The sequence below is a fragment of the Streptomonospora halophila genome (genome assembly GCF_039542725.1).
GTDB classification, from domain to species: domain Bacteria; phylum Actinomycetota; class Actinomycetes; order Streptosporangiales; family Streptosporangiaceae; genus Streptomonospora; species Streptomonospora halophila.
Window position 1 is genome coordinate 1 of sequence record NZ_BAABIK010000020.1, and the last position, 56,989, is coordinate 56,989.

Genomic DNA, 56,989 nt, shown 5'->3' on the forward strand with positions numbered 1-56,989 from the left:
CTGCTTGTTTTGTCTTCCTAAGACCGCTTGGCCTCCGACTTAGGCGCGGGCGGTGCGCGCGGGCGCGCCCGCCGCGCGAGCGCGCGGCGGGGCCGTAGGCGGGCTGGCCCGCATCGACCTGCGCGGGCTGCTGCGGGATCCGATGCTCAGCGCGCTGCTGCTGGGCCCGGCCGTGCTGGCGCTGCTGCTGAGGTGGGGGTTTCCGCCGGTGAGCGGGTTCCTCGCGGACCGCTACGGGCTGCACACCGAACCCGTCACCCCGGTGCTGCTGGCGGCGCTGGTGGTACTGCACGTGCCACTGATGATGGGCGCGATCGGCGCCCTGCGCACGGTGGAGGACGCCGACGACGGCACGCTGGCCCTCTTCCGCGTCTCGCCCCTGGGCCTACCGCGGTATCTGGCCTACCGGCTCGCCGTCGCGGCGGTCGCCGCGGCCGCCGGACTGGCCGCCGCGGTGCCGCTGTCGGGTCTGGCGCCGGACGCGCTGGCGGAGGGGTTGCCCGCACTGGTGGCGGCGGTCGGGCTGGCGGCACTCCAGGCGGCGCTGCTCGTGTTGGCCGTCACCGCGTTCGCGGCCTCCAAGGTCGAGTCGCTGGTGCTGGTCAAAGCGGCCGGAGCGGTGTTCACGCTGCTACCGGCCGCGGTGTGGTGGCTGCCCTCCCGGGCGGTGTGGCTGCTGGCGCCCGTGCCCGCGTTCTGGCCGGTGGCGGTGCTGCCGGGCTACGGCGCCGCTCCGTGGCCGGCGGGGCTCGCGGCGGGGGCGGCGCTGTCGGCGCTGACCGGTGCCTGGCTGCTCCGCCGGACCCTGCGGCGCCTGGAGCGCGGGTGAGCGGGCGGCGCGCCCCTGTGCGCGGGTGCGGTGAACGAGCGGCGGAGAGCCGCGTGCGACGGGAAGCCCCCGCGCACCGGTCCGTGCGGGGGCGCGGGTCAGGCTGGCCGGGGGCGGAAGGACGGGATGGCGTCGTTGACGCGGTCGCCGGAGGCCCTTGCCTCCGCTGCCGCCGTCACGACGGCGCCGACGGCGGGCGCACGGGCCGCCAAGGGTAGGTGCTGGAGAGCACCATCGTGCTGGACGGGCGGCCGTGCTCGGCCAGGCGGTCGATGACCTCCTCGAAATGCGCCATCGACGCCACCGCCACCAGCAGCACGCAGCAGGCGTCGCCGGTGACCCGGTGCAGCTGCAGTATCTCCGGCATCGCCATGGCCGACGCGTCGCGCAGCAGGCACAGGGGGCCGAAGCACTCCATGCGCACCAGGGCGGTCACCGGCAGTCCCGCGGCGGCGGGATCGACGTGGGCGTGGTAGCCGGTGATCACGCCGGTGTCCTGCAACCGCCGCACCCGGTCCGCCACAGCGGGCGCCGACAGGTTCACCCGCCGCGACAGCTCGTTGTAGGACAGCCGCGCGTCCTCCTGCAGTTCGGCGAGTATCCGCCGGTCGACGCCGTCCAGCATCCGCCCTCCCGTCACCCGCCACCACCCCGAGCCGGGGCGCTGCGCGCCGCGTGCCCGCAGGTCACCCGCCACCACCCCGAGCCGGGGCGCTGCGCGCCGCGTGCCCGCAGGTCACCCGCCACCACCCCGAGCCGGGGCGCTGCGCGCCGCGTGCCCGCTCTGCCGACCTCTGCCCGCCGCACGATGCGCGGCGGAATCGCCGCTTCCGGAGCCGGTTGCCGACTCGCAGGCGCCGTCTTGCATCCGTAACCCTGAAGAGCGGTCTCGCTTACGCATGCTAAGCGAGACCGCCGAATCCGCAACCGCCGGCCATTCATTCAGCGGACCCGATTGGCGCATGCTGTGGATGATCAGTCCCTACTGTGCCGACGGCGAGGAGAGCGACGATGGCGATGACCGCGTCCTACGACAACGGGTGGTCCGCGGCCCGAGGCGCGGCCGCGGAGAGTGCCGGGGAACCACGGTCCTGCCCGGTGCTGGGCGCCGACGAGGCCGCCGCCTACACCGACTACGTGCGCACCGAGACCCTGCTGAGCCTGCAGCGTCCGCGGACGGGCGAGCCGGCCGAACTGGACTTCATCATCGCCACGCAGGTCATGGAGCTGCTGTTCCGGCTCGTCCGCCACCACTGGGAGGCCGCCCGCGACGCGCTGGAGGCCGACGACACCGGATCGGCCCTGGCCGCGCTGCGCCGCGGCGCCGGTACGCAGGACGTGCTGGCCGAGTCGTGGGGCCTGCTCGCCACGCTGACGCCCACCGAGTTCGACAGGTTCCGCGACGCGCTGGGCGTGGCCTCGGGCGTGCAGTCGGCGTCCTACCGGCAGCTGGAGTTCCTGCTGGGCAACAAGTCGGCGGGGTTGGCGCGCGCCCACGAGGACCTGCCGCTCGCCCACGCCGAGTTGGAGCGCGCACTGGCCGAGCCCGGCCTCTACGACGCCGCGCTGCGGCTGCTGCACCGTCGCGGACTGCCCGTTCCGCACGAGGCCGCCGAACGCGACTGGCGCCGCCCCTATACCGCCGACCCGCGGGTGGAGCGGGCCTGGGCCGCGGTCTACGCCGACGAACGCCCCGAGAACGACCTGCTGCAGCTGGCGGAGGCGCTGCTGGACACCGCCGAGCGCGTCACCCGCTGGCGGCACCGGCATTTGATGGCGGTCAAGCGCGCCATGGGAGCCAAGCCGGGCACGGGCGGTTCCAGCGGGCTGGACTGGCTGGCCCGCAACGCCGCGCAGGACGTCTTTCCCGAACTGTGGTCGCTGCGCACCGGCGTATGACGGCCCGGGCGTGAGGCGGCGGCGCGGGCGGGCATGCACACCACGTGCCGACCATCCGCGCCCGCCCGAACGGCGGCTCCGGCCGCCGGCTCCGGCCGCCGGAGCCGCCCCGCGCGGCCGGCGGGCCGCCCCACCACCCAGCTCAGGAAGGCGCACCGCGATGACACCCAGCACCCGTGACGACTGCCTCCGCCGCGACGAGAAGGACCCGCTGGCCGGCTTCCGCGACGAGTTCCTGCTGCCCTCGGGGACGGTCTACCTCGACGGCAACTCGCTGGGCGCCCTGCCCGCCGCCACCCCGGGCCGCGTCGCGCGGACGGTCGAGCAGGAGTGGGGCGAGCGGCTGATCGCGAGCTGGAACGAGGCCGGCTGGTGGGACAAGCCGCGCACGCTCGGCGCCGGGATCGCGCCGCTGGTGGGCGCCGCGCCGCACGAGGTGGTGGTCGGCGACGGCACCTCGGCCAACCTCTTCAAGGCGCTGGTGGCGGCGCTGCGGCTGAACCCCGAGCGGCACGTCGTCCTGGGCGAGCGGGGCAACTTCCCCACCGACCTCTACATCACCGAAGGCGTGAGCGAGATCATGGGCGCCGTCGAGCGCCGGGTCGACGCGGACAACCGCGCCGCCCTGGCCGGCGCGCTGGCCGCGGGCGACGTCGCGGTCCTGCTCCTCAGCCATGTCGACTACAGCACGGGCGCCCTGCGCGACATGGCCGAGATCACCCGGTTGGCGCACGCCAACGGAACGCTCGTGGTGTGGGACCTGTGCCACAGCGCCGGCGCGCTGCCCGTCGAGCTCGCGTCCGACCGGGCCGACTTCGCGGTGGGCTGCACCTACAAGTACCTCAACGCCGGTCCGGGTGCGCCCGCCTACCTCTTCGCCGCCGAACGCCACCACGCCGCCTCCCGGCAGCCGCTCACGGGTTGGCACGGCCACGCCCGCCCGTTCGACTTCTCCGCCGGGTACGCGCCCGCCGAAGGCGCGAGCCGGTTCCTCAGCGGGTCGCAGCCGGTGGTGGCCGCAGCCGCTCTGGAGGCGTCCCTGGAGCTGTGGCAGCGCGTCGACCTCGGCCTGCTGCGGGAGAAGAGCCTGGCGCTGACCGACCTGTTCATCGAGGCGACCCGCCCCGCCGGGCTGCGGCTCGCGACCCCGCGCGAGCCGGAGCGGCGCGGCAGCCAGGTGTCGCTGCGCCATCCGGACGGCTACGCGATGGTCCGGGCGCTGATCGAGCGCGGCGTCGTGGGCGACTTCCGAGCCCCCGACATCCTGCGCTTCGGCTTCGCCCCGCTTTACCTGCGCTATGCCGACGTGTTCGATGCGGCCCAGGCGCTGGTCGAGGTGGTGCGGAGCGGGGAGTGGCGTGACCCTCGCTTTGCCGTCGCCACGGGCGTGACGTGACGCACGGACCGCCGCCCTGAGGGGGCGGCCCCGCCCGGCACTCGTCAAACTGTGACGGGTGCCATATTTTTTGCGGTTTAAACCGCCGAACAGCCGTGTATGCGGGCGTTTCGCATGGCGCGTTCCGCGGTCGGGTCCGTCCTGATCTGCGACTTTACGTTCCTGCTTGTGGCGTTTGACTTTTTCGTGGGCTACAGTCCTTCGTGATCGGTTCGTGACCTGGTCATTGCCTTTCCAGGATCCAGGTCTGCCAAGCCGATGCCGAGCCCCGGGATCTGACCCCGGGGAGGAGAGGCCCCCGACCTCTTGCGGGTGGGCCGCGCATCCAGCGCCTGCCCCGGTGCGCCGTCGTTCGACGGCGGCCGGCGATCCCGCCGCTCCTGGCCATCCAGTCAGGAGCCCCCACCAGGTACATCCGGCATTCGGACGCCCCTGTCTCCGGCGTATCCGAAATGCCCGGTATGTCGTGCCTGCGCGGCCTCGCTCGGCCCCCGCTCAGTCGAATTGGGTTTGCGTTTCTATGAGTTCTGACCCCATCCAGTACGGCCAGACCACCGCCTCCTACTTCTGGGACGACGGCTCCGGGATCAACGGCGACACGGGCGCCCCCGCATCCGGCCTGCCGATGCAGAAGGGCATGGCGGCCAGCCCGAGCTGGCCCCTCGGCACCGAGGGCTACGTCGAGTACAACGGCAAGAAGGCCGAGTTCTTCATCGGTGACCGCGGACCGGGCGACCCCGCCGAAGGCTGCGGCGTGATGCTCGACCTTGACGGCCAGACCTTCGCCGACCTGGTCGGATCGAGCTGGAACGACTCCAGCTACACCGTCGCCAGCGGCCAGGGCCACATCGAGCTCGAGTACTACATCACCGAGTGGGGCGACGGCGCGGGAACGCCCGGCGCGCCCATGCCGATGAGCGAGTCCGAGGTCTGCGACGGCCGCGAGGTCCAGCCCGTCCCGGCCTCGGCCAAGGACAACGGCGACGAGAAGAAGCAGAGTAAGGAGAAGCCCGAGCAGGCCTCCTCCGAGCAGAACAAGGACGACGGCGGCGGCGACGACGGCGGCTCCGGCGGCGAGTCCAAGGCGCAGGAGTCCGAGGAGTCCGGCGGCGACGGGTCGAAGACCCAGCAGGCCGACGGCGACCAGCAGCAGCAGAGCGGCGCCGCCTCCGGCAAGGACGACGGCGGGTCCGGCAAGGGCCTCACGGCCGAGACCGCGGCCAACGACGTCTCCGGCATCTCGCTGGCGGGCAACGACCTCCCCATGGCCGCCGGTGTCCTCACCCTGGCCATCCTGCCCGCGCTGCTGGTGGCCTTCCTCTTCGCGCGGCGCCGCCACGCCACCGACTACGCCGGCTCGGGCCGCCACCGCGAGGCCTCGCTGCTCTCGGCCGAGGGCATGCGCGGGACCGCGCAGAGCGTGCGCGAGACCGTGGGCGCCTACTGGGAGCGCGCCGCCCGCGCCGTGCGCGAGCGCGGCTCCGGGCGCACCGGCCGGGAGTAGCCCCCGGCCCTGCGGCGCACGCGGCCGCGCCCCCGCCCCGGCTCGACCGGTCGGCGGGGGCGCGGCCGCCGCGTCGTCTCCGGGCTCACATGTCGCCGACGAGGAGCGCCGGCCGCTCCACGCAGTCGGCGAGGAAGCGCAGGAACGCCCCGGCCTGCCCGCCGTCGCACACCCGGTGGTCGAAGGCCAGCGTCAGCTCGGTCACCGGGCGCAGCGCCACCTGGCCGCCGTGCGCCCACGGCCGCTCCACGATGCGCCCCATGCCCGCGATCGCCGACTCGGGGTGGTTGATGACCGCAGCCGCGCCGTCGACGCCGAACACGCCGTAGTTGTTCACGGTGAACGTGCCGCCGGTCAGCTCGGCGGGGGGCTGGGTGCCCGCCCGGGCCCGCTCGGTGCGTGCGCTCAGCTCGGCCGCAAGCTGCCGGGTGCTCAGCCGGTCGGCGTCGTGTAGGACCGGCACCACCAGCCCGCGGGGCGTCTGCGCGGCGAAGCCCAGGTGGACGCCCGCCGGGCGGACCAGCTCCTCGCGCTCGGCGTCGAACCGCGAGTTCAGCGCGGGCCACCGCTGGAGCCCGAGCACGCAGAAGCGGGCGACCAGCGCCAGCAGACTCACCGGGCGCTCGGGGTCGGCCTCGTTCAGCGCCGTGCGCAGCTCCAGCAGGCCGGTCGCGTCGGCGTCGACCCAGACCGTCGCCTCGGGGATCTCCCGCCGGGACCGGGCCGTCCGGCGCGCCATCTCGCGGTGCGCGGCGGAGAGCGCGACGCGCTCGGTTCCGGCCGCGTGCGCGTCGGCCGCCGCTCCGTTCGGTGATGCGGAGGTGCGCGCGACGCCGTTCGCGCTCGGTCCGGGAAGCGGCGGCGCCGGCGGCCGCTCGGCCGCGGCGGCGGCCGCATCGGCGCGGGCGGGAGGCGCCATGGCCGCGGCGGCCGCCTCCACGTCGCGCCGCAGCACCAGCCCGCCTTCGCCGCTTCCGGACAGCGCGGCGGCGTCGATGCCGTGCTCGCGCGCGATCCGGCGCACCAGCGGCGAGATGACCGGTGCCCGTTCCCCGGGAGCCGGCCGGGGGCGGGGAGGCGCCGCCGACGCCGTTGTCGGCGGCGCCTCCTCCATGGCGTCCCACCAGGGGAGGCGGCGGCGGGACGGGCTTTCCGGACGGGTACCGAAACCGACCAGGACCGCACCGGAACCGGCCGCATCGCCGCGGGAGTCCTGCGTGTCGGCGGTGTCGGCGGTGTCGGCGGTGTCGGCGGTGTCGGCGGTGTCGGCGGTGTCCGGCGGGTGTTCCGGACCGCCCGCGTGCCGGCCGGTCCCGTCCCGCTCGCCGGTATCGGCGGCTCCGGTGTCGGCCGCGGTGCGCACACTGACCAGCGGCGACCCCACGGCGACGGTGTCGCCCGGGGTGCCGTGCAGCTCCTCCACGGTCCCGCTGAACGGGCACGGCACCTGCACCGCCGCCTTCGCGGTCTCGACCTCGGCCACCGGCTGGTCCACGGCCACCGCCTCGCCCACCGACACCAGCCACTCCACGATCTCGGCGTCGGTCAGCCCCTCGCCCAGGTCCGGGAGCAGGAAGCTGCGCACCGGGCCCCGGTCCGCCGCGCTCACGCGCCCACCTCCGAACGCTGCGCCGCAGCGCGGACCGGTGCCGCGCCGGGCACCCAGGACGACTCCCACTGCAGCCGGTCGACGGCGGAGAGGATGCGGTCCACTCCGGGAAGGTGGAACTCCTCCAGGTGCGGCGGCGGGTAGGGGATGTCCAGGCCGCACACCCGCAGCACCGGCGCCTCCAGGTAGTGGAAGCACCGCTCCGTGACGCGCGCGGCGACCTCGGCGCCGAAGCCGGCGAACCCGGGAGCCTCGTGCACGACGACCGCTCGGCCGGTGCGCCGCACCGACGCGGCCACGGTCTCGTCGTCGAAGGGGGAGAGGCTGCGCAGGTCGACCACCTCGGCGGAGCGCCCCTCTTCGGCCGCCGCCTCGGCGGCCAGCAGCGCGGTGTCGACGGTCGGGCCGTAGGCGACGATCGTCAGGTCGCTTCCTTCGCGGCGCACCACGGCGCGGTCCATCGGCTCGGTGCGCGCCGGGAGCTCCACATCCTCGCCGGCCCAGTAGCGGCGCTTGGGCTCCAGGAACACCACCGGGTCGGGCGACTCCACCGCCTCGCGGAGCATGGAGTAGCCGTCGGCCGCGGTCGCGGGGGTGACGACGCGCAGGCCCGGTGTGTGGGCGTAGTAGGCCTCGGAGGAGTCGCCGTGGTGCTCCACGGCGCCGATACCGCCGCCGTAGGGGATGCGGATGACCAGCGGCAGCTCCAGGCGACCGCGGGTGCGGTTGCGCATCTTGGCCACGTGCGAGACGACCTGCTGGAAGGCGGGGTAGGCGAAGGCGTCGAACTGCATCTCGATCACGGGTCGGCGGCCGTACATCGCCATGCCCACCGCGGTCCCCGCGATCCCGGACTCGGCCAGCGGGGAGTCGAAGCAGCGGTCCTCGCCGAACTCCGCGGACAGGCCGTCGGTCACCCGGAAGACCCCGCCCAGCGGTCCGACGTCCTCGCCGTAGACGATCACCTCGGGGTCGGCGGCCATGGCGTCGCGCAGCGCAAGGTTGAGTGCCTGGCCGAGGGTGGTGCGCGCCATCAGCGGCCTCCGTCCGGCTCGCCGGCCCGCTCGGCGTGTGCCGCGGCCTCGCGTACGGCGGCGCGCTGGCGGCGCAGGGCCGCCGTGGGCTCGGCGTAGACGTGGGCGAACAGGTCGTCGGCGCTGCGCCGCGGCGGCCGCGAGAGGCGGTCGCGCACCGACGCGGCCAGCCGGTCGGCCTCATCGTGGAAGCCGGCCATGCCCGCGTCGTCGAGCAGGCCCTCGCTGCGCAGCAGCGCCTCCAGGCGGGCCAGCGGGTCGCGTCGGCGCCACCGCTCCACCTCGGCGTCCTCGCGGTAGCGCTTGGGGTCGTCGGAGTTGGTGTGCGGCTCCACCCGGTAGGTGCGCGCCTCGATCAGCGCCGGGCCGCCGCCCGCCCGGGCCTCGGCCAGTGCGCGCGAGACCACCGCGTGCACGGCCGCGGCGTCGTTGCCGTCGACGTGGTAGCCGCGCATGCCGTAGCCGATGGCCTTGTGCGCCAGGGTCGGGGCCGCGGACTGCTTGTGCAGCGGCACGCTGATGGCCCACTGGTTGTTCTGGATGAGGAAGACGACCGGGGTGTTCCACACCGCCGCGAAGTTGTACGCCTCGTGTGCGTCGCCCTCGCTGGTGGCGCCGTCGCCCATCAGTACCAGCGCCGCGGTGTCGACGCCCTTGCGGCGGGCGGCGTAGGTCAGCCCCACGGCATGGGAGGCGTTGGTGGCCAGCGGCGTGCACTGCGGCGCGCAGCGGTAGGCCTTGGGGTCGTAGCCGCAGTGCCAGTCGCCGCGCAGCAGGGTCAGCACCTCGACCGGGTCGACACCGCGGGCGACCAGGGAGACGCAGTCGCGGTAGGTGGGAAACAGCCAGTCGTTCTCGGCGAGGGCGAGCACGCCGCCGACCTGGCAGGCCTCCTGGCCGCGGCTGGAGGGGTAGACCGCCAATCTGCCCTGCTTGGCCAGCGCGCCGGCCTGGCCGTCGAAGCGGCGGCCGACGACCATGGCGCGCAGCAGCGCCTCCAGGGTGTCCGGGGCGGGCAGGTCGAAGCCGGCCCGCACCGCCGGGTCGGCGGTGCGGCGGCCCTCGGCGTCGATCAGACGGATGGGCTCCGCGGAGGGGACCGTGGGAACCGCAACCGGTGGCGCGTCGCTGGTCGTCATGGTCCGAATATGCGGCTGGGTGCCGCATAATGTCCATAATGAGCCGCGTATCGTAGACGGATGGCTAGACCTAGCGACCGTGGAGGCGGATCCGTCTCGATGTGCTCCCACTCCGCCGGTGTGAGGTGAGACACATGGCCACCGCTTTGGACGACGTCGACCACGTGATCATCGACCTGCTGCGCGCGGACGGCCGCATGTCCATCCGCGCGGTGGCCGAGCACGCGCACATCTCCCGCGCCAACGCCTACGCCCGGCTGCACCGGCTGCGTTCGAGCGGCGTCATCCGCGGATTCACCGCGGTCATCGACCACGAGAAGTACGGCAACGGGCTGGCCGCCTACGTGTCGGTGCGCATCGAGCAGCACTCCTGGGAGAGGTTCCGCGACCACCTCAGGGACATCCCCGAGGTCGACCACGCCGCGCTGGTCTCCGGCGACGTCGACCTCCTGCTGCTCGTCCGGGTGGCCGACGCCGCCGCGCTGCGCACCTTCGTGCTGGAGCGCCTGCAGCGGATCCCGGAGGTGCGCAACACCCAGACCATGTTCATCCTCGACGAGCCCGCGCTGCGCGAACCGGACTGAGGCGCGGTGCGCGGGGTCCGCGTGCGCCCGCCCCGGCGGCGCGGCGCCGCGCCGCCGAGTCCCGCCGCATCCGTCCTGAGCGGCAGCGGGTCCATCGGCCTCACCCGGCTTCCCATTCGTCCAATACGGCGGAGCGCACGGAGCCTAGCTTCGGACCGAACGCATCGCACAGGCGCAGGGATGCGCGCGAGGAGGGATTCCGATGCACGAGGCGAACGGGGCCGCGACCGTGTGGCCGGTGCTGCTCTACCGCGACGCCGCGAAGGCGATCGACTGGCTGGTCGAGGCATTCGGCCTCACCCGGAACCTGGTCGTGCCCGACGACGGCGGCCGTATCGTCCACGCCGAGCTGGGGTGGCGGGGCGGTGTGATCACGCTCGGCGGCTACGACGAGGACGCGGCCTTCTCCGATCTCAAGCCCGGCGGCGGCGCTGTCTACCTCGTCGCCGCCGACCCCGACGCCCGGTTCGCCCGCGCCACCGCGGCCGGGGCCGAGGTCGTGCGCCCGCTGAAGGACGAAAACTACGGTTCCCGGACGTTCACCGTGCGCGACCTCGAAGGCAACTCCTGGACCTTCGGCACCTACGGGGGAGCCGCCCCGCCGCAGGCCTGATCGCCGGCGGGCGGCGCGGCGGGTGCGGGGCGGACGGTGCGCGCCGCGCCCGCCGCCGCGAGCCGGGGCGGAGCCGATTCGGGTGCCGGGCGTTAGGGTTGGCAATCGGCCGCGGTGGCCGATCCGGGCGGGGGCGGGGGAGCCGAACGCACGACCGCGGGAAGGCCCCGCCGGCGGCCCGGCGGCCGAGTGCCGTCCGGGTCCGGAACGCGGCGCCGCGCATGCCGCACCGCCGAGCGGGCAGCCGACCCGCGCGCCCGTGGGCCGGAGCCGCCCGGCACAGGCGAAGCCCGACGCACGAGAACACACCATCAGGAGGGATCCGACCGATGCCTGGACGGTACGGGGGCCAGGAGCGCCGCCACGGCGGAGGACGGCCGGAGCGGCGCGGCGGTCCGGGCGGCGGAGGCGGCCGCCGCGACGAGCCCGAGATCCGCGGTCGGCGCGACGACGCCCGCTTGGCCGAGGAGCTGCGCAGGATGGACGGCTCCTCCTACGGCCGCTACAAGTCGCTCACCGGAGACTGGTCCTTCCCCGACTTCACGCTGACGGTCGACCGCGTGCAGTCCGACCCCTTCGCGCCGCCCTCCCGCGTGTCCGTGCGCATCCCCGCCGACGTCGCCGAACTGCCCGACTCCGCCTGGCACTCGCCGGTGCGCCGCCGGGCCACCGCCGACTACCTGGTGCGCCGCGCCTACCGCGAGCTCAAGGGCGCCCGGCTGCGCATCGACGCGGGCGGCCAGGAGGTGCTCGACCGCGCCGCCTGCCAGATCCGCGACGGCGAGGTGCTGCTGCGGCTGGGTATCGAGATGCCGGGCCACGGCCGCAGGATCGACGGCCGCACCGCCGAGCGCGAGCTGTGCGAGCGGCTGCCCGACATGGTCGACGCGCTGCGCTGGCCCGCGCTCGACGCCGCCGAGGCCGCCGCCTTCGCCGACACGGTCGAGGACACCTGCGCGCTGCGCGACCGCCTGCCCGACCTGGGCCTGGTGGCCTTCGTCGCCGACGGCTCGGTGCTGCCGCGCCGCAGCGGCGTCAGCGACCTGCCCATGCAGGGCAGCGCCGTGCCCTTCCGCTCACCGGAGAGCATGCGCGTCTCCGTCAGCCTGCCGCACGCGGGCGAGGTCAGCGGCCTGGGCATCGCCGAGGGCATCACCCTCATCGTCGGCGGCGGCTTCCACGGAAAGTCGACCCTGCTGCACGCCCTGGAGCGCGGGGTCTACGACCACGTCCCCGGCGACGGCCGCGAGCTGGTGGTCTCCCGCGCCGACGCGGTCAAGATCCGCGCCGAGGAGGGCCGCCAGGTCGAGCGCACGGACATCGGAGCGTTCGTGCGCAACCTGCCCACCGGCGCCGACACATCCGACTTCTCCACCGAGAACGCCTCGGGCTCCACCTCCCAGGCCGCCAACATCGCCGAGGCCCTCGAAGCCGGGTCGACGGCGCTGCTGATCGACGAGGACACCACCGCCACCAACCTGATGATCCGCGACGCCCGGATGCAGCGCCTGGTGCACGGCGACCGCGAGCCGCTGACCCCCTTCGTCGACCTGGTCCGCCCGCTGCGGCGGGACCACGGGGTCTCCACGGTGCTGGTGATGGGCGGAAGCGGCGACTACTTCGACGTCGCCGACCAGGTCGTCATGCTCGACGGCTACCGCCCCTACGACGTCACCGACCGCGCCCGCGAGCTGGCCGCCGAACGCACCGACGCCGACTTCGCCGCGCCCGCCGCCCGCGTGATCGACCCCCGCTCGGTGGACGCCACCGCGCGCGGTCGCTCCCGCATCAAGCGCCGCGACATGGACGTGCTCACCTTCGGCGAAAACGAGATCGACGTGCGCAACCTCGCGCAGCTCGTCGACTCCGGCCAGATCATCGGTGTGGGCCTGGCGATGCGGCTGCTGGCCGAGGGCGGCCTGCTCGGCGACGACCGGACGCTCGCCGAGGCGCTGGACGCGCTGGAGGAGCGGCTGGAGGGCGACGGGGTGACGGCGCTCGGGCGCGGCTATGCGGGCGACTACGTGCTCCCGCGCCGCTACGAGATCGCCGCCGCGCTGAACCGGCTGCGCAGCCTGCGCGTGCTGCGTTCACAGTGACGGGGCCGACTCCGGCGTTGGGGGCGGGGCGGTCGCGCTCGACTATTCTGGACAGCGAATCCGACCGCGCGCGCAACCGCCGCGCGTGTGTCGCCGCCGCCCCGCCGCCCCGTGTGCGAATGGAGACCCTGCCAGGTGCGTGACCACGCTGACCTCTACCAGCTCCGCCAGGCCGCCGAGGAGGCCGCCGGGACCGTGATGCTGGTCGTACTCGACGGGTTCGTGGACGCCGGTACGGTCGGCCGCCAAGCCGCCGACGCCCTCTTCGCCGCATTCGAGGCCGAGGAGATCGCGGCCTTCGACGTCGACCGGCTGCTGGACTACCGGGCCCGCCGCCCCGTGCTGACCTTCGTCGAAAGCGCCTATACCGAGTACAGTCCGCCCAAGCTGTCGCTCTACCAGATGCGCGACACCGAGGGCACCCCGTTCCTCCTGCTGCACGGGCTCGAACCCGACCACGAGTGGGAGGCCTTCGCGGCGGCGGTGCGCGACCTCGTCGAGCGGTTCTCCGTGGGCCTGGCCGTCGGCCTGCACGGGATCCCCATGGCGGTACCGCACACGCGGCCGACCACCGCCACCGCCCACGCCACGCGCGCCGAGCTGGTGTCGGGGCACACGCCCTGGATCGGCCGCGTCAACGTGCCCGCCAGCGCCGCCGCGCTGCTGGAGTTCCGACTGGGCGAGTGGGGCCACGACGCCCTCGGCTACGCCGTGCACGTGCCCAGCTATCTGGCCCAGTCGGAGTACCCGCGCGCAGCCATCGCCGCGCTGGAGTTCGTCTCGGGCGCCACCGGCCTCGCGCTGCCCAGCGCCCGGCTGAAGGAGGCCGCCGAGCAGACCGACGAGGAGATCGAGCAGCAGGTCGAGGCCTCCGAGGAGGTCCGGCGCGTGGTCGCCAACCTGGAGCAGCAGTACGACGAGTTCATGGCGGCCCGCGAGAGCGCCGGCGAGGCGGGCTCCGAGCGTCCGATGTTCGGCGAGGACGGCACCGACCTGCCCACCGCCGACGAGCTCGGCGCGGAGCTGGAGCGATTCCTCGCCGACCGCGAGGGCGGCGACGGCTGAGTCCCGCCGCCGGCGGGCCGCGCCCGCCGGCGCCACCCGCACACCCGCGCGCGGCCCCGGCGGGACCCCGCGCGCTCGACACGACACCGGGAAGCCCGTGCTCTACCAGCTCCTCTTCTCCGCAGTCCTGCGGCGCACCGACGCCGAGTCCATCCACCGGATGAGCTTCGCGGCCCTGCGCGGGCTCGCCGCGGTGCCCGGCGCCCCCGCGGCCATGCGCGCCGTCCTCGGCCCGCGCGAGCCCGGACTCGCCGTGCAGGCCTTCGGGCGGGAACTGCCGGGGCCGCTGGGCCTGGCCGCCGGCTTCGACAAGAACGCCGAGGGTGTCACCGGCCTCACGGCGCTGGGTTTCGGACATGTCGAGGTCGGCACCGTGACCGCCCACCCGCAGCCGGGCAATCCTGAGCCGCGCCTGTTCCGGCTCCCGGCGGACTCGGCGATCGTCAACCGGATGGGCTTCAACAACCACGGCTCGGTCGTGGCCGCCGACCACCTGCGCGCACTGCGCGCCCGGCGCGGAGGGGGACGTCCGGTCGTCGGCGCCAACATCGGCAGGACCAAGGCGGCGCACGAGTCCGAAGCGGTGGCCGACTACGTCGAGAGCGCCCGCCGACTGGCGCCCTTCGCCGATTACCTGGTGGTCAACGTCAGCTCGCCGAACACCCCCGGACTGCGCGACCTCCAGGCCGTCGAACGGCTGCGGCCGCTGCTGCGCGAGGTCAAAGCGGCGCTGGACGGCGACGGGCACGGCACGCTGCCGCTGCTGGTCAAGATCGCCCCGGACCTCGCCGACGACGACGTCGATGCCGTCGCCGATCTCGCCGTCGACCTGGGGCTGGACGGCGTGATCGCCACAAACACCACCATCTCGCGCGCGGACCTGCGCAGTTCCGACGAGGAGGTCGCGGCAGCCGGGGCCGGCGGGCTCTCCGGCGCCCCGCTGCGGCGGCGGTCCCTGGAGGTGCTGCGCCGACTGCGGGCCCGTGCGGGGGAGGGCCTGCTGCTCATCGCGGTCGGCGGGATCTCCACCCCTGAGGACGCCTGGGAGCGCATCCGGGCCGGCGCGACGCTCGTGCAGGGCTACACCGGGCTCGTCTACGGCGGGCCGCTGTGGCCGCGCCGCATGCACCGCGGCCTGGCACGGCTGGTGCGCTCGGCCGGATACACGTCGGTGGCCGAGGCCGTGGGGGCCGACGCCGGCACCGACGCGGCCCCGCTGCCCGGCTGAACGCCCGCCCGCCCGTGCCGTGCGCGGTGCTCCCTCCGTGTGTCCGCCGGCGGCGCCCGCGCACGGGCGCCGCGCGTCAGATCGGGCAGCCGTCCAGGAGGATGCACTCCTCGTTGGCCACCGGGTCCCTCGTGTAGTACGGCCGGCCGGCCTCGGTGTCGCCGAGCAGGTCGGGGACCGTCACCGCGGCCCAGCCCTGCGACTCGAAGTGGTCCAGGATCTTCGGCAGGGCCTCGACGGTGGTCCGCTCGGTGTCGTGCAGCAGCACCAGGCCGCCGGGCGGGGTCGCGGCGACGTTGGCGGCGATCTCCTCGGCGCTGATCCCGGTCCAGTCCTCGGAGTCGGTGTCCCAGACGATCTGCGCCTGGCCGTGCTCCTTCGCCACCTCGCCGACGGCCTCGCCGGTGTCGCCGTACGGCGGGCGCAGCAGGTCCACCCGCACCCCGGCCTCGCGGCGGATCAGCGCGTCCACGGTGTCCAGCTCGGCGTCCAGCTCTCCGCGGGACAAGTCGGTGAACCGCTCGTGGGTCTCGCCGTGGCTGCCGATCGCGTGGCCCGCCGCCCAGGTGCGGCCCGCGAGCGCGGGCCGGTTGCGGATCGCGTTGCCCGACAGGAAGAAGGTGGCCGCGGCGCCGCGGCGGTCGAGCAGGTCCAGGACCTCGCCGGTGTGCGGGCTGGGGCCGTCGTCGAAGGTCAGGGCGACACACACGGTCTCGACGCCGCAGTCGTGGTCCTCGCGGGGCGGGACCGCCCCGGGTACCCCGGGGCCCGGGGGAGGCGGCTCGTCCGGCGGCGGGTCCTGGGGCGGGGAGTCCACGGAGAACGCGCGGGGATCGGTCCGCGTGGCGGCCAACACCCGATCGCCCAGCTCCGACAGCAGCGGGCGGGCGTCGGCGGCGGCGACCACGGCGGCGACGCGGCCCTCGGCGACCGGCGCGACCCGCCCCGCGTCGAACTCCACGAGGAGGCCGCCGTCCGGGTTGAACCCGATGGAGTCGTAGAGCCGGAAGCCGGGGTGCAGGCGCCGCGGGTCGCCGGCGCCGTGCTCCAGCTCCTCGGCGACGAGCCCGTTCAGCTCGCGCAGCTCGGCGTCGCCGGCGAGCAGCTCCGTGGAGTAGGCGGTGCGTCCGGTGCGCACGTCGTAGTAGTAGGTGGAGTAGGCGTCGTGGCGGCCGCGGTGGTCGACCTCGGTGCGGACCATGCGGACACCGACCAGCCCCTTGGCAGCCGCGGTCAGCGTCCAGCCGACCTCCATCCGCTCGGCCTCGTCATAGGCGTTGCGGAAGTCCGCGGCCTCGCGGTCGGCGATCGCCGCCAGGCGGCCGGTGAGCGGCTCGGCACCGGGGATCTCGGGGACCGACCCGCGGAGGTCGAAGCCGCCGGATTCGTCCTCGACGCTGCGCTCGCTGAGGCCGGGCACGTTCTCGGCCGCGAACGACGTGAACGCGGTCGGCGGCGGAACGGGCGGTGCGAGCGCGTTGCATCCGGTCGCCGCGGCGAGCGCGGCCGCCAGGACGAGCACCCGGCCGCGCGCCGGGGCGCTCGGAGCGGAGGCCGCGGGAGATGGGGACATGCGCCGGAGGGTTCCTTCCACGTGGCCGACAGCGCCGCTCCGGGCCGGGGCGGCGGGTCGCCTCATCCGGACCCCGTCGGCGTCCATGCAAGAAACGTAGGACACCCGGTGCCGCCGAAGAAGCAGCGTCGCTGTATGTGACCACAACAGGTCAGCGGCCTGCGCAGGACAACGCACTTCCGTCCTCGGGCGTCGCCCCGCCGGCGGTCCGGCGCGGCGGCGGGCACCCCTGCGCGCGGGGGACGGACCGCCCGCCGGCCTCGGAGGGGCCGCCGCGTCCTCGCGCCGGGCCCCGTCGGTGTCGGGGCGGGGAGGTTCAGCGGGGCGTCAGGGGCAGAGCGGAGTCCAGTTCGGCGCCCAGCAGGGGGCCGGCGAGGTGGGAGGAGCGGATGCGCACGCCGGTCACCCGGTCGGCCAGCGCCAGCACCGCGGCTGCGGGCTCGGTCTCGGCGACCGTGCCCCCCAGGCCCACGGCGCCCATCTGGGCCTCCAGGGAGTCGGGGCGGGTGCCGCGGCGCACCCGCGGCGTGCGGGCGTCGAAGAAGGTCTGCAGCACGCCGTCGATGACCCAGCGGAACTCGTAGCGGTGGCCCATCAGCACGCGCACGGAGACCAGCTCGGTCTCGGCCGAGAGCGCGCGGTAGCACTCGGGCCGGGTGGCCCGGCAGCCGGTGGGCTCGATGATCACCGTCCAGCCGCCCACCGACAGCGCGTGCACGGTCATCGGCGGGCGGTCGTCGGCGCAGCAGAGCGCGGCCTCGACGGCCTCGGCGATGGGCAGGCAGCGCATGTCGCGCTCGGCCACTCCGAGCCGCCCCAGAGCGGCGGCCTTACCGAGTCCTCGGACGTAGGAGAGGCAGTACGCTTCGGCGAGGTCCGGCTGAGTCTCCCGCAACCAGGCATAGTCGCGGGCCAACGCAACGGCCATCGGAATTCCCTTCACGTCCACGGGGCACGCTGTGGTGGCTGCTCACATCGTCGGGAACGACCGCCCTCATCCTTCGCGTTCCCCAGGGAGCCCCGCTCAAGCGGGCCGGTAGAGGACACGTCGGCGCGGTTCGGCGGTCCCTGCGCGGGTACCCGGGTATCCGGCGGGGTCCGTCCCAGTGCCACGGCGCCCCAGCCTACGCGCGCACGCGGGGTGCCCCGCACTGGGGACACCCCGCGTGGTGTCGCCGCTCATCCGCGGTCGGCCAACCCTCCGCTTCGGCGAAAGCCCGGGTCACGGCCTCGCGTCAGTTCGACGGGCTCGCCGAGGCCGACGGTTCGGGCTTGGTCGGGTGGCCGTCGATGTACTTCTTTCCGGGGTCGGTCTCGCCGAGCAGTTGCGACACCGTGACCATGGTGTAACCCTTCTTGTCCAACCGCTTGAGGATCTCGGGTACGGCGTCGATCGTCGAGCCGTGGATGTCGTGCATCAGCACGATCGACCCGGGCCGGGCGCGCTCGACGGCGCGGTCGCTGACCAGATCCGCATCGTGGTCGCGCCAGTCGTTGGTGTCGATGCTCCACAGGATCTGCGCCTGGCCGAGCTCCGCGGTGACGTCGGCGACCCCCTCGTCGGTGGCGCCGTAGGGCGGGCGCATCAGGTCCATGCTGTAGCCGGTCTGGCGCCGGACGAGCCCGTTGACCGTCGCCAGCTCGTCGTCGATCTCGCCCTTGCCCAGCGACGTGAGGTCCGGGTGGTGCACCGTGTGGTTGGCCAGCTCGTGTCCCTCGGCGTACTCGCGGCGGACCGTGTCGGGGAACTCGCGCACGGGCACGCCGGTGACGAAGAACGTCGCCTTTGCGTCGTACTTCGCCAGTGCGTCAAGCAGCTCCGGCGTGCGCCCTCCCGGACCGTCGTCGAAGGTCAGAGCGATGCACTTGGAGTCGGGATCGTCGCAGTCGACCTCGTCGGGGTCCGTGGCGAACGTCCCCGGGACGCTGCCCTCGGGCGGGCTGTCCTTGGGGGCGCTCGCGGCGTTCTCGATCTCGAACCCGGGCGTGACCACCACGGCCGCCTCGCGGGCCCGCTCGCCGAACGAGGACAGCAGCGGCGCCGCCTTCTTGCGGGGCACGACGGCGCGGACCCGGCCCTTCTTCGCCGGGGCGATCTGACCCTCGTCGAACTCCACCACGAGGCCGCCGTCGGGGTTGAACCCCACGGAGTCGTACATCTCTGCGATGGGGTGCAGCTTCGAAACGTCGACCCCGTCGCGGTCTTTCAGCCGCTTCTTGACCAGCCCGTCGAGCTCCTCCAGGCTGCCCTGGCCGTCCAGCAGCTCGGTGGAGTAGGCGGTGCGGCCGGACTCGGTGTTGTACCAGTAGGTGGAGTAGCCGGTGCGCTCGCCGTCGCCGTCCTTCTCGTGCTGGGTGAGGCGGACCGCCAGGACGTTGCCGCCCGCGGCGCTCACCTGCCAGTCGACGGTGTAGGACTTCGCGCCCCGCTCGGCGCTCGCGAAGTCCCGCGCCTCCTGCGCGGTGATCTCGCCGAGCCGCTCGGTGAACGGGCCGGCCTTGGGCACGCGCGGGTAGGACACGTGCGTCTCCACACCGCCGTCGAGGGTCTTGGTGGAGGTCTGCTCCTCCAGGCCGGGGATGTGCTCCGTGTCGACGGCGGTCAGCTCGTCCGGTGCGCCCGTGGCGGGCGTGGCCCGAGGCGAGGCCGACGCCGAGGCGTCCGACGCCGCCGGGTCCGCATCGCCGCCCGTGCAGGCGGTCAGCGCCAGAAGCAGCGCCAGAGCCGCCGCGCCGGGTGCCGTACGCACGGTTGCTGATCGGGGACGGGGCGTGACGGTGCCTGGCCGTGACCCCGGATGCGAGCCGACTGGCTGGTGCTTCAACTGGTGCGCGTCCTTCACGGTTCTGGAGTCGGGTGCCGGTGAATGTGTCGCCCTGGGAATCCGCGCGGGTTCCGCGAATGACATATCGATTCGGACACGGTCCATCGGTCGAGGGTAATCTCCGCAGGGGCGAATTAGGCGACAGAAGACGTCATGTTGCAGCCAACAACCGCACAAGGTTGGCAAAGCCCGCCGCAGCGGATCGGTCTCGCGTTCCGTCGGAGCGGTTCGGGGCGGCGGCGGCCACCAGGCCTCGTCCGGTGGCTGTGCGGGCCCGGGAACGCTGTGTGGGGAGGCGTCCACGGGCGGCCGTGACTGCCTGGACTATAGTTGCAGCCGCGGTCGGTACACGCACGTTGCGCCGTGCGTGTCGCAAGAGGGAACCCGGTGCGAATCCGGGACTGCCCCGCAGCGGTAAGTGGGAACGAAAGCCGTCATCGGCACTGGGCGTACGCGCCTGGGAAGCGGCGGCCGGTAGGAGGAGCGGCCCGAACGGGGGCCGTGCCGCGCCCACGAGTCCGAATACCTGCCACCGCCCGCGGGCGAACGCGCCCGCGGTGGTCCGTGCGCCTCGAGGGAGGGCCAGGGCGGTGACGCGTGTGCGCTCGCACACCCTCTCCCGCGGCCGCGGATCGTCCGGCTGATCGACGAGGGAGAGAACAAGCCATGCGAGAAGGCCACACGTCCGCGGGCGGTGCCGCATGATGCCCACGACCGTCCACGGATACCCGCGCATCGGCGGCGACCGGGAGCTCAAGCGCGCCTGCGAGTCCTACTGGGACGGCCGCTCCAGCGCCGCCGACCTGGACGCTGTCGCCGCACGCCTGCGCCGAGGAGTCTGGGAGTCGCTGCGCGACGCCGGGATCGGCGCGATCCCCTCCAACACGTTCTCCTACTACGACCACGTCCTCGACGCCGCGGTCCTGTTCGGGCTGGTGCCCGAGCGCTTCCGGGCGGCGTTCGAGGCCGCCGAGGACCGCGAGTCCGAGCTCGCCGCCTACTTCGCCATGGCGCGCGGGACCGGCGACCTCCCGCCCATGGAGATGACCAAGTGGTTCGACACGAACTACCACTACCTGGTCCCCGAGCTGTCGCCCGCGACGCGGCCGCGCCTGGCGGGCGGCAAGCCGCTGTCGGAGTACACCCAGGCCAAGGGGCTGGGCGTGCCGACCCGGCCGGTGCTCGTGGGGCCGCTGACGCTGCTCATGCTGGCCAAGCCCGCCGCGGACGCCCCTGAGGGCTGGCGGCCCCTGGACCTGCTCGACGACCTGCTGGGGTGCTACTCCGAGCTGCTCGCCCGGTTGTCGGCCGTGGGCGCCGAGTCGGTGCAGATCGACGAGCCGATCCTGGCGAGCGACGAGGGCCGCGCCGAGCTTGCGTGCCTGGAGTACGCCTACGGCCGCCTGGGCGACCAGGCCGGGCGGCCCGACCTGCTGGTCTCCACCTACTTCGGCGCGATCGGCGCGCAGGCGCTGGAGGTGCTCAAGGGCACCGGTGTCGAGCGGATCGGCCTGGACTTCGTCAGCGGCCCCGAAGGGGTCGGCGAGCTGGCGCGGGTCTCCGGCCTGGGTGACAAGACACTGGTCGCGGGTGTCGTCGACGGGCGCAACGTCTGGCGCGCCGACCTGCCCGCCAAGCTGTCCACACTGGGCTCGGTCCTGGGGCTCGCCGGCCGGGTGGAGGTGAGCACCTCGTGCTCCCTGCTGCACGTGCCGATCGACCTGGACGCCGAGCCCGGCATGGACCCGGCGGTGCGCGAGCGGCTCGCGTTCGCCAAGCAGAAGGTCGACGAGGTGGTGCTGCTCGGCCGCGCGCTCTCCGAGGGGGACGAGGCCGTCACGGCGGAGCTGAAGGCCGCCCGCGGCGCCCCGCCCGCGTCCTTCACCAACTCCCGCGTGCGCGCCCGGTTGCAGGCGCTGGGCGGCGAGACCAGCCGGGTGGGGGACGAGCAGCGCACGGTCGCCGGCAAGGAGCCCGTGCTGGCGACGACCACCATCGGCTCCTTCCCGCAGACGCCCGAGGTCCGCAAGGCCCGCGCCGACCACCGGGCTGGGCGCATCGGCGGAGCGGAGTACGAGCGCCTGATGCGTGCGGAGATCGACCGCGTCATCAAGCTCCAGGAGGACATCGGCCTGGACGTGCTCGTGCACGGCGAGCCCGAGCGCAACGACATGGTGCAGTACTTCGCCGAGCAGCTCGACGGCTATGCCACCACCGCCAACGGCTGGGTCCAGTCCTACGGGTCGCGGTGCGTGCGCCCGCCGGTCCTCTACGGCGACGTGTCGCGCCCCGAGCCGATGACCGTCGACTGGATCACCTACGCCCAGTCCCGCACCGCCCGGCCGGTCAAGGGCATGCTCACCGGCCCGGTGACCATGCTGGCGTGGTCGTTCGTGCGCGACGACCAGCCGCTGGGCGACACCGCCCGGCAGGTGGCGCTGGCCCTGCGCGACGAGATCGCCGACCTGGAGAAGGAGGGCATCCGCCACATCCAGGTCGACGAGGCCGCGCTGCGCGAGCTGCTGCCGCTGCGTGAGGAGGCGCGTGCCGGCTACCTGGCCTGGGCCGTCGACTCCTTCCGGCTGGCGACCTCGGGCGTGGCCGCGAGCACCCGGATCCACACGCACATGTGCTACTCGGAGTTCGGCAGGATCGTCGGGGCGATCGAGGCGCTGGACGCCGACGTCACCAGTGTGGAGGCCGCCCGCTCGCACATGGAGCTCGTCGGCGACCTCGCCGCGAAGGGGTACCGCCGGGCGATCGGCCCGGGTGTCTACGACATCCACTCCCCGCGGGTGCCCTCGGTTCCGGAGATCGAGGAGTCGCTGCGCAGCGCGCTGAGCGCGCTCTCGCCGGAGCAGCTGTGGGTCAACCCCGACTGCGGACTGAAGACCCGCGGGTACGCGGAGGTCGAGCCGGCGCTGCGCAACATGGTCGAGGCGGCGCGGCGGGTCCGCGCCGAGCTGGGGCGTGCTTGACGGGCCGCTGAGGTAGGGCGGCCGTAGGCGGGCCGGGGCGCCGCCCCGGCCCGCGACCGCGCACTCGGCGGCCGCAGGAACCGGGCACGCGGGCACACGAACCCGCGGGCACACGAACCCGCGGGCACACGGGCACGCGGACACACGAAGGGGGTGCGGCCCGCGGGCCGCACCCCCTTGCTCGGCTCGCGCGCAGTGCGCGGCGGCCGTCAGCCTCCGATGGGGCTGAGCGACTCCTCGCCGAGGTCGTGCATCAGGCTCTCGACGTCGGAGAACTCCAGCGGCGCCGGAGTGTCCTCGTCGGCGGAGAGGCCGGGGGAGAGGGAGTAGCGCACCTCGACGTTCATGTTGCCCTGGCGGATCAGCATGGTGGAGACCGAGTCCTGGGTGCTCAGCACGACCTCGGTGGAGAACACCAGCACGGCCTCGTCACCCAGGTCCGCCTCCTCCTCGTTGTGGACCTCCAGCTCGCTGTAGCTGTTGCTCTCGTCGGTGGCGTAGTCCAGGTTGGACTGGAACTCCTCCTTGGCGCCCTCGATCGAGTCGGAGCCGCCGTAGGGGGTCTGGTAGGTGAGCGAGAGCCCGCCGTAGGTCTCGCCCTCGCCGTCGACGTACCAGTTGCACGACGAGGAGGAGTCGGTGAGGTTCTTGCTGCCGTCCTGGATGCCGTGCTCGGCGAGCATGTCCGCCGGGATCGCGGAGCAGGGGTCCTCGGGCAGCGCGTAGGGCGGACCGCCGGCCTGCTGGGTGTCGTCCCCGGTGTCGCCGCTCGGGTCCTCGTCCGGGGGCTGGGTGGTCTCGTCCGGCGTGTGGGTGGGGTCGGTGACGGGGGGCTGCTCGCCGGGGGTGCGCAGCAGCACCACCAGCACGGCGATCACCAGTACGACGATCACCGCGCCGCCGCCGATGACGATGAACAGGCCGGCCTTGCTCTTCTTGGGCGGCGGGTAGCCGCCGCCGGGGTCCATCGGCCCGCCCGGCCCACCCGGCCCGCCGGGGCCGTAGGGCGGCTGGCCGCCGGCGAACATCTGCTGCTCGGCCGGCTGCTGGAACTGCGGCCCGCCGGGAGGGCCCTGGGGGGCGTAGCCGCCGGGAGGGCCGTAGCCGGGCTGGCCGCCCGAGGGATCGTTGTAGGGGTCGCCGTAGGGACCGCCCTGGGGCTGCTGGGGGTACGGCTGCTGCGGCGCCTGGTAAGGCCCGCTGCCGTAGGGCTGCCCGGGAGGGGGAGGAGGCGCACCCTGGTCGGGTCCGGGCTGGCCGTAGCCGCCGTAGGGCGGCTGCTGCCCGCCCGAGCCGCCCTCGCCTTCCGGATACTGCGGAGGCTGTGTGTAGGGCCCGTTGTCGCTCATGACTCCCCTCGCGCCAGCTGAATTCGAAACGCTGTCTGAGACGCGCGTCGGCGTGCTTCCGGTTCCACCACCCCTGCGGCCGCCCTCGGTCGCCGTGGGCGGGCCGCGGGGGGACGCGCGTGCTCCCGGACCGGTTCCGGGCGCAGGTGTGACCGCGCCGAAGGCACGGGTCGTTCACGGCCCCCGGCCGCGTCGCGGCCGACCGTGCCCGCGGGTGGAGGTTCGCGGACCGGGGCCGGGGTTCGCATCCTAGCGTCCGAGTGTGCACGCGAGAGTGACGGGGGAGGGCCGAACCTGCGGATATCGTCACCGTTTCGTGCCAGGACCGTACTCTTTCGTGTCCTGGGCAGCGAGGTTTGCGGTACCCGGTAGGCGGTGCCGCAACCGGGGCCGGAACCGGACGCGCCCGCGGGGACCGTGCCGCGGCGGCGGATCGTTGCCCGATCGCAACGGCGGAGGGAGTACGGGACCTGGCGGCGGACTACGGTGGAAACCGCTTCCTCTCATCCGTCCGGGACAGCCCCCGGTCCGCGCGGCCGCAGGGGCGGGAAGGCCCCCATTGCCATCGTCGGACTCCGGCGGCCCCGCGCCGCCCTCCAAGCAGCGGCGCCGAAGCGGCTACGGGCCCTTCGCCTGGACCGTCTTCGTCCTGGCGATCGTCTCGGTCCTGGCCCTGCTCGGCGGCTGCGTGTCGGTCCTCTACGGCCCGCTGGTCACAGGCGGCACCTGAGCGCCGGGACCCGTCGACGGGGACCGGGCCGCCGCTCGGGAAGCGGCGGCCCGAGCGTCGGAACGGCCTTAGAACATCGAGATGTGCACGTGGTCGTAGTGGTTCTCGGTGATGCTGCCGCGGTCCTCCATGGGGCGCCAGCCCTCGCCGCCGCGGCGGATGTCCCAGATCTCCTGGCGGTAGATGACGTACATGATCCCCAGCCGATCGGCGTTCTTCTGCGCCCAGTCGGCGATCCGCTGGCCGCGCTCCACCTGCTCGGGTGAGGGCATCTGCCCGTTGGCGTCGACCATGAAGTCGCAGGCGCGGCCCTTGGGGTGCTCGCCCACGACCCACCCGCCGTCGGGCCGGTAGCAGCCCACTCCGCCGGTGCCGGGGCTCTCGCCGAACTTCTCGATGACCAGCCTGCGCATCTGCTCGGTGCGCGGGGTGATGTTGTAGGGCCCCTGCATCTCCTGGACGGGGTAGTCGGCGATCATCTTCTGCACGTCGGCGCGCCGGTCCTCCAGCTCGTCGAGGTCCTTCTCGACCTCGTCGACCTTCTCCTCGGCGTTCTGCTGCGCCTTCTCGTCGCGTTCGATGGCCTGTTCGAGCTGGTCCACCTTGTCCTGGTTGGTCGCCGAGAGGTGGCCCACGAGCTGGGCCTGGTCGATGATGGCCTGCGGGTCGTCCTCGACGAACATGGCCAGGGCGGGGTCGAGGCCGCCGCCGGTGTAGCTGGCGACCGCCAGCTGGCGCACCTGCTTCTGAGCGTCCCCGACCTCTTCGCGGGTGCTGTCGGCGCGCTCCTCGGCGGCCTGGGCCTCCTCGATCACCGCGTTCATGTCGTTCAGCTCACCGCGGTACTCGTCGCTCAGGCTGTCGGCGCGGTCGCGGAGCTCGGACAGGCTCGGGTCGGCGGGCAGTGGCGCGGCGCTGGACGGCAGGGAGACCAGCGAGCACGCCGCCAGCACCGCGGCGGCCAGGGCCGCGGCCGTGCCGCGGCGGCCGGCTCCGGGCGGGTCGTCGAGGTCGCGCGGGCACGGGGGATCAGGCGCCCAGAAGTCGGCGAAGTCGTTCGCTCGGTCGGGTCGTTCGGACTCCACGTGGGTCGCTCTCCTCGGCTGGCGCGCCCGCCGGACGGGGAGGCGCGCTCTCGATCGGATGCGCGGTGCGACTCGGCGCGGCCGCGTAGGCGGATCAAGGGCGCGCCGAGCGCCTGCGAACAGGCCGGTGTTTAACTTGTCGCAGGCTAGGGCAACTATCTAGGTTTGCCAATCGATGGCCCGCCTGAGGGGCGCCTTTGATTCTACGGAGGCTCCGGGGGCGGGCGGGGCGGGCGCGCCGGAACGGATCCGGGCCGGTGGGAGCCGTGGAGGGAGCCCGCGTCCCGGCGCCGGGCGCCGGGACGCCGTGCGTCGCGGCCGGGTGCGGCCGAGCGGGACCTTCTTCGCCCGTCCAGCCGATTCCCAGGTCAACCGTGGGTCACCAGTGTGTTCGGACGGTGTGTCCGAACGCGCCCCGCGGTGCTGAAGGGGGTCGTGGGACGTCATCACGGTAACGGTTGGGTTTCGTCGAGGGGTCCGGGCATTGACTGCGCGAGTGTGACCCGATTCTCTTATGGGAGCGCTCCCAAGAGGGGGTACGGGGACGCGGTCAGATTGGAATCCTCGTGTGACGTAAGGGGTCGCAGATGTTTAAGCGTAGGCGCGGTGCCAATGTGGCCACCGCGATGCTGGGCGGCGGAGCACTGCTCCTCGCCACCGCATGCGGTGGCGGAGGAAGCGCCGGCGACGGCGGTGAGATCGAACTCGTCCTGGACACCTTCGGCGTCATGGGCTACGACGCGCGGATCAAGGCGTTCGAGGAGGAGCACCCCAACGTCACGGTCAAGGAGCGCAACGTCACCGACCTGGCGAACTACACCCCGCAGCTGCAGCAGAACATCGCAGCCGGCAGCGGCGCGGGCGACGTGGTGGCCATCGAAGAGGCCAACGTCGCGCAGTTCTTCGCCCAGCCCGACCAGTTCGTCGACCTGAACGACCACGGCGGCGCCGAGCTGGAGGACGACTTCCTGGCGTGGAAGTGGGACCAGGGCCACGGTGCCGATGGGCAGCTGCTGGGACTGGGCACCGACATCGGCTCCATGGGCATGTGCTACAACGTGCCCCTCTTCGACGAGGCGGGCCTGCCGACCGAGCCGGACAAGGTCAGCGAGCTGTGGCCGACCTGGGACGACTTCACCTCCACCGGTGAGGAGTTCATGGACGGCGACACCGGGGCCTCCTTCGTCTCCTCCATCCAGCCCTACTACCGGGCGGTGCTCGCCCAGTACGGCGGAGAGCCCTTCCAGAACCGCCAGGGCGATCTGGTCATCGAGCAGACCGACAGCACCCGCGAGGCCTACGACACGGTGACCGCGATGGCCGACGCCGGCCTTTCGGGCAGCCTGCCGATCTGGTCCGAGGAGTGGAACGCCGGCATCCAGAACAACTCCTTCGCCACGCTGCCCTGCCCCTCGTGGATGCTCGGCCACATCGAGTCGACCGCGGGCGACGAGGGCAACGGCCAGTGGAACGTCGCCGAGGTCCCCGGCGAGGGCGGCAACTGGGGCGGCTCGTTCCTCTCGGTCCCCTCGCAGGGTGAGAACCAGGAGATGGCCGTCGAGCTGGCCAAGTTCCTGACCAGCCCCGAGGGCCAGCTGAGCGCCTGGGAGGAGGCCAACGTGCTGCCCTCCAGCCCGCAGGCGCTGGAGGACCCGAAGATCACCGAGTTCACGCGCCCCTACTTCAACGACGCGCCCGTGGGCGAGATCTACAGCTCCACCGCGATGGAGCTGAAGCCCGTCTACTACGGCCCCGACACCCAGGCCATCGACGACGCGTTCCGCGCCGCACTGGAGTCCGTCGAGCAGGGGCAGGCCTCGCCTGACGAGGGCTGGAACGCGGCTCTGGAGGAAGCCAAGCGCGCCACCGGCGAAGGCTGACCCTTCCCGCCCGGCGGCCCGGCCTCTCCCCTCCGGCGGTGACGTTGCGTCCACGCCCGTCACCGCCAGGCCGGGCCGCCTTTCACGCTGGCATGACCCGCTCGGGCACGACCTGCCCGCCTCAGCAGCCCTGGACGCCTCCAGGGCGATTCGAAAGGAGTGCGACGTGACCTCCCTGCAGCACGGCGCCCCGCCGTCACCCTCCCCGGGGTCGCCGGACGGTGCCGGTCCCCGCCCTCCCGGTCCACGGGAGCGGGCGCGTGCTCGCCGCAGCGAGATGCTGAGCAAGCTCGACACCCGAACCTCGCCGTACCTGTTCATCACCCCGTTCTTCCTGCTGTTCGGGGTGTTCGGCCTCTTCCCGCTGCTTTACACCGTGTGGGTCTCCCTGCACGACTGGAGCCTCATCGGGGGCAACGAGGGCTTCACCGGCCTGGACAACTACGTCCGCCTGGTCGGCGACGAGAAGTTCTGGAACGCGCTCTACAACACACTGGGCATCTTCGTCATCGCGGTCGTGCCCCAGCTGCTCCTCGCCCTGCTGCTGGCCGACACGCTCAACCGCCGGATCCGCTTCGCCAACCTCTTCCGGATGACGCTGATCCTGCCCTACATCACGTCGATCGCCGCCCTGGCGATCGTCTTCAGCGTGGTCTTCGGCGGCGAGCAGTTCGGACTGATCAACCAGCTCCTGACCGCGCTGGGACTGGACCCGATCGCCTGGCAGGGCGACCGCTACTGGTCCTGGGCCGCGATCGCGACGATGATCGATTGGCGCTGGACCGGCTACAACGCGCTCATCTACCTGGCCGCCATGCAGTCCATCCCCAAGGACGTCTACGAGGCCGCAGACCTCGACGGCGCCTCGCGCATGCGGCAGTTCGCGCAGATCACGGTCCCGCTGCTGCGGCCGACGATCATCTTCACGGTCATCATCTCCACGATCGGCCAGATGCAGCTGTTCACCGAGCCGACGATCTTCGGGACCAACGGCTACGGCGGCGGCAACCAGGGCCAGTTCCAGACGGTGATGATGCTCGTCTTCCAGGAGACGTTCGACTACCAGAACTTCGGCTACGCCGCCGCGGTCTCCTGGGTGCTGTTCCTGATCGTGGTGGTCATGGGACTGATCAACGTGTGGCTCACCAGCCGGATCAAGGGGGCGGAATGACGGCCACGACCACCGGGCGGCCCGCGCCGGCGCACGCGCCGCAGCGCCGCCGCCCGCAGAGCCGGCGCCGGGGCGGCGGTCTGCGCCGCATGCGCCAGGCCACGCCGCTGACCTACTTCGCGCTGCTGCTGACCTTCGTCCTGTCGGTCTTTCCGCTGTGGTGGATGTTCGTCGTCGCCACGCGCACCACGACGGCCGCCTCGCAGTTCCCTCCGGCGCTGGTGCCCGGCGGGAACTTCTTCGCCAACGTCGAGCGCCTGTTCGCCAATACCTCGGCCAACTTCACCACCGGCATGCTGAACTCGGTCATCGCCTCCACCTCGGTGGCGGTCTCGGTCGTGTTCTTCTGCTCGCTGGCCGGGTTCGCCCTGGCCAAGCTCAAGTTCAAGGGCCGCGGGTTCTTCACGGTCGCCGTCGTCGTGACCATGGCCGTGCCCGTGCAGATCGGCCTGGTGCCGCTGCTGATCCTGATGGACTGGCTGGGCTGGCGGGGCGAGCTCCAGTCGGTGATCGTCCCGTTCATGGTCAGCGGCTTCGGCGTCTTCATGATGCGCCAGTACGTGCTGCAGACCATCCCCGACGACCTGATGGAGGCCGCGCGCATCGACGGCTGCTCCACCTTCCGGATCTACTGGAGCGTCGTGCTCCCGGCGCTGCGGCCGGCGATGGTCGTGCTGGCGCTGCTGACCTTCATGCAGACCTGGAACGAGTTCATCTGGGCGCTCGCGGTGCTGACCCCGGAGAACCCCACGGTGCAGTTCTCCATCCAGCAGCTGAACCAGTCCGCGTTCGCGCGCGACTTCGCCCTGATGTTCACCGGCGCGACCTTCGCGACTCTGCCCCTGCTGATCATTTTCTTCGTGTTCGGCCGCCAGCTGGTCGGGCGCATCATGGAAGGTGCGATCAAAGCGTGACCCAATCACACGTGTCCACCGTCGCCGATCCGACCGCCGACACCGAGACCGACCCCGGCGCCGATCCGGCGGTCCGATTCCCCGAGGGCTTCGTGTGGGGCGCCTCCACCGCCTCCTTCCAGATCGAGGGCTCGACCACCGCCGACGGGCGCGGCCCCAGCATCTGGGACACCTTCTCGGCGACCCCGGGCAAGGTGCTCAACGGCGACACCGGCGACCCCGCCGTCGACCACTACCGGCGCTACGCCGAAGACGTCGAGATCATGCGGGACATGGGCATCGGCGCCTACCGGTTCTCCGTCGCCTGGCCGCGGATCCTGCCCGAGGGCGGCGGGGCGGTCAACCGGGCCGGGCTCGACTTCTACGACCGGCTGCTGGACAACCTGCTGGAGGCCGGAATCACGCCCTGGCCCACCCTCTACCACTGGGACCTTCCCCAGGCGCTGGAGGACAAGGGCGGCTGGCCCGAGCGTGACACCGCCTTCCGCTTCGCCGAGTACGCCGAGGTGCTGCGCGACAGGTTCGGCGACCGCGTCCGGGACTGGACGACGCTGAACGAGCCCTGGTGCGCGGCGTTCCTCGGCTACGCCGACGGCGTGCACGCACCGGGCCGACGCGACCCCGCAGCCGCGCTCGCCGCGGCGCACCACCTGCTGCTGGGCCACGGCCTGGCCACCGCGGTCCTGCGCGAGGGGGGTTCCGACCGCCGTGTGGGGCTGACGCTGAACCAGACCACGGTGCGGCCCTACACCACCGCGCCCGCCGACGTGGCGGCGGCCCGCCGCGCCGACGCCGTGCGCAACCGGGTCTTCACCGGTCCGCTGTTCCAGGGGCGCTACCCGGCCGACCTGCTCGACGACCTCGCGGCCATCACCGACTTCGGCTTCGTCCACGACGGCGACCTCGAGCTCGTCTCCGCGCCGCTGGACCACCTGGGGGTCAACTACTACACCCCCGAGTGGGTCTCGGCCACCACCGAGGGCGTGGACCCCGCGCGCATCGAGAGCGGCGGCGACACGGGCGCCTTCGTCGGCTGCGACGACGTGGTGTTCGTCAGCCAGGGCCTGCCGCGCACCGGCATCGGCTGGGAGATCGACGCCACCGGGCTGTACGAGGTCCTGGTGCGGCTGGCGGCCGAGTGCCCCGGTGTGGACATGTACGTCCACGAGAACGGTGCGGCCTACGAGGACGAGGTCGGCCCCGACGACCGGGTGCACGACCCCGACCGGGTCTCCTACATCGACGCCCACCTGCGTATCGTGCACGAGGCCCTCAAAGCCGGTGTGCCCATGCGGGGCTACTTCGTCTGGTCACTGCTGGACAACTTCGAATGGGCCTGGGGCTACTCCCAGCGCTTCGGCGTCGTCCACGTCGACTACGAGACGCAGCGCCGCCGCGTGAAGGACAGCGGCCGCTGGTACGCCGATGTGGTGCGAAAAGGTGGCCTCCCCGGCTAGCGGCGGATGCGATCCTGGTAGGGGTGTGGACGAGCCCGGCGCGGCGGTGATCGGGGAATCGGGGAGAGTGTTGCGATGAGTGGGGTCCGGCGGCCGACGCTGGAGATGGTGGCCACGCGCGCCGGTGTCGGGCGCGGCACGGTCTCACGCGTGATCAACGGGTCGGACCAGGTCAGCCCGGCGACGCGCGAGGCGGTGCGCAACGCCATCGCCGAGCTGGGCTACGTCCCCAACCACGCGGCGCGCACCCTGGTCACCCGCCGCACGGACACCGTGGCGCTGGTGGTGCCCGAGCCCAACGACCGGCTGTTCGCCCAGCCGTTCTTCGCCCACATCGTCCGCGGTGTCAGTGCCACGCTGAACGAGCGCGACCTGCAGCTGCTGCTGACCACGGTCCGTTCCGCGGACGAGTACGGCAGGCTCGGCGACTACCTGACGGCCCACCACGTCGACGGCGTGCTGCTGGTCTCGCTGCACGCCGACGACCCGCTGCCGGACCGCCTGGCCGAGGCGGGTGTGCCGTGCGTCATCGGCGGCCGGCCGTCGTGGCAGACCAGCCACCCCATCCACTACGTCGACATCGACAACGTCGGCGGGGCGCGCACGGCGACCCGCCGGCTCGTCGAGACGGGGCGGCGGTGCATCGCCACGGTGGCCGGCCCGCCGGACATGGTCGCCGGCGAGGACCGGCTGGAGGGCTACCTCAAGGCCATGCGCGAGAGCGGGCTGGCCACGCCGCCGGAGCGGATCGTGCGCGGCGACTTCAGCTACGAGAGCGGCGAGGCCGCGATGCGCGAGCTTCTGGAGGCTGTCCCCGACGTCGACGCGGTGTTCGTGGCCTCCGACCCCATGGCCCTGGCGGCGATGCGGGTGCTGCGCGACAACGGGCGGCGCATCCCCGACGACGTGGCGGTCATCGGCTACGACAACTCCTCCTTCGCCTCGCACAGCGACCCGCCGCTGACCAGCGTGCACCAGCCCACCGAGCGGATGGGCGGCGAGATGGCGCGCATCCTGGCCGACGTCGCCATACCAGGCGAGGCCGAGTTCAGCGAGCAGGTCCTCGACACCCACCTGGTCGTCCGCGAGTCCGGCTGAAGGGCGCCCGGCGCCCCCGACGCCGCCCCCGCGCGCCGGGCCGCGCCGCGGGCTCTCCCGAGGCTGCTCACGGCCCTGCCGCCGGCGGTGCGGCGGCTCCGTGCACCCGGGCGGACACGGACGGGAGACCCCCGCCGCCGGGATACCGTGAAGCCGGGAGGAAAAGGGCCGAAAGGCCCGGCGGCCACTGCTGGGAGGGGAGCATTCGATGCGGTGGGTCACCTATCTTTCGCCGAGTGGGGGAGAGGAGCGCTCCGGGGTCGTCGACGACGGCTGCGTCTTCGGCTACCCGGGCGCGCAGAGTGTTCCCGAGCTGCTCGAAGAGAACCGCGACACCCTCGCCGACGCCTACCACAAGGCCCTTGCGGCACCGGTGGAGATCATCGTCGAGTTCGAGACCCGCCTGTGCGCGCCGGTGCGCCCGGAGCGCCCGGTGCCCGCCCGCCTCGAAGGCGTGTGGACGCGCCTCGCCCCCGCACTGGTGCGCGGTACCGACGACGGGGTCGTGCTGCCCGCGGGCGAGACGGCGCTGACCGCCTCTGTCGGCGTGCTGGCGCTGTTCGGCGGCCAGGGCAGACACGCCGGCTACACCCCGGCGTGCCTGTGGCGGACGCCCGGCGGCGGCCCGGTCTCGCTGAGCGTGGGGCCGGCCATCGTCACCCACGACGAGTTCGACGGCTCGCCGCTGGTCGTGGAGGCCTCCGTCGACGAGAGCGGCGTCGCGCGCGCCGAGCTGGACGGGGGACTGGCCTGGGCGGCCGAGGCCCGCGACGGCCGCGCGGCCGCGGCCCTGTCGGAGCGGAGCCGGCCTTTGGAGCGCGGCGAGGAGGTCTACGTCGACGGCGGGCCGCTGGGCGAGTTCGAGCTGCGGGTGGGCTCGGGCGCCTGAGGACCGCTCAGGCGGTGTACTCCCAGTGCCACGGCTCGAAGCCGCCCCGGGCCCACGGCGGGTTGCGCCATCCGAAGCCGGGGGCGTGCGCCGCCATCCACGCGTGCTCGGCCGACCCGAGCCGGTCGACGCCGCCGCACAGGTCCACCGCCGTGCCGCGGCCGTGCGCGCTGGTGCCCGGGCTCGCCGCCATGCCCGCGGCCTTCTCGCGGAAGAGCCGGACCTGGTCGGAGAAGGGCCGGTAGGCGTCGGTCACGCACATGGGGCGTCCGAAGCGGTCGCGGAACGCGCCATCGAGCTCGATGAACGCGGCCGCGGCGTCCGCCCGCAGCATCTCGCCGCTTTGGGGGAGCGGACACAGCGCGGACGCGGGGATGCGCCCGTTGGCGAAGCCCTCGGCGCCCGATGCGGCACAGGTCCCTTCGGCGGGGTCCGCGGCACCGCCGCCGCGCCCGTCCGAGCCGCCCTCGCCGCCTGAGGAGCCGCCCGGCCCGCCCTGCGCGCCGGCGGCGGCCCGGGCCCGCTCCAGGGCCCGCTCGCGCTCGTGCTCCTGCTCCCCGGTCTCCCCGGCGCCGCCGCGGACCCGCTGCAGCGCCACGTGCACCCTCGACTGCTCGGCGGTGATGCCGGCGAGGGCGTCCTCCTGCTCGGCGACCGCCTCCAGGGCCTCGTCCTTGGCCTCGGCGGCCTCGTCGGCCGCCTCGCGGCGCTCCTCCTCGGCCTCCTCGGCGCGGTCGCCGAGCGTGTCCGCGGCGCTGAGAGCGGCGCCCGCCGTCTCGATCGCGCTGCCGCGGCGCTGCCCGACGTGGGCCAGGCCGGCTCCGCGGTCGAGGACCTCCTGGGGCCCCTCGGCCGAGCTCCAGGCGAGGGCGGGGCTGAGGTCGGCGCCCATGTAGGCGGCCGCGGCGTAGTCGGCGGCCTCCTCGCGGACGTCCTCGGTCCGCACGCGGGCGCGCTCGGCGGCGAGCGCGGCCGACGCGCTCTCCTCCTCGGCGTCCTCCAGCCGGTCGGCAGCCGCGGTGTAGTCGAGGATCTTCTCGTCGGCACGGTCGTAGAGGACCTCCAGGCGTGCTCGGATGCGCGCCGCCTGCGTGTTCAGATCGGCCAGGGTCTCCTCGTGTGCGGCCGCCTCCGGCCCGCCGCCACGGTCGCCGGCGGCCCCGGCCGGCGCGGCGGCCGGGGCGGACGCCCAGAGCGCCAGGCACAGCGCGCCGGCGGCCCGAGCGGCCGCGCGGCGGCGGGCTCTCCCGCCGCGGGCGGGGACGGGCGAGGGCTCGGGAAGCGGTATCTGCCAGCGGTCGGACGGCACGGGCACCCCTCCGATGTCACGGTGCTCACCAGGCACGATGACATGACGGAGTGGTCGTTTCACCCAAAGTCGGGGGTGTGTCCGAAAAGTTATCTAAGTGATTTCGGGGGTCCGATACCCGGCCTGTCTCCGGCGCCTTCGGTGCGGGTCGGGCCAGGTAAGGGGGGTTTCACGGCGGTCGCAGCGGCCGCGGACGCGCCGTGGTGCCGCTCACGGGAACCGTGGCATCTGCACGGATTGGTACGCTATCAACCTCACGTGCACCATTTTTGGTTTATGGTGCACAACGCCTCTTCATTCCCCCTGAGGGTGCGTCAAGGCGCGGAACCCCACTCTATTCCGCGCAGACCGCCGCGCGCGGCCGGCCCGATCGGGCCCATCCGGAATCACTCAGGCTCCATCGGCCGCCCTCCGATCCGGTATCACCCGCAGGGAACAGGAATCCGGCGGTTGAGGCGGTGAACACGAAAGGTTGCGAGGGTCCGTGTCGACACGAGCGACAGATGACGGAGGCGGCGCCGCACGGGGCGCGCCTCAGGCCGACCGCGCGGCCGAGCCGGCGGAAGGCCGGCGGCGCTGGTGGGCACCGCGTGAATGGCGCGTACGCCCCCGGTTGATCGCACTCATCGTGATCCCCACTGCGGTCGCCCTGATTCTGGGCGGGCTGCGGATCTCCGAGAGCGTCGTCAACACGGTCACCCACGACCGCATCGAGAAGGCCGCCGCGCTGGGCGAGGCCGTCGTCGACCTGTCGACCGAGCTGGGGCGGGAGCGCCTGATGGCGGCCGCCTTCATCGCCGACGACCCCAACTACGAGCAGCGCTCCGACGAGACGCTGGGCGCCCTCCAGGACCAGATCGAGGAGAGCCGCCAAGCCGAGCAGCGGGTGCAGAGCCTCATCGACGGCCTGGGCGACCCCGGCAGCCAGCTGATGGCCACCCGACTGGCGACCATGCAGGGCAGCCTCGGCAACCTGGACCGGGTACGCGACGAGGTGCAGAGCACCCGCCTGACCGTGCTTCCGATGGTCACCAAGTACACCCAGGTGCTCGACTCGCTCTCCGACTTCAACCAGGTCATCGCCGAAGGAACGAGTGACACCGAGCTGCGGTCGAGTGTGCGCGCGCTGACGGGAGTGGCCAAGGCGCGCGAACAGCTCTCCTATGAGGGCGCGCTGATGCTGCACTCACTGATGCGCGGCAGCATGTCCGAGGGCATCCGCTCCGAGATCGAGGACAGCCGGGCCACCTTCGAGAACGAGCGCGACAACTTCCGCAACGCCGCCACCACCGGCCAGCGCCAGATGTACGAGGAGACCTTCGTCGGCGCCGAGGTCAGCCAGATGGCCACCACCCGGCTGCGGATCATCATGCGCGCCCGGGACGACCAGGACCTCTCCGGCGTGACGCCGGGCGATACCCCCAAGTCCTACCAGGAGGTCACCGGCGTCGTCCTGGACAAGATGTCGCAGATCGAGTCCAACCTGGCGACGTCCGTACGCGCCCAGGCCGACTCGCTGCGGTCGGGCGCCCTGAACCGGGCCGTGATCGAGTCGATCCTGGTGCTGGCCGTCCTCATCACCGTCTTCACGCTGACCTCGATGGTGGTGCGCTCCCTGGTGCGGCCGCTGCGCGCACTGCGCGAGGGCGCGATGCGCATCGCCGAGGACGACCTGCCCGGCGCGATCTCCCGCATGCAGGAGTCCAGCGCGGCCGGCGAGGTCGAGGTGACCCCGATCGAGGTCAAGTCCCGCGACGAGATCGGCGAGGTCGCCCGGTCCTTCGACGAGGTCCACCGCGTGGCTCTGCACCTGGCCTCCGACGAGGCCGCGCTGCGCAGCAACGTCAACGCGATGTTCGTCAACCTCTCCCGGCGAAGCCAGACCCTGGTGGAACGCCAGCTGCGGCTGATCGACGGCCTGGAGCAGGGCGAGCAGGACGACGAGCGCCTGGGCGACCTGTTCCAGCTTGACCACCTGGCCACGCGCATGCGCCGCAACAACGAGAACCTGCTGGTCCTCTCCGGCCAGGACAACACCCGCAAGTGGGCGCAGCCGGTCCCGCTGGTCGACGTGCTGCGCGGTGCCATTTCCGAGGTCGAGGAGTACGAGCGCATCAACGTGCGCGCACCCTCGCACATCTCGGTGCTGGGGCGCCCGGTCAACGACGTCATCCACCTGGTGGCCGAGCTGGTCGAGAACGCCACGGCGTTCTCCTCCAGCGAGTCCCCGGTGGCCGTCACCGCCCAGGTCCTGGAAAACGGCGGTGTGCGCGTCGAGGTCACCGACAGCGGCATCGGCATGCCGCCGCAGGAGATCCGCGCCGTCAACGCCCGCCTCGCCGAGCCGCCGGTCATCGACGTCGGCGTCTCCCGGCGCATGGGCCTGTTCGTGGTCAGCCGCCTGGCCGCCCGGCACGGCATCAGCGTGCAGCTGTACGAGGCCCACAACGGCGGCATCACCGCCTACGCAGTGCTGCCCCCCGACCTGCTCATCACGCCGGTGGAGTCCCAGCAGGCGCTGGAGTCCCCCAGCGCTCCGGGCGCACCCGACACCTACGCCGAGGCCGCAGCCGCGTTCGCGGCCAACCCGGCCCCGCCCGAGCCCTCCGTCTGGGGCGACCGCCGCGACTCCGCCGCCGGCCCGCAGCTGCCCAAGCGGGAGCCGGGCATCAACCGCGCGGGCGGCTCCGCGGAGGAGCATCCGCCCAGCGGCGAGGACCTGTGGCAGGGCTCGGGATGGAACCTGCCGCCCGCGCAGTCGCAGAGCCGCCCGCCGCAGCCCCCGGCGGCCGCCGAGCCGCCGGCCGCACCTCCCCGCCCGTCCGCCGCGCAGCCGCCCGCCCGTCCGGAGCAGAGCCGGCCGCCGCAGCAGCCCGCCGAGCCGCCGACCTACGCGTCGGAGCCCCAGCCCGCGGAGCCGCCGCGCGCCGAGCAGCAGTCGGGCGGCCCGCAGTGGGACGCCTGGGACACGCGCCGCTGGCGGGAGCAGCCGCGGAACCAGCAGCAGCGGCCCGACGAGCGATACCGCGAGGAGGCGCCCACGCAGTCCTTCGCCCGTCCCGCCGACGAGGCGGCCCCTCGGGCGTCGGAGGCCGGCCCCGCCGAGCACGGCTGGGCCAACGGGGCCAACGGCCACTACCCGCAGCAGGCGGGCGGCCGGCCCGAGGAGCCCCGCCAGCAGCCCGCTCGTGCGGAGGCGGGCCGCCAGGAGTGGAGTGAGCCCGAGAGCCGCGAGGGCTACGGCTCCACCGCCTACCTTTCGCGGCGCTACGGCGGCGGGGGCGGCGCAGCAGGGCAGAACACCGTCGTTCCGCCTTCGCCCGACGGCGGCTCGGAGACGCTGCCGATCTTCGACGCCATCGAGTCCAACTGGTTCCGGCGCCGCAGCGGCGGCCCCGCGACCGAGCCCGAGACGGGTCCGCTGCCGCGCTTCGGCGCAGAGCCGGACGCCGGCGGCGACCGGGGCCGGTCCGAGCGGCCGCAGCAGAGCCCTCCGGCCGCCCAGGCGCCACAGCGCGGCGCAGCCGAGACGGCGGGCGCCAACGGCGCCTCGGCGCGACAGGGTGATCAGTACATGCACCACGACCAGGGCGCTCACCAGTCCAACGACGGCCACGACCCCGCGACCGCGCAGTCCTACGGAACCGAGGACGACTGGCGGTCCGAGTCCGACCGCGGTTGGCAGGCGGCGCAGACCGCCGCCGAACCCATCGCAGGCGGATTGACGACTTCGGGCTTGCCAAAACGCGTTCCTAAGGCAAACCTTGTGCCCGGAACGGCTCCCACGCCGGAGAACGTCAAGCAGGTCCCGAACCGCTCCGCAGACCGGGTGCGCAACCGCTTCTCAGGCTTCCAGCGTGGGGTCCGCGAAGGCCGCAACCAGATCGGCGATGCGCCGAACGAGGAGAACTAGTGCATTGTGCGGGTACGGTCAGGCGCGCTCCGACTCGCCGCGGGCCGCCGGGTCGGGGTCCTGACATATCACGGAACAGCGATGGATTAGCATCATCCGCACCTCTCGTGATGATCAGCAGCAAGCAACCGAATAAGGTCACTACAGGAGCCCATTCGGCCGCCGACGTGAGGCCTGCGGGCCGCGGTCGATCCCCCGGCCGATACGGACAGGAGAACAGATGAATCAACCGGTGAACGAGCTCAACTGGCTGATCACTGACTTCGCAAATCGAGTGCCGGACGTCGCACACGCGATCGTCGTCTCGTCGGACGGGCTCCCACTCGCCTCCTCGACCGGCTTTCCCGCTGACCGGGCCGACCAGCTGGCCGCCATCGCCTCGGGGCTCTCCAGCCTGACCCAGGGCGCCTCCCGGGTCTTCGAGGGCGGCGCCGTGTCGCAGACGGTCGTGGAGATGGAGCGGGGGCTGCTGCTGATCATGTCGATCAGCGACGGCAGCTGCCTCGCTGTGCTCGCGGCCGCCGAGTGCGATCTCGGCCTGGTCGCCTACGAGATGACCTTGCTCGTCGAGCGGGCGGGGCGTGCGCTGACTCCGGCGGCGCGTACCTCGGGAATCCACTGAACCACCACCGACAGGAGGAAGTGGTGGCACCTCACAGTCGAGATGCCGGGAGCGCCTCGTGGTTCGGACAGCAGCCCGCCGGCGCCTCCAGGCCGCCGGCGGCAGGCCCGGGCGGCGCGGATGTTCCACGACCAACCCAGAACAACAACGCCGACCAGCAGGCGGCGGCCAACAGTTCCCCCAGTTCGCTGGTCCGCCCCTACGCTGTGACGAAGGGGCGCACCAAGCCCAAGTCCGAGCTGCCTCTGGAGACGCTGATCTCCTCGACGGACACGGCGCGAAACGAATCGGGGACCCTCACCCCCGAGTGCCAGGCCATCAGCGACCTGTGCCGCGAATGGCGCTCCGTGGCCGAGGTCTCAGCTCTGCTGCGCATCCCGCTCGGTGTAGCGCGGGTGCTCGTGGCGGACATGTCCGAACAGGGACTGCTGCAGATCACCTCGTCGACCAACACCGACAGTCGGCCCAACGCCAACCTTCTTGAAAGGGTGCTCAGTGGACTTCGCAAGCTCTAGCGCGGCCGACGAGGGCGGTGCCGCGGCGAGTGCGATGACGTCGGTCAAGATCGTCGTCGCCGGAGGCTTCGGTGTAGGGAAGACGACGTTCGTCGGCTCCGTCTCCGAGATCGTGCCGCTGACTACCGAGGCGGTCATGACCAGCGCCAGTGTCGGGGTCGACGACCTCGCGAAGACGCCGGACAAGCAGACCACCACCGTGGCCATGGACTTCGGCCGGGTCTCGCTGGACTCCGACCTCATCCTGTACCTGTTCGGCACGCCCGGCCAGCACCGCTTCTGGTTCATGTGGGACGACCTGGTCAAGGGCGCCATCGGCGCCGTGGTGCTGGTCGACACCCGCCGCCTGGCCGACTGCTTCCCGGCCATCGACTACTTCGAAGAGGCCCGGCTGCCGTTCGTCGTGGCGGTCAACGGCTTCGACGGGTACTACCCCCACGCAGCCGAGGAGGTGCGCGACGCGCTGACGCTCAGCCCGGAGATCCCCATCGTCCAGGTGGACGCGCGCGACCGCTCCTCGACCAAGTCGACACTGATCACGCTCGTGGAGCACGCCATAACCGTCGGCGACCCCGGAGGGGCGGGCCAGCCCACCTCCACCGGCGGACAGGGCTCCTGGCGCTGACCGCCCCCCGGCCCGCCGCGGGAGTCGGCGCGGCCGGGGGACGGTCCGGCCGCGCCGGCGCCAGCCTCAGTCCAGCCGGGCGGCCACGGCCCGCACGGGCGCTCCGTCGCCGCCGCTGAGGCGGATCGGCAGTGCCATGAACAGCGGGTCGGCGAAGTCGACGCGCTCCAGCCCGCGCAGGTTCTCGACGATGACGGCACCCGCCCCCAGCAGGACGGAGTGCGCCGCCCAGTCGCCCGGGGCGTGCGGACCGTGCGGCGTGGAGTCGGGACTGGGCGAGTCGACGCCGACGCAGCGCACCCCGGACTCGGCGAGCAGTCGCGCCGCGCTCGCGTCGAGGTAGGGGTGGTCGAAGTAGCGCGGCGTGCCGTAGTGCCCGTCCCATCCGGTGCGCACCAGCACCGCCGCGCCCGGGACGAAGCGGTCCCGCCAGGGCTCCAGGTCGGCGGCGGTGACAGGCGAGCGATCGGGGAGCCCTGTCGCGTCGACCACCACCGCGGGCCCCGTGAACCGCTCCAGCGGCAGGTCCTCCAGCCGCTGCCCGCCGTCCAGGAAGTGGAAGGGCGCGTCCACGTGGGTGCCGCTGTGCGAGCTCATGTGCACCGCGCTGGAGTTGAACCCCTCCACCGGCACGGTGGCCGAGCGCTCCACGCTCGGTGCCCGGTCTCCGGGGAACGCCTGCGTCCGGGGCCCCACGGTCCGGCTCAGGTCGACGATGCGGGTGAACTGCACGGGAATCCTCCACTGGTTCGCGGCCGCTGTGTGCGCGAGCGGGCCCCGCGGCGGGCACCCGGCCTGTGCACGCGGGGGTGCGTCGCGCGCGGTGACGGTGCAAGATAGCAGGCGATGACTTCCGATCCTTCCCGCGATCAGCCCGAGCCCGGCGCCAACGCGATGACCGACCGCTTCCACGCGGTCGGCGAGGGCATCCTCGACGCCCTGCTCGAAGAGGCGCCCGAGTGGGCCGACGACCTCGGCGACCACCGCTTCTCCGACCGCCTCGCCGACCACGCGTCCGAGGCCGACGCCCGGCGCGCCGGCGTGCTCACCGACGCCCTGGGCGCACTCGACGAGATCGACGACCTGCTGCTGCCCGCCGCCGACCGCGTCGACCTGGAGATGCTGCGCAACCGCGTCTCGGCCGACCTGTGGCAGCTCACCGAGCTCCGCCCGCAGACCTGGGACCCGCTGGTGCACCTGCCCGGCGACGCGCTCTACGGCATCCTCGCCGGCGAGGACCTGCCCGCTGAGGACCGGCTGCGCGCGATCACGGCGCGCTGCGCCGCCGTCCCCGGCTTCCTCGCCACCGCCCGCGAGCGGCTGGAAGGCGGCCCCGGTATGCCGCGCGTGCACGTCGAGACCGCCATCGGGCGCGCCGAGGGCACTCTCGGGCTGCTCGGCGACGGCATCGACGGCCTCGCCGAGCAGGTGCGTACCCCGTCGCTGCGCTCCGGCGCGGAGGACGCCCGCGGCATCGCGGCGGCCGCGCTGCGCCGGCACATCGACTGGCTGCGCTCCCGTGTCGAGACCGCCGACGCCGACCCCCGCCTGGGCGCGCGCGACCACGCCGCCCGGCTGTGGTACACGCTCGACTCCGAGCTCTCCCAGGACGCACTGCTCACCCGGGCCGAGAGCGACCTGCTGGCCACCGAGGAGGCGATCGCCGAGGCCGCCTCCGACTTCGCCGGCGCCCCGCCGCGCCCCGGCCAGGTGCGCGAGGTCCTCGACCGCATCGCGGCCGACTCCGCGACGACCGAGGAGACCGTGCGGCCCGCCTGCGAGCGCGCGCTGGAGCACCTGATCGACCGCACCCGCGAGCTCGACTTCGCCACCCTGCCCGACCGGCCCGTGCGCGTGATCCCCATGCCCGAGTCCCGCCGCGGCATGGCGGTCGCCTACTGCGACCCGCCCGGCTCGCTCTCGGCCGCGCCCGGACGCCCCACCCTCGTCGCCGTCGCCCCGCCTCCCGCCGACTGGCCCGCTGAGCGGCGCGCGTCGTTCTACCGCGAGTACAACGCCGACATGCTGCGCGAGCTGATGGTGCACGAGGGCGTGCCCGGCCACGCCCTGCAGCTCGCGCACGCCGCGCGCTACTCCGGCGGCACCCGCCTGCGCCGGGCGCTCTTCAGCGACACCTTCATCGAGGGCTGGGCCGTCTACGCCGAGGAGGCATTGCACGCCGACGGCTGGTGCGCCGACGACCCCGGCCTCAACCTGCGCATGCGGCTGGTCCAGCTCAAGACCCGGCTGCGGATGATCATCAACGCCATCCTGGACGTGCGCGTGCACGCCCACGGCATGACCGAGTCCGAGGCCATGTCGCTGCTGGTCGAACGCGGCCACCAGGAGGAGGGCGAGGCCGCCGGGAAGTGGCGCCGCGCCCGGCTCAGCAGCGCTCAGCTTTCCACCTACTACACCGGCTACCGCGAGGTGTCGGAAATCGTGCGCGACTCCGCCGCTGCACGGCCCGGCGCCTCCCGCCGCGAGCTGCACGACAGCGTCCTGGCCCACGGTTCGCCGGCTCCGCGCCATCTCCGCACCCTGCTCGGCGTATGAGCGGCCTGATCCGGCCGCCGCGACGGAAGTCCTTTTACCAAGGGCACACATCGGCATGATCTAGACTCCACACGCCCGCACTTGTCCCCCGACCGCAGATCCCCGGAGCTGACGACCCCGCCATGACCACGGACCTGATCGTCGGATTCTTCACGCTGACCGCGCTGGAGATCGTCCTCGGTATCGACAACCTCGTCTTCATCTCGATCCTGGCGAACAAGCTGCCCGAGCACCAGCGCGCCCGCGCGCGCCAGCTAGGTATCGGCCTCGCCCTGATCAGCCGGTTGCTGCTACTGGCCTCCATCACGTGGATCATGCGGCTGACGGCCCCGCTGTTCTCCCTCGGTTCGTTCGAGTTCAGCGGCCAGTCCCTCATCCTGCTCGTCGGCGGGCTCTTCCTCATCGCCAAGGCGACCTACGAGATCCACGAAAGCCTCGAAGGCGAGGTGGACCACGCGGGCTCGCAGGTGCGCGCCGCGATGGGCGCCGTGCTGATCCAGATCGTCGCCCTGGACATCGTCTTCTCGCTGGATTCGGTCATCACCGCGGTGGGCATGATCGGCGACCAGCCCAACGGCATCTGGGTGATGGTCGCGGCGGTGGTCATCGCCGTGATCGTCATGCTGGTGCTGGCCGCGCCGCTGAGCCGCTTCGTAAACAACCATCCGACGATCAAGATGCTGGCGCTGGCGTTCCTGCTGCTCATCGGCATGACCCTGGTCGCCGACGGGCTCGGCTTCCACGTGCCCAAGGGCTACATCTACACCGCCATGGGCTTCTCGCTGTTCGTGGAGATCCTCAACCTGCTGCGCCGGCGCTCCAAGGGCGCCCCGGTCAAGCTGAGCAGCCGCTACGCCGAGGAGGGCACCGGGGAGGGCGCGGCCGGCGGCGCAGCGTCCGGCTCCGGTGAGGAGTCCGCCAAGGCCGAGTGACCCGCGGCGGGGATCTTGCGGACCCCGCCGCCCCGCCGCGGCCTGCGCGGCCGACCGGCGGGGCGGCGGGGCGGCGGGCTGTTCGGCCCGCGCGGCCCGGGCGTCCTATGCTGGAGCCAGCACGGCCGCCGCGGTGCGGACCGCACACGGTGGCGGCGTCGAGACGCGGTGAGGTGAGCCGACGATGAGTGAAGCCGAGCGGGAGGCCCCCTTCGGCGACCCCGACGGCTTCGAGCGCCTGTGGACCCCGCACCGCATGGCCTACGTCCAGGGCGAGAACAGGCCCAGCGGACCGGCGCCCGACGACGGCTGCCCCTTCTGCCGCGCCCCCGGCCGCGAGGACGCCGAGGCCCTCGTGGTGTCCCGCGGCAGGACCGCCTACGCCGTGCTCAACCTCTACCCCTACAACAGCGGCCACCTGCTGATCTGCCCCTACCGGCACATCGGCGACTACACCCTGCTCGACGGCGCGGAGACCGCCGAGCTCTCCTCGCTGACCCGGTCCGCCATCACCGCGCTGCGCCGCGCCTACGGGCCGCAGGGGTTCAACGTCGGGATGAACCTCGGCGAGCCCGCCGGGGCCGGGATCGCCGCCCATCTGCACCAGCACATCGTGCCGCGCTGGGGAGGCGACAACAACTTCATGCCCGTGATCGGGCGCACCAAGGTGCTGCCCGAACTCCTCCAGCAGACCCGCGCGACCCTCGCCGAGTCCTGGCCCCAGGAGTGACCGCCGCGGAGGAAGAGGTGAGTCCCATCGCCCCACAGCGCCCCGCACCCGTGCTGGTCTTCGACGGCGACTGCGGCTTCTGCACCAGCAGCGCCCGACTGGCCCGCCGCTACGTCGAGCCACGGCTGCGTACCGTGCCCTGGCAGCGCAGCGGACTGTCCGCGCCGGCCCGGGCCCGCGCCCAAGAGGAGGTCCTGCTGCTGGACGCCGCCGGCAGGCGGCTGTGGGGCGGCATCGACGCGATCGCGGTGCTCATGCTCGCCAGCCGGCGCCCGCTGTGGCCGCCCGTGGGGTGGCTGCTGCGCCGGGCGCCCCTGCGCGCGCTCGGCGCCGCCGCCTACCACTGGGTCTCCCGGCACCGCCACCTGATGCCGGGAGGAACCCCGGCCTGCCGCCTGGACCCGGGAGAAGCGCCCTAGCGCCGACCCCTCCGCCGACCGTGGCGGCGGGCGGCCGAGGCGCACCGGGCGACGCAGGGCCGGTGCCGCCGGAGCGCCGCGTGGCCGCCTTCGCCTCCTGCGCAATACGATCTTGAGAGATCATGCTGAGATATCTGCGTCCCCTGTTCAGCCGACTGCTCCTGCCCGTCGGCCGGCTGCTGGCCAGGCTCGGGGTCACTCCGAGCATGGTCACCTTCGTCGGTGCCCTCGGCGTCGTCGTCAGCGCACTCGTCTTCTACCCCCTGGGCGAGCTGTTCGCCGGCTCGGCCGTCATCACCGGCTTCGTGCTGCTGGACATGCTCGACGGGGCCGTGGCCCGCGCCTCCGACAACACCACCAAGTGGGGCGCCTTCCTCGACTCCACTCTCGACCGGCTCTCCGACGCCGCGATCCTCAGCGGCCTCATGCTGTGGTTCTTCGGCGGCGGCGAGAACCCGACCCTGGGCTGCGTCAGCCTGTTCTGCCTCGTCGCCGGGTTCGGCGTCTCCTACATCAAGGCGCGCGCCGAAGCGCTGGGCGCCAACTGCGACGTCGGTGTCGCCGAGCGCGCCGAGCGGCTGGTGATCCTGCTGGTGGCCGCGGGGCTGGGCGGCCTGGACGTGCCCTACGTCCTGCCCGCCGGGCTGTGGATCCTGGCCCTGCTCAGCGGCATCACGGTCGTCCAGCGCCTGATCGAGACCCGCAACCGGCTCACCCGGCCGCGGCGCACCGCTGGCGACACCGGCTCCGTCTGAGCGAGGGAGGGACGGCATGGAAGCCCGGGAGCGCGCCACCACGGCGCTGTACACGGCGGGCTGGGCCGTGCTGCGGCGCGTCCCGGAGCGCGCCGGGCGCGCCGCGTTCCGCGCCCTGGCGGACTGGAGCTGGCTGCGGCGCGGTCCCGGCGTGCGGCGTCTCGAAGCCAACCTGCGGCGGGTGGTCGGCCCCGCCGCCGGCGAGGACCGCATCCGGGCGCTCTCCCGCGCGGGCATGCGTTCCTACCTGCGCTACTTCTACGAGATGTTCCTGCTGGAGGCGCTCGGCGAGGAGCAGGTGCGCGCGCGGGTCGAGTGCACCGGCATCGAGCGGATCGACCGCATCATGGCCGGCGGCCGCGGCGTGGTCGCGGCGCTGCCGCACATGGGCAACTGGGACCTCGCCGGCGCCTGGGTGAGCCGCTACGGCATCCCGCTGACCACGGTGGCCGAACGCCTGAAGCCCGAGCCGCTGTTCGAGCGCTTCGTCTCCTTCCGCGAGCACCTGGGCATGGAGGTGCTTCCCCTGACCGGCGGGAACGCCCACAGCGCCGGTGTGCTCGCGCAGCGGCTGCGGCGCGGCCGGTTGGTCTGCCTGCTCGCCGACCGCGACCTCACCGAGTCCGGGGTGGAGGTGGAGCTCTTCGGCGAGCCGGCGCGCCTGCCGGCCGGGCCCGCCGTTCTCGCCGACCGCACCGGCGCCGCCCTGGTGCCGGTGTCGCTGTGGTACGAGGGCGGGCGCATGCGGGTCCACGTGCACGAGGAGGTCGCCCCGGCCGGCGGCGACTCCGGCGCCGACCGGGTGCGGGCCACCACCCAGCGGTTGGCCCGCGTGTTCGAAGCCGCCGTCTCCGCCCACCCCCAGGACTGGCACATGCTCCAGCGCGTGTTCACCGCCGACCTCGACCACCGGGCCGGCGGGGAGGCCGCGGACGGCCGGGGTAGCGTTGAGGAGCCCCCCGCCGCACCGCCGGCGTCCGCCCCGCGGCGCGGCCGCACTCCGAGTCGGAAGCGAACGAGGCCATGAGGGTCGGTCTGGTCTGCCCCTACACCTGGGAGGTCCCCGGTGGCGTGCAGCAGCACGTCGGCGACCTCGCCGAAGCCCTGATACACCTGGGCCACGAGGTGTCGGTCCTGGCGCCCTGCGACTCCGAGACCCGGCTGCCCGACTACCTGGTCTCGGCCGGTGGCGCGGTGCCGGTGCCCTACAACGGCTCGGTGGCCCGGCTCTCCTTCGGGTTCCGCGCCGCCGGCCGGGTGCGCCGCTGGATCCGCGACGGCGCCTTCGACGTCCTGCACGTACACGAACCCGCGGCGCCCAGCCTGTCCCTGCTCGCCTGCTGGGTGGCCGAAGGCCCGATCGTCGCCACCTTCCACGCCTCCACCCCCCGCTCCCGGGCCCTGGCGGCCTCCGCCGGCGTGCTGCAGTCCGCGCTGGAGAAGATCAACGGCCGCATCGCCGTCTCGGACGCGGCCCGCAAGACGCTCGTCGAGCACCTGGGCGGCGACGCCGTGCTCATCCCCAACGGTGTCGCCGTCGACCGCTACACCGAGGCCCGGCCCTTGGACGGCTGGCCCGGCGAGGGAGGCGCGATCGGCTTCCTCGGCCGGCTGGACGAGCCGCGCAAGGGCCTGGGCGTGCTGCTGGACGCCTTCGACTCCCTCGCCCGCGAGCGCCCCGGACTGCGGCTGCTGATCACCGGCCCCGGCGACACCGACGAGGTCCGCGAGCGCGTCGCGCCCGAGCTGCGCGACCGCGTGGTGTGCCTGGGCCGGGTCGACGAGGTCGACAAGGTGCGCGCCTACCACTCGGTGGACGTGTTCTGCGCGCCCAACCTGGGCGGGGAGAGCTTCGGGATCGTGCTCGCCGAGGCGATGTCGGCCGGCGCGCCCCTTCTGGCCAGCGACATCCCCGCCTTCGCCCGGGTCCTGCGCGAGGGCGAGGCCGGCCGGCTGTTCGCCACGGGCGAGCCCGCCGACCTGGCGCGCGGCGCCGCCGAGCTGCTCGACGACCCCGAGCGCCGCCGGGCCCTCTCCCACGCGGCGCGCAAGGCGGTGCGCGCCTACGACTGGACCACGGTGGCCGCCGACGTCGTGCGGGTCTATGAGACCGTGCTTCCGCTGGGCCGCGACCACGGCCCGGTGACCGCCGGCCGCGCCGAGATCGTGTAGGCGCCGATGCCCACGTGGATCTCGATCGCAGCCCTTGCCGTCGCGGCGCTGGTACTCCTGTCGGCGTACGTGTCCTGGCGGGCGGGGCGGCTCGACCGGCTGCACACCCGCGTCGAGACCGCCTGGGCCGCGCTGGACGCGGCACTGCTGCGGCGCGGCGCGGTGGTGCTGGAGCTCGCCGGCTCCCAGGCGCTGGAGCCGGCCTCGGCCCTGCTGCTGGGCGACGCCGCCGCCCGCGCCCGCCGCGCCCACGGCGACGGCCGCGCTGCCCGCGAGCTTGCCGAAAGCAACCTCTCGCGTGCCCTGCGCGCCGTGCTGGGCGAGCCCGGGTTCGCCGTGGAGATGGCGGGCCGGCCCGACGGCGCCACCGCCGGCGTCGTCGCCGAGGTCGAGGCCGCCGGCAAGCGCGTGCTGCTGGCGCGGCGCTTCTACAACAACGCCGTGGCCGGCATCCGCGAAGTCCGCGCCGGCCGGCTGGTGCGGCTGCTCCGCCTGGCCGGAAGCGCGCCCATGCCGGAGTTCTTCGAGATGGACGACGAGCCGCCCTCCGCCGAGCACCTCTAGCGGAGCGGCCGCACCGGCAGCCGTCCGCTCCGCGCGCGGGCGCCGGCGGAACAGCGAACGGGCCCGCACTGTTGCCACCACAGAGCCATCCGAACGGGTGAACTACCATGGAAACCGGGACAGCACCGGCGGCACGCCGCTGACGTGCCACGTCGACCTACCAGCGCGCACCGGGCCGCCCGCCCCGGTCCGCCCGAATGACTAATTGGGAGTCCGCAACCGTGACCAACACCGTTGACACCCCGGCAGGCAGCGCCGTCGGTACCACCCGCGTCAAGCGCGGGATGGCAGAGCAGCTCAAGAACGGCGTGATCATGGACGTGGTCACCCCGGAGCAGGCCCGGATCGCCGAGGACGCCGGTGCCGTGGCGGTCATGGCCCTGGAGCGGGTGCCCGCCGACATCCGCCGGCACGGCGGTGTGGCCCGCATGTCCGACCCCGACATGATCGACGGCATCGTCGAGGCCGTCTCCATCCCGGTGATGGCCAAGGCCCGCATCGGCCACTTCGTCGAGGCCCAGGTGCTGGAGTCCCTCGGCGTCGACTTCATCGACGAGTCGGAGGTGCTGACCCCCGCCGACGAGGCCCACCACATCGACAAGTGGGCGTTCACCGTCCCGTTCGTCTGCGGCGCCACCAGCATCGGCGAGGCCCTCCGCCGCATCGCCGAGGGCGCGGCCATGATCCGCTCCAAGGGCGAGGCCGGCACCGGCAACGTCGTCGAGGCCACCCGCCACATGCGCGCCATCCGCAGCGAGATCGCCCGGCTCGGCACCCTCGACGAGCCCGAGCTCTTCGGCGCCGCCAAGGAGATCCAGGCGCCCTACGAGGTCGTCAAGGAGGTCGCCACGCTCGGCAGGCTGCCCGTGCCGCTGTTCTCCGCCGGCGGCGTGGCCACTCCCTCCGACGCCGCGCTGATGCGCCAGCTCGGCGCCGAGAGCGTCTTCGTCGGCTCGGGCATCTTCAAGTCCGGCGACCCCGCCAAGCGCGCCGACGCCATCGTCCAGGCCACCCTGCACTACCGCGACCCCGAGGTCATCGCGAAGGTCTCGCGCGGCCTCGGCAACGCCATGGTCGGCATCAACCTGGACGACCTGGAGGAGTCCGAGCGCTACGCCGGACGCGGCTGGTAGCCCCGCCGGCGCCGCCGGCGCGGGAGCGCCCCGCGCCGGCGCAGCGCTGCGCGTGCACCGGCGACCGAGAGCCACCGAAGCGAGGAAGCACGTGTCCGCGACACCCACCGTCGGCGTTCTCGCCCTGCAGGGCGACACCGCCGAGCACCTGCGCGTGCTCGGCGGACTCGGCGTCCCGGCCGTCCCCGTCCTCCACCCCGAGGACCTCGACCGGGTCGACGGGCTGGTCCTGCCCGGCGGGGAGTCCACCACGATGTCCAAGCTCGCCGCGCGCTACGACCTCGTCGAGCCGCTGCGCAAGCACATCGGCGACGGCATGCCCGCCTACGGGACCTGCGCCGGCATGATCCTGCTGGCCGACCGCATCCTCGACGGCGCCGCGGACCAGCAGACCCTGGGCGGGCTCGACATCACGGTGCGGCGCAACGCCTTCGGGCGCCAGACCGAGTCCTTCGAGGCGGGCATCGACCTCGACGGCGTCGGGGGCGACCCCTTCGAGGCGGTCTTCATCCGCGCGCCCTGGGTCGAGGCCGTCGGCGAGCGCGTGCGCGTCCTCGGCCAGATCGCCTACGGTGAGCGGGCCGGTAGGATCGTGGCGGTACGACAGGGCGGCCTGCTGGCTACCTCTTTCCATCCCGAACTCACCGGTGACCCGCGGATACACCGGCTCTTTGTCGACATGGTGAAAGGACAGGCATGAGCGGCCACTCCAAGTGGGCCACCACCAAGCACAAGAAAGCCGCCATCGACGCCAAGCGCGGCAAGCTCTTCGCCAAGCTGGTGAAGAACGTCGAGGTGGCGGCGCGCACGGGCGGCGGGGACCCGGAGGGCAACCCCACCCTGTTCGACGCCATCCAGAAGGCGAAGAAGAGTTCGGTCCCGCTCGACAACATCGAGCGCGCCCGCAAGCGCGGCTCCGGCGAGGAGGCCGGCGGCGCCGAGTGGCAGACCGTCATGTACGAGGGATACGCCCCGGGCGGCGTCGCCCTGCTCGTCGAGTGCCTCACCGACAACCGCAACCGCGCCACCTCGGAGGTGCGCGTGGCGGTCACCCGCAACGGCGGTTCGATGGCCGACGCCGGCTCGGTGTCCTACCTCTTCAGCCGCAAGGGCGTCGTGCTGGTGTCCAAGGAGGGCGTCAGCGAGGACGACGTCACCCTCGCCGTGGTCGAGGCCGGCGCCGAGGACGTCAACGACCTGGGCGAGTCCTTCGAGATCGTCAGCGAGCCCGGCGAGCTCGTCAACGTGCGCACCGCCCTGCAGGAGGCCGGCATCGACTACGACTCGGCCGACACCTCCTTCCTGCCCAGCGTCGAGGTGCAGGTGGGCGAGGAGGACGCCAAGAAGGTCATGCGCGTCGTGGACGCCCTGGAGGACTCCGACGACGTGCAGAACGTCTTCACCAACGTCGACATCCCCGACGAGATCATGGCGAAGATCGGCTAGCGCCCGCGCCGCACACACCTTCGCCGCACGCCCCGCACCCGGAGACCGGACACGGGGCGTGCGGCGTTTCGCCCCCGCCGCCCGGCGGGCCCGCGCCCGGGTGCCGGCCGCGGCCCCCGCCTCATCCGACAGCCCGGCGCCCCCTCGCCGCGCGCGATAGAGTGGCCACTCGCCGAAGCAGTCAGCACCGCCCCCCGTGAGGAAAGCTCCTGATGAATCCCCCCGGCGAGAACCCCTACGAGCCCGGCCGCCCCGACTACGGCGGCCAGTACGGACAGCCCGGCCCGGACACCCCGGGCCCCTCCGGCGCCGGCGGCTACCCGGGACCGCAGCCGGGGCAGCCGGGCACGCCTCCGTCGCCCGGCGCATCGGGGCCCCAGCAGGGCTGGCAGCAGCCGCCCCAGCAGCCCTACGGCGGCCCCGGGGGACCCGCACCCGCCGCACCGCCTCCCGCGGCCGACGGCGCCGGCTTCTTCGCCGCGCTGTTCGACCTGCGGTTCCGCAGCTTCGTCACCACCCGGATCATCCACGTCCTGTTCGTCCTCTGGCTGGTGCTGATCGCCATCGTCACCCTCAGCGGCGTCGTCAGCTCCTTCGGGCTGATGGGCTTCAGCCCCCTGACCGGGCTGCTCACGCTGCTGGGCTCCCTGGTCGGCGGCGCCGTGGCGGCGCTGCTCACCCGCGTGGGCCTGGAGGTGCTGATCGTGCTGTTCCGCATCAGCGAGGACCTCACTGCGATCCGCTCCCGCAACGGCATGTAGCCCGGGCGTCCCCGGCGCACCCCCGCCCCCGACCCGTGTCCCCCGAGCGCGGTGGGGCCTGCGGGCGGTAGGCTCTGCGAACGGACGTTCGAGGCCCGGGCCGGAAGGGAGCCGCCGACCATGCGCGTGCTGGGGGTCGACCCCGGGCTGACCCGGTGCGGGGTGGGGGTCGTCGACGGCTCCGTCGGCCGCTCGCTGACGCTGGCCGCCGCCGGCGTGGTGCGCACCGACCCCGGGAGCGACCTCGCCGAGCGGCTGCTGGGCGTGGAGCGCGGCGTCGAGCGCTGGCTCGACGACCACGCCCCCGACGCCGTCGCCGTCGAGCGGGTCTTCGCCCAGCACAACGTCAGCACGGTCATGGGCACCGCGCAGGCCAGCGCGATCGCCATCACCTGCGCCGCGCGCCGCGGGCTGCCGGTCGCGCTGCACACGCCCAGCGAGGCCAAGGCCGCCATCACCGGAAGCGGCCGGGCCGACAAGGCGCAGGTCCAGGCCATGGTCGCGCGGCTGCTCGGCCTCGACGCCGCGCCCAAACCCGCCGACGCCGCCGACGCGCTCGCCCTGGCCATCTGCCACATCTGGCGCGGCGGCGCCCAGGACCGCATCGCCCGGGCCCAGCAGGACTTCGCCCGCAAGGTCGAGCTCGCGCGTCGCTCGCGCCGCGCCCCCGACCCCCAGGGAAGGTGACCTTCGCAGTGATCGCGTTCCTCAGCGGCCGGGTGGCCGCCCGCGCCGGCGGCACCGCCGTGATCGAGGTCGGGGGTGTCGGCATGACGGTGCACTGCACACCGGCGACCCTCGCCGGACTGCGGGTGGGCGAGCACGCCACCGTCGCCACCTCCCTGGTGGTGCGCGAGGACTCGCTGACCCTCTACGGCTTCGCCGACGACGACGAGCGCGACGTGTTCGAGCGCCTGCAGCAGGCCGGCGGTGTGGGGCCGCGGCTGGCGCTGGGCATCCTGGCGGTGCACACCCCCGACGCACTGCGCGCCGCCGTGGCCGCCGAGGACACCGCCGCCCTCACCCGGGTTTCGGGCATCGGTCCCAAGGGCGCCCAGCGCATCGCTCTGGAACTGCGCGACAAGCTCGGCCCGCCCCCGGCCGCCGACCCCGCCCTCGCCGAGTACGGCGCCGCACCCGCCCCCGAGGCGCCGTGGCGTCCGCAGGTGGTCTCGGGCCTGGTCAACCTGGGCTGGTCGGCCAAGGACGCCGAGGCCGCGGCCGACGCCGTCGCCTCCGAAGCCACCGACACCCCCGATGTGGCCGTGCTGCTGCGCAGCGCCCTGCGCCGCCTGAGCCGCGCCTAGGAATGGCGAAACCATGAGCGACTACGAGCGGGACGCCGTCTCGGCCGACGCCGACACCGACGAGCGCGCGCTTGAGGGTGCGCTGCGGCCGCGGCTCCTGGAGGACTTCGTCGGCCAGGAGCGCGTGCGCGAGCAGCTGAGCCTGGTGCTGCGCGGCGCCCAGCGGCGCGGCCGCGCCCCCGACCACGTGCTGCTGTCGGGCGGGCCCGGCCTGGGCAAGACCACGCTGGCCATGATCATCGCCGCCGAGCTGGGGGCGCCGCTGCGCATCAGCTCGGGGCCGGCGATCGAGCGTTCCGGCGACCTCGCCGCCGTCCTGTCGACCCTGCACGAGGGCGAGGTGCTGTTCCTCGACGAGATCCACCGCATGGCGCGTCCGGCCGAGGAGATGCTCTACGTCGCCATGGAGGACTTCCGCGTCGACGTGATGGTGGGCAAGGGCCCCGGCGCCACCGCCATCCCGCTGGACGTCGCCCCCTTCACCCTGGTCGGCGCCACCACCCGCGCGGGCCTGCTGCCCGCGCCGCTGCGCGACCGCTTCGGCTTCACCGCGCACATGGACTTCTACGCCGCCGCCGACCTGGAGCGCATCCTGCACCGCTCGGCCGGCCTGCTGGGGGTCGAGGTCGACGGCGACGCCGCCGCCGAGATCGCCGGGCGTTCGCGCGGCACACCCCGCATCGCCAACCGGCTCCTGCGGCGGGTGCGCGACTACGCCGAAGTGCACGGCGACGGCCGCCTCACCCGCGACACCGCCTGCGCGGCGCTCGCGCTGTTCGAGGTCGACGGTCACGGGTTGGACCGCCTCGACCGCGCGGTGCTGGAGGCGCTGTGCGGCAAGTTCCGCGGCGGGCCGGTGGGCCTGTCAACCCTGGCCGTGGCGGTGGGGGAGGAGCCCGAGACGGTCGAGGTCGTGGCCGAACCCTTCCTCGTGCGCTCCGGTTTCGTCGCCCGCACCCCGCGCGGGCGGGTCGCCACCCCCGACGCCTGGAGCCATTTGGGCATCGCGCCGCCCCCCGACGCCGCCTTCGGCGCCGCCGCTGCCGCCGACAGCGCGGCCGCCCCGCGCGCCGCCGAGGCGCCCGGAACAAGCGGCTCCTAGCCGGTCCGGTCCCACCGGCCCCCGGCTCCGGAACCGGGCCGCCGACACCGCGGTGAGTGCCCGGGCGAAGCCGGACCGCCGGTAGGTAAACTGAGTGCCGGACCTTGCGAAACGGCAACGATGCCCACGGGCGTGCGGCCGATGGGAACACGCGCCGCCTGCGGAGCGTTGACCTGCGGCGGCGACAGCCGCGGACACGGCCCCGCCACCGGCGTGGCGGCGCGGCCGCGAAGGTCGGAACAAACGATGGAAGGACACCCCGTGCTGGCTCAGACAATTTTGGCCGATGGCGCCCAGGGACAAGGCGGGCTCCTCGGGATGATCCTGCCGTTCGTGCTGATCGCACTGGTCTTCTGGCTGCTGATCCTGCGCCCGCAGCAGAAGCGCAAGCAGCAGGAGTCCAAGATGCAGGGCGAACTGCAGCCGGGTGTCGAGGTGCTGACCAAGGCGGGCTTCTACGCAACCGTCGTGGAGGTGCGCGACAGCGAGATCGAACTGGAGATCTCCCCCGGCACGCGGATCCGGATGCTCAAGGCCGGCGTGGGCGACGTGGTCCGCCCCAACGACGGCGTGAGCGACGACACCCCGGTCGAGGACCGGCCCGACTTCCCGGGCAACGACGACAAGAACGACGGCCCGAGGTAGCAGGCGAAGCGACCGCACGGGTCCCCGGGGCGGGCCCGTCGCCTTCGCGTGTCCGCGCCCGCCCCGTGCCGCCCGAACCGCCGGCCGGGTCGGGCGCCGCGCGGCCCCCCGAGCCGCCGTGCCCACCGACCAGACGAGGAGACTCCCCCTGCCATGCCCGCTGACCTGAGCGCCCTCATCAAGGCCGGCCTGCGCGACGTTCCCGACTTCCCCGAGGAAGGGGTGGTCTTCAAGGACATCACCCCGCTGCTGGCCGAGCCCTCCTCGCTGCAGGCCGTCGTCGAGGGCATCGCCGCGCGCTACGAGCAGGCGGAGGTGGACGCGGTGCTCGGGCTGGAGGCCCGCGGTTTCATCCTCGCCGCACCGGTCGCCCTCGCGCTGGGCGCCGGCTTCGTACCGGTGCGCAAAGCGGGGAAACTCCCGCGCGAGACCTACCGCGCGTCCTATGATCTGGAGTACGGCTCGGAGACGGTCGAGATGCACGCCGACGCGCTCAGCCCGGGCAGCCGCGTGGTGATCGTCGACGACGTGCTCGCCACCGGTGGCACCGGACGGGCCGCGGTGGAGCTCGTGGACAAGGCCGGTGGTACGGTCGTGGGATTCTCGGTCCTCGTGGAACTCGGCTTCCTCCAGGGCCGGCGGAGACTGACCGACGTGGAGCCGCACGCACTGGCCGTGGTCTGAACGGGCCGGAGTCCGGCGCACCCTGCCCGGCCCCGCTCCTTCTGCAGCCCTGACATGCGAAGACCGCTGCGGCGCAGCAGTAGACTCGCGGGCATAACGGAGCTGCGGCGACGCGTTGGTACAGGTGACACCTGACGTTTTACGACGCAGACGTCGACCCGGCGGGCCGAGCGGCGGCAACACCGCCGCGCAGCGGTGGCCTCCCGCACGACGGGCGGAGCGCACCCGGTCCCCGGGACTGGCCGCGGGAGGGATGTCCATGGCAGGCGATGCGGTATCGGCTGAGGCGGCCTCCGCGCTGCGCGGGGCCTCCCTGAGCGGGCAGGAGCGCCCTGACGACCCACCGCGGACACCCGCGCCCCCCGCAGCGCAGGCCGCCGAGCCCGCCGACCCCGGAGCCCGGTCCGACGCAAGCCCCGGTCCCGGCACCGGCGCCGACGGCGGGAGCGCCGCACCGGCCCGCTCCAGCCCGTCGTCCAGCGTGCGGGTACGCCGCAGACTCGCACGACTCGGTGCACAGCGGGGGGTATCAATGAACCCGGTCCTCGAACCACTCATCAAGACCGTCCGGGCGACCCACCCCAAGGTCGACGTCCGGCTCATCGAGCGTGCCTACGAGGTCGCGGCGTACCACCACCGCGAACAGAAGCGCAAGAGCGGCGACCCCTACATCACGCACCCGCTGGCGGTGGCGACCATCCTCGCCGAGCTGGGTATGCAGGAGCCCACGCTGGCCGCCGCGCTGCTGCACGACACCGTCGAGGACACCACCTACACCCTCGACCAGCTGCGCGACGACTTCGGCGACGAGATCGCCGAGCTGGTCGACGGCGTCACCAAGCTGGACAAGGTCAAGTACGGCGAGGCGACCCAGGCCGAGACCGTGCGCAAGATGGTCGTGGCCATGTCCCGCGACATCAAGGTGCTGGTCATCAAGCTGTGCGACCGGCTGCACAACATGCGCACCCTGCGCTACCTGCCCCAGCCCAAACGCGAGAAGAAGGCCCGCGAGACCCTGGAGATCTTCGCGCCGCTGGCCCACCGGCTGGGCATGAACACGATCAAGTGGGAGCTGGAGGACTTGGCCTTCGCCACGCTCTACCCCAAGCGGTTCGACGAGATCGCCCGCCTGGTCTCCGAGCGGGCACCGCGCCGCGACGTCTACCTGCAGGATGTCATCGAGGCGGTCTCGGCCGACCTGCGCGAGGCCAAGATCAAGGCGACGGTGCGCGGCCGGCCCAAGCACTACTACTCGATCTACCAGAAGATGATCGCCCGCAACTGCGGCTTCGACGAGATCTACGACCTCGTCGCCGTGCGGGTGCTCGTCGACAGTGTCCGCGACTGCTACGCGGCCCTGGGCACGATCCACGCGCGGTGGAACCCCGTCCCCGGACGGTTCAAGGACTACATCGCGATGCCCAAGTTCAACATGTACCAGTCGCTGCACACCACCGTGATCGGCCCGTCGGGCAACCCGGTGGAGCTGCAGATACGCACCCGCGCCATGCACCGCCGGGCCGAGTACGGGATCGCGGCGCACTGGAAGTACAAGGAGGAGCGGGCCTCGGCCAAGGACAGCGCCAAGTCCCGGGGCACCGCCGACATGGCCTGGCTGCGCCAGCTCATCGACTGGCAGCAGGAGACCAAGGACCCCGGGGAGTTCCTGGAGTCGCTGCGCTTCGACCTGTCGGTGCAGGAGGTGTTCGTCTTCACCCCGCAGGGCGACGCCATCGCGCTGCCGCAGGGCGCCACCCCCATCGACTTCGCCTACGCGGTGCACACCGAGGTCGGCCACCGCACGGTGGGCGCCCGGGTCAACGGCCGGCTCGTCTCGCTGGAGAGCGAGCT

At 73.3% G+C, this 56,989-nt stretch carries 50 protein-coding genes and 1 riboswitch (1 of these 51 cut by a window edge); of the genes, 39 read left to right on the forward strand and 11 right to left on the reverse strand.

The genetic code is table 11. The features are described 5' to 3' along the window. Positions 1–52: 52 nt before the first annotated feature. On the forward strand, positions 53–829 hold the full coding sequence (locus tag ABEA15_RS17110; RefSeq protein ID WP_345557510.1) for a hypothetical protein: 777 nt from the start codon (positions 53–55) through the stop codon (positions 827–829). A gap of 175 nt (positions 830–1,004) precedes the next feature. On the opposite strand, the gene ABEA15_RS17115 is transcribed toward ABEA15_RS17110, so the two are convergent. Then, positions 1,005–1,454 carry an Lrp/AsnC family transcriptional regulator gene (locus tag ABEA15_RS17115; RefSeq protein ID WP_344145371.1) on the reverse strand — a complete coding sequence of 150 codons (450 nt, stop codon included), beginning with the start codon at positions 1,452–1,454 and terminating at the stop codon, positions 1,005–1,007. Between the two features lie 386 nt (positions 1,455–1,840). Here ABEA15_RS17115 and ABEA15_RS17120 point away from each other — a divergent pair, with 386 nt between their 5' ends. The 3 genes from ABEA15_RS17120 to ABEA15_RS17130 all read left to right on the forward strand — a co-directional run bounded on the left by ABEA15_RS17120 (position 1,841) and on the right by ABEA15_RS17130 (position 5,628). After that, positions 1,841–2,728: a tryptophan 2,3-dioxygenase gene (locus tag ABEA15_RS17120; RefSeq protein ID WP_345557512.1), complete on the forward strand. Its 888-nt coding sequence runs from the start codon at positions 1,841–1,843 to the stop codon at positions 2,726–2,728. A gap of 160 nt (positions 2,729–2,888) precedes the next feature. Beyond that, positions 2,889–4,124, forward strand: coding sequence for a kynureninase (gene kynU, locus ABEA15_RS17125; protein WP_345557514.1), 1,236 nt, complete (start codon positions 2,889–2,891; stop codon positions 4,122–4,124). Between the two features lie 520 nt (positions 4,125–4,644). After that, positions 4,645–5,628 carry a hypothetical protein gene (locus ABEA15_RS17130; protein WP_345557516.1) on the forward strand — a complete coding sequence of 328 codons (984 nt, stop codon included), beginning with the start codon at positions 4,645–4,647 and terminating at the stop codon, positions 5,626–5,628. A gap of 85 nt (positions 5,629–5,713) precedes the next feature. Here the strand turns inward: ABEA15_RS17130 and ABEA15_RS17135 are convergent, their stop codons facing one another. From ABEA15_RS17135 to ABEA15_RS17145, 3 genes are read right to left on the reverse strand one after another with little or no spacing between them, the layout of a single operon-like run. Next, positions 5,714–7,237 carry a dihydrolipoamide acetyltransferase family protein gene (locus ABEA15_RS17135; RefSeq protein WP_345557518.1) on the reverse strand — a complete coding sequence of 508 codons (1,524 nt, stop codon included), beginning with the start codon at positions 7,235–7,237 and terminating at the stop codon, positions 5,714–5,716. Further along, positions 7,234–8,271 (reverse strand): alpha-ketoacid dehydrogenase subunit beta, encoded by a 1,038-nt coding sequence (locus tag ABEA15_RS17140; RefSeq protein ID WP_345557520.1) that lies wholly within the window; start codon positions 8,269–8,271, stop codon positions 7,234–7,236. The genes ABEA15_RS17135 and ABEA15_RS17140 overlap by 4 nt, the downstream gene beginning before the upstream one ends. Further along, complete coding sequence (locus tag ABEA15_RS17145; RefSeq protein WP_345557522.1) at positions 8,271–9,410, reverse strand: thiamine pyrophosphate-dependent enzyme; 1,140 nt, start codon at positions 9,408–9,410, stop codon at positions 8,271–8,273. The genes ABEA15_RS17140 and ABEA15_RS17145 overlap by 1 nt, the downstream gene beginning before the upstream one ends. 134 nt (positions 9,411–9,544) lie before the next feature. Between ABEA15_RS17145 and ABEA15_RS17150 the strand changes: the two genes are divergently transcribed. From ABEA15_RS17150 to ABEA15_RS17170, 5 genes are all read left to right on the forward strand, one after another. Then, the gene (locus ABEA15_RS17150; protein WP_344145357.1) at positions 9,545–9,994 is read left to right on the forward strand and encodes an Lrp/AsnC family transcriptional regulator; all 450 of its coding nucleotides are present in this window, start codon (positions 9,545–9,547) and stop codon (positions 9,992–9,994) included. 202 nt (positions 9,995–10,196) lie between these two features. Beyond that, on the forward strand, positions 10,197–10,607 hold the full coding sequence (locus ABEA15_RS17155) for a VOC family protein (protein ID WP_345557524.1): 411 nt from the start codon (positions 10,197–10,199) through the stop codon (positions 10,605–10,607). Positions 10,608–10,936: 329 nt separating this feature from the next. Next, the gene (locus tag ABEA15_RS17160) at positions 10,937–12,706 is read left to right on the forward strand and encodes an ABC-ATPase domain-containing protein (RefSeq protein WP_345557526.1); all 1,770 of its coding nucleotides are present in this window, start codon (positions 10,937–10,939) and stop codon (positions 12,704–12,706) included. A 135-nt stretch (positions 12,707–12,841) separates the two neighbouring features. Further along, a complete protein-coding gene (locus tag ABEA15_RS17165) occupies positions 12,842–13,771 on the forward strand; it encodes a PAC2 family protein (RefSeq protein WP_344145351.1) in 930 nt (309 codons plus the stop codon). A 97-nt stretch (positions 13,772–13,868) separates the two neighbouring features. Next, a complete protein-coding gene (locus ABEA15_RS17170; protein ID WP_345557528.1) occupies positions 13,869–14,999 on the forward strand; it encodes a quinone-dependent dihydroorotate dehydrogenase in 1,131 nt (376 codons plus the stop codon). Between the two features lie 76 nt (positions 15,000–15,075). Here the strand turns inward: ABEA15_RS17170 and ABEA15_RS17175 are convergent, their stop codons facing one another. From ABEA15_RS17175 to ABEA15_RS17185, 3 genes are all read right to left on the reverse strand, one after another. Then, a complete protein-coding gene (locus tag ABEA15_RS17175; RefSeq protein WP_345557530.1) occupies positions 15,076–16,572 on the reverse strand; it encodes a polysaccharide deacetylase family protein in 1,497 nt (498 codons plus the stop codon). A gap of 316 nt (positions 16,573–16,888) precedes the next feature. Beyond that, positions 16,889–17,500, reverse strand: a complete 612-nt coding sequence (locus ABEA15_RS17180) for a DUF6461 domain-containing protein (protein ID WP_345557532.1) — start codon at positions 17,498–17,500, stop codon at positions 16,889–16,891. A 307-nt stretch (positions 17,501–17,807) separates the two neighbouring features. Further along, positions 17,808–19,322 carry a polysaccharide deacetylase family protein gene (locus ABEA15_RS17185; RefSeq protein WP_345557534.1) on the reverse strand — a complete coding sequence of 505 codons (1,515 nt, stop codon included), beginning with the start codon at positions 19,320–19,322 and terminating at the stop codon, positions 17,808–17,810. A 400-nt stretch (positions 19,323–19,722) separates the two neighbouring features. Then, positions 19,723–19,945: riboswitch (cobalamin riboswitch) on the forward strand. Between the two features lie 156 nt (positions 19,946–20,101). On the opposite strand from ABEA15_RS17185, the gene metE reads away from it, so the two are divergent. Then, positions 20,102–22,375: a 5-methyltetrahydropteroyltriglutamate--homocysteine S-methyltransferase gene (metE, locus tag ABEA15_RS17190; RefSeq protein ID WP_345557611.1), complete on the forward strand. Its 2,274-nt coding sequence runs from the start codon at positions 20,102–20,104 to the stop codon at positions 22,373–22,375. Between the two features lie 209 nt (positions 22,376–22,584). Here metE and ABEA15_RS17195 read toward each other — a convergent pair whose 3' ends face one another. Next, positions 22,585–23,724: a DUF3558 domain-containing protein gene (locus tag ABEA15_RS17195; protein ID WP_344145341.1), complete on the reverse strand. Its 1,140-nt coding sequence runs from the start codon at positions 23,722–23,724 to the stop codon at positions 22,585–22,587. Between the two features lie 559 nt (positions 23,725–24,283). On the opposite strand from ABEA15_RS17195, the gene ABEA15_RS17200 reads away from it, so the two are divergent. Further along, positions 24,284–24,454: a hypothetical protein gene (locus tag ABEA15_RS17200; RefSeq protein WP_344145339.1), complete on the forward strand. Its 171-nt coding sequence runs from the start codon at positions 24,284–24,286 to the stop codon at positions 24,452–24,454. Between the two features lie 68 nt (positions 24,455–24,522). Here ABEA15_RS17200 and ABEA15_RS17205 read toward each other — a convergent pair whose 3' ends face one another. Continuing rightward, entirely contained in the window at positions 24,523–25,539 is a 1,017-nt protein-coding gene (locus ABEA15_RS17205) for a coiled-coil domain-containing protein (RefSeq protein ID WP_344145337.1), read from the reverse strand. Positions 25,540–26,126: 587 nt separating this feature from the next. Between ABEA15_RS17205 and ABEA15_RS17210 the strand changes: the two genes are divergently transcribed. The 6 genes from ABEA15_RS17210 to ABEA15_RS17235 all read left to right on the forward strand — a co-directional run bounded on the left by ABEA15_RS17210 (position 26,127) and on the right by ABEA15_RS17235 (position 32,948). Beyond that, positions 26,127–27,419, forward strand: coding sequence for an extracellular solute-binding protein (locus ABEA15_RS17210; RefSeq protein ID WP_344145335.1), 1,293 nt, complete (start codon positions 26,127–26,129; stop codon positions 27,417–27,419). Between the two features lie 277 nt (positions 27,420–27,696). Beyond that, positions 27,697–28,590, forward strand: coding sequence for a carbohydrate ABC transporter permease (locus ABEA15_RS17215; RefSeq protein WP_386699421.1), 894 nt, complete (start codon positions 27,697–27,699; stop codon positions 28,588–28,590). Then, positions 28,587–29,504, forward strand: a complete 918-nt coding sequence (locus ABEA15_RS17220; RefSeq protein ID WP_344145331.1) for a carbohydrate ABC transporter permease — start codon at positions 28,587–28,589, stop codon at positions 29,502–29,504. The genes ABEA15_RS17215 and ABEA15_RS17220 overlap by 4 nt, the downstream gene beginning before the upstream one ends. 92 nt (positions 29,505–29,596) lie before the next feature. Then, positions 29,597–30,961, forward strand: coding sequence for a GH1 family beta-glucosidase (locus ABEA15_RS17225; RefSeq protein WP_386699424.1), 1,365 nt, complete (start codon positions 29,597–29,599; stop codon positions 30,959–30,961). Positions 30,962–31,036: 75 nt separating this feature from the next. Then, positions 31,037–32,059: a LacI family DNA-binding transcriptional regulator gene (locus ABEA15_RS17230; protein WP_344145327.1), complete on the forward strand. Its 1,023-nt coding sequence runs from the start codon at positions 31,037–31,039 to the stop codon at positions 32,057–32,059. Between the two features lie 208 nt (positions 32,060–32,267). Beyond that, the gene (locus tag ABEA15_RS17235; protein ID WP_344145325.1) at positions 32,268–32,948 is read left to right on the forward strand and encodes a hypothetical protein; all 681 of its coding nucleotides are present in this window, start codon (positions 32,268–32,270) and stop codon (positions 32,946–32,948) included. A gap of 7 nt (positions 32,949–32,955) precedes the next feature. Here ABEA15_RS17235 and ABEA15_RS17240 read toward each other — a convergent pair whose 3' ends face one another. Further along, on the reverse strand, positions 32,956–34,263 hold the full coding sequence (locus ABEA15_RS17240) for a M15 family metallopeptidase (protein WP_345557539.1): 1,308 nt from the start codon (positions 34,261–34,263) through the stop codon (positions 32,956–32,958). Between the two features lie 622 nt (positions 34,264–34,885). On the opposite strand from ABEA15_RS17240, the gene ABEA15_RS17245 reads away from it, so the two are divergent. From ABEA15_RS17245 to ABEA15_RS17260, 4 genes are all read left to right on the forward strand, one after another. Further along, a complete protein-coding gene (locus ABEA15_RS17245) occupies positions 34,886–38,170 on the forward strand; it encodes a sensor histidine kinase (protein WP_344145321.1) in 3,285 nt (1,094 codons plus the stop codon). A 220-nt stretch (positions 38,171–38,390) separates the two neighbouring features. Beyond that, positions 38,391–38,792: a roadblock/LC7 domain-containing protein gene (locus tag ABEA15_RS17250; RefSeq protein WP_131099191.1), complete on the forward strand. Its 402-nt coding sequence runs from the start codon at positions 38,391–38,393 to the stop codon at positions 38,790–38,792. Between the two features lie 20 nt (positions 38,793–38,812). Further along, the gene (locus ABEA15_RS17255) at positions 38,813–39,307 is read left to right on the forward strand and encodes a DUF742 domain-containing protein (protein ID WP_344145316.1); all 495 of its coding nucleotides are present in this window, start codon (positions 38,813–38,815) and stop codon (positions 39,305–39,307) included. Between the two features lie 34 nt (positions 39,308–39,341). After that, positions 39,342–39,932, forward strand: coding sequence for a GTP-binding protein (locus tag ABEA15_RS17260; RefSeq protein WP_344145448.1), 591 nt, complete (start codon positions 39,342–39,344; stop codon positions 39,930–39,932). Between the two features lie 66 nt (positions 39,933–39,998). Here the strand turns inward: ABEA15_RS17260 and ABEA15_RS17265 are convergent, their stop codons facing one another. Then, the gene (locus ABEA15_RS17265; protein ID WP_345557542.1) at positions 39,999–40,664 is read right to left on the reverse strand and encodes a cyclase family protein; all 666 of its coding nucleotides are present in this window, start codon (positions 40,662–40,664) and stop codon (positions 39,999–40,001) included. A 114-nt stretch (positions 40,665–40,778) separates the two neighbouring features. Between ABEA15_RS17265 and ABEA15_RS17270 the strand changes: the two genes are divergently transcribed. From ABEA15_RS17270 to ABEA15_RS17355, 18 genes are all read left to right on the forward strand, one after another. Continuing rightward, positions 40,779–42,488: a DUF885 domain-containing protein gene (locus ABEA15_RS17270; RefSeq protein WP_345557544.1), complete on the forward strand. Its 1,710-nt coding sequence runs from the start codon at positions 40,779–40,781 to the stop codon at positions 42,486–42,488. Positions 42,489–42,610: 122 nt separating this feature from the next. Then, on the forward strand, positions 42,611–43,420 hold the full coding sequence (locus tag ABEA15_RS17275; protein ID WP_344145309.1) for a TerC family protein: 810 nt from the start codon (positions 42,611–42,613) through the stop codon (positions 43,418–43,420). A 184-nt stretch (positions 43,421–43,604) separates the two neighbouring features. Beyond that, positions 43,605–44,150: an HIT family protein gene (locus ABEA15_RS17280; protein ID WP_345557546.1), complete on the forward strand. Its 546-nt coding sequence runs from the start codon at positions 43,605–43,607 to the stop codon at positions 44,148–44,150. A gap of 17 nt (positions 44,151–44,167) precedes the next feature. Beyond that, complete coding sequence (locus tag ABEA15_RS17285) at positions 44,168–44,569, forward strand: thiol-disulfide oxidoreductase DCC family protein (protein ID WP_344145305.1); 402 nt, start codon at positions 44,168–44,170, stop codon at positions 44,567–44,569. A gap of 122 nt (positions 44,570–44,691) precedes the next feature. Continuing rightward, positions 44,692–45,324, forward strand: coding sequence for a phosphatidylinositol phosphate synthase (gene pgsA / locus ABEA15_RS17290; protein ID WP_345557549.1), 633 nt, complete (start codon positions 44,692–44,694; stop codon positions 45,322–45,324). A gap of 16 nt (positions 45,325–45,340) precedes the next feature. Further along, on the forward strand, positions 45,341–46,351 hold the full coding sequence (locus ABEA15_RS17295) for a phosphatidylinositol mannoside acyltransferase (protein ID WP_344145301.1): 1,011 nt from the start codon (positions 45,341–45,343) through the stop codon (positions 46,349–46,351). Then, complete coding sequence (locus ABEA15_RS17300) at positions 46,348–47,496, forward strand: glycosyltransferase family 4 protein (RefSeq protein WP_344145299.1); 1,149 nt, start codon at positions 46,348–46,350, stop codon at positions 47,494–47,496. The genes ABEA15_RS17295 and ABEA15_RS17300 overlap by 4 nt, the downstream gene beginning before the upstream one ends. Positions 47,497–47,502: 6 nt before the next feature. Continuing rightward, positions 47,503–48,060, forward strand: a complete 558-nt coding sequence (locus tag ABEA15_RS17305; protein WP_345557551.1) for a hypothetical protein — start codon at positions 47,503–47,505, stop codon at positions 48,058–48,060. Positions 48,061–48,257: 197 nt separating this feature from the next. Next, on the forward strand, positions 48,258–49,193 hold the full coding sequence (pdxS, locus tag ABEA15_RS17310) for a pyridoxal 5'-phosphate synthase lyase subunit PdxS (RefSeq protein WP_386699395.1): 936 nt from the start codon (positions 48,258–48,260) through the stop codon (positions 49,191–49,193). Positions 49,194–49,284: 91 nt separating this feature from the next. Further along, on the forward strand, positions 49,285–49,893 hold the full coding sequence (gene pdxT / locus ABEA15_RS17315) for a pyridoxal 5'-phosphate synthase glutaminase subunit PdxT (protein WP_344145293.1): 609 nt from the start codon (positions 49,285–49,287) through the stop codon (positions 49,891–49,893). Then, positions 49,890–50,639 carry a YebC/PmpR family DNA-binding transcriptional regulator gene (locus tag ABEA15_RS17320; protein ID WP_345557554.1) on the forward strand — a complete coding sequence of 250 codons (750 nt, stop codon included), beginning with the start codon at positions 49,890–49,892 and terminating at the stop codon, positions 50,637–50,639. Before pdxT ends, ABEA15_RS17320 begins: the two co-directional genes overlap by 4 nt. 212 nt (positions 50,640–50,851) lie before the next feature. Then, a complete protein-coding gene (locus tag ABEA15_RS17325) occupies positions 50,852–51,400 on the forward strand; it encodes a DUF4282 domain-containing protein (RefSeq protein WP_345557556.1) in 549 nt (182 codons plus the stop codon). Between the two features lie 120 nt (positions 51,401–51,520). Next, positions 51,521–52,087, forward strand: a complete 567-nt coding sequence (ruvC, locus tag ABEA15_RS17330; RefSeq protein ID WP_344145287.1) for a crossover junction endodeoxyribonuclease RuvC — start codon at positions 51,521–51,523, stop codon at positions 52,085–52,087. Between the two features lie 8 nt (positions 52,088–52,095). Further along, positions 52,096–52,707: a Holliday junction branch migration protein RuvA gene (gene ruvA / locus ABEA15_RS17335; protein ID WP_345557613.1), complete on the forward strand. Its 612-nt coding sequence runs from the start codon at positions 52,096–52,098 to the stop codon at positions 52,705–52,707. A gap of 13 nt (positions 52,708–52,720) precedes the next feature. After that, positions 52,721–53,809, forward strand: coding sequence for a Holliday junction branch migration DNA helicase RuvB (gene ruvB / locus ABEA15_RS17340; protein WP_344145283.1), 1,089 nt, complete (start codon positions 52,721–52,723; stop codon positions 53,807–53,809). A 246-nt stretch (positions 53,810–54,055) separates the two neighbouring features. Continuing rightward, positions 54,056–54,454, forward strand: a complete 399-nt coding sequence (yajC, locus tag ABEA15_RS17345; protein ID WP_386699399.1) for a preprotein translocase subunit YajC — start codon at positions 54,056–54,058, stop codon at positions 54,452–54,454. Positions 54,455–54,607: 153 nt separating this feature from the next. Continuing rightward, a complete protein-coding gene (locus ABEA15_RS17350; RefSeq protein WP_344145281.1) occupies positions 54,608–55,138 on the forward strand; it encodes an adenine phosphoribosyltransferase in 531 nt (176 codons plus the stop codon). Between the two features lie 532 nt (positions 55,139–55,670). Next, a protein-coding gene (locus ABEA15_RS17355; RefSeq protein WP_345557559.1) for a RelA/SpoT family protein crosses the window boundary here: on the forward strand, positions 55,671–56,989 show its 5' portion. Its footprint extends 859 nt past the window's final position; 1,319 of the gene's 2,178 nt are visible here — the first part of the coding sequence; the start codon lies at positions 55,671–55,673; its stop codon lies beyond the right edge, outside the window.

What these genes read in the sequence shown, in the direction of transcription:
- ABEA15_RS17115 (WP_344145371.1), bottom strand. Translation starts at nt 1,454, where the DNA reads ATGCTGGACGGCGTCGACCGGCGGATACTCGCCGAACTGCAGGAGGAC.
- ABEA15_RS17120 (WP_345557512.1), top strand. Translation starts at nt 1,841, where the DNA reads ATGGCGATGACCGCGTCCTACGACAACGGGTGGTCCGCGGCCCGAGGC.
- kynU (WP_345557514.1), top strand. Translation starts at nt 2,889, where the DNA reads ATGACACCCAGCACCCGTGACGACTGCCTCCGCCGCGACGAGAAGGAC.
- ABEA15_RS17130 (WP_345557516.1), top strand. Translation starts at nt 4,645, where the DNA reads ATGAGTTCTGACCCCATCCAGTACGGCCAGACCACCGCCTCCTACTTC.
- ABEA15_RS17140 (WP_345557520.1), bottom strand. Translation starts at nt 8,271, where the DNA reads ATGGCGCGCACCACCCTCGGCCAGGCACTCAACCTTGCGCTGCGCGAC.
- ABEA15_RS17145 (WP_345557522.1), bottom strand. Translation starts at nt 9,410, where the DNA reads ATGACGACCAGCGACGCGCCACCGGTTGCGGTTCCCACGGTCCCCTCC.
- ABEA15_RS17150 (WP_344145357.1), top strand. Translation starts at nt 9,545, where the DNA reads ATGGCCACCGCTTTGGACGACGTCGACCACGTGATCATCGACCTGCTG.
- ABEA15_RS17155 (WP_345557524.1), top strand. Translation starts at nt 10,197, where the DNA reads ATGCACGAGGCGAACGGGGCCGCGACCGTGTGGCCGGTGCTGCTCTAC.
- ABEA15_RS17160 (WP_345557526.1), top strand. Translation starts at nt 10,937, where the DNA reads ATGCCTGGACGGTACGGGGGCCAGGAGCGCCGCCACGGCGGAGGACGG.
- ABEA15_RS17175 (WP_345557530.1), bottom strand. Translation starts at nt 16,572, where the DNA reads ATGTCCCCATCTCCCGCGGCCTCCGCTCCGAGCGCCCCGGCGCGCGGC.
- ABEA15_RS17180 (WP_345557532.1), bottom strand. Translation starts at nt 17,500, where the DNA reads ATGGCCGTTGCGTTGGCCCGCGACTATGCCTGGTTGCGGGAGACTCAG.
- metE (WP_345557611.1), top strand. Translation starts at nt 20,102, where the DNA reads ATGCCCACGACCGTCCACGGATACCCGCGCATCGGCGGCGACCGGGAG.
- ABEA15_RS17195 (WP_344145341.1), bottom strand. Translation starts at nt 23,724, where the DNA reads ATGAGCGACAACGGGCCCTACACACAGCCTCCGCAGTATCCGGAAGGC.
- ABEA15_RS17210 (WP_344145335.1), top strand. Translation starts at nt 26,127, where the DNA reads ATGTTTAAGCGTAGGCGCGGTGCCAATGTGGCCACCGCGATGCTGGGC.
- ABEA15_RS17215 (WP_386699421.1), top strand. Translation starts at nt 27,697, where the DNA reads ATGCTGAGCAAGCTCGACACCCGAACCTCGCCGTACCTGTTCATCACC.
- ABEA15_RS17220 (WP_344145331.1), top strand. Translation starts at nt 28,587, where the DNA reads ATGACGGCCACGACCACCGGGCGGCCCGCGCCGGCGCACGCGCCGCAG.
- ABEA15_RS17230 (WP_344145327.1), top strand. Translation starts at nt 31,037, where the DNA reads ATGAGTGGGGTCCGGCGGCCGACGCTGGAGATGGTGGCCACGCGCGCC.
- ABEA15_RS17235 (WP_344145325.1), top strand. Translation starts at nt 32,268, where the DNA reads ATGCGGTGGGTCACCTATCTTTCGCCGAGTGGGGGAGAGGAGCGCTCC.
- ABEA15_RS17250 (WP_131099191.1), top strand. Translation starts at nt 38,391, where the DNA reads ATGAATCAACCGGTGAACGAGCTCAACTGGCTGATCACTGACTTCGCA.
- ABEA15_RS17260 (WP_344145448.1), top strand. Translation starts at nt 39,342, where the DNA reads ATGACGTCGGTCAAGATCGTCGTCGCCGGAGGCTTCGGTGTAGGGAAG.
- ABEA15_RS17270 (WP_345557544.1), top strand. Translation starts at nt 40,779, where the DNA reads ATGACTTCCGATCCTTCCCGCGATCAGCCCGAGCCCGGCGCCAACGCG.
- ABEA15_RS17275 (WP_344145309.1), top strand. Translation starts at nt 42,611, where the DNA reads ATGACCACGGACCTGATCGTCGGATTCTTCACGCTGACCGCGCTGGAG.
- ABEA15_RS17280 (WP_345557546.1), top strand. Translation starts at nt 43,605, where the DNA reads ATGAGTGAAGCCGAGCGGGAGGCCCCCTTCGGCGACCCCGACGGCTTC.
- pgsA (WP_345557549.1), top strand. Translation starts at nt 44,692, where the DNA reads ATGCTGAGATATCTGCGTCCCCTGTTCAGCCGACTGCTCCTGCCCGTC.
- ABEA15_RS17295 (WP_344145301.1), top strand. Translation starts at nt 45,341, where the DNA reads ATGGAAGCCCGGGAGCGCGCCACCACGGCGCTGTACACGGCGGGCTGG.
- ABEA15_RS17300 (WP_344145299.1), top strand. Translation starts at nt 46,348, where the DNA reads ATGAGGGTCGGTCTGGTCTGCCCCTACACCTGGGAGGTCCCCGGTGGC.
- ABEA15_RS17305 (WP_345557551.1), top strand. Translation starts at nt 47,503, where the DNA reads ATGCCCACGTGGATCTCGATCGCAGCCCTTGCCGTCGCGGCGCTGGTA.
- pdxS (WP_386699395.1), top strand. Translation starts at nt 48,258, where the DNA reads ATGACTAATTGGGAGTCCGCAACCGTGACCAACACCGTTGACACCCCG.
- ABEA15_RS17320 (WP_345557554.1), top strand. Translation starts at nt 49,890, where the DNA reads ATGAGCGGCCACTCCAAGTGGGCCACCACCAAGCACAAGAAAGCCGCC.
- ABEA15_RS17325 (WP_345557556.1), top strand. Translation starts at nt 50,852, where the DNA reads ATGAATCCCCCCGGCGAGAACCCCTACGAGCCCGGCCGCCCCGACTAC.
- ruvC (WP_344145287.1), top strand. Translation starts at nt 51,521, where the DNA reads ATGCGCGTGCTGGGGGTCGACCCCGGGCTGACCCGGTGCGGGGTGGGG.
- ruvB (WP_344145283.1), top strand. Translation starts at nt 52,721, where the DNA reads ATGAGCGACTACGAGCGGGACGCCGTCTCGGCCGACGCCGACACCGAC.
- yajC (WP_386699399.1), top strand. Translation starts at nt 54,056, where the DNA reads ATGGAAGGACACCCCGTGCTGGCTCAGACAATTTTGGCCGATGGCGCC.
- ABEA15_RS17350 (WP_344145281.1), top strand. Translation starts at nt 54,608, where the DNA reads ATGCCCGCTGACCTGAGCGCCCTCATCAAGGCCGGCCTGCGCGACGTT.